At 54.0% G+C, this 55550-nt stretch carries 59 protein-coding genes and 1 pseudogene (1 of these 60 running past the window's edge); 41 read left to right on the top strand and 19 right to left on the bottom strand.

The window, feature by feature from the left end; translation table 11 throughout:
* The 5 genes from ACI7RC_RS16665 to ACI7RC_RS16645 form a co-directional block, all read left to right on the top strand.
* Positions 1–356, top strand: the 3' end of a protein-coding gene (locus ACI7RC_RS16665) for a cysteine desulfurase (protein WP_019121390.1). Its footprint begins 871 nt before the window's first position; the window shows 356 of its 1227 coding nt (coding positions 872–1227); its start codon lies beyond the left edge, outside the window; the stop codon is at positions 354–356.
* The gene (gene sufU / locus ACI7RC_RS16660) at positions 343–777 is read left to right on the top strand and encodes a Fe-S cluster assembly sulfur transfer protein SufU (protein WP_019121391.1); all 435 of its coding nucleotides are present in this window, start codon (positions 343–345) and stop codon (positions 775–777) included. Before ACI7RC_RS16665 ends, sufU begins: the two co-directional genes overlap by 14 nt.
* A gap of 32 nt (positions 778–809) precedes the next feature.
* On the top strand, positions 810–2207 hold the full coding sequence (gene sufB, locus ACI7RC_RS16655; protein WP_019121392.1) for a Fe-S cluster assembly protein SufB: 1398 nt from the start codon (positions 810–812) through the stop codon (positions 2205–2207).
* Between the two features lie 226 nt (positions 2208–2433).
* Positions 2434–3108: an SOS response-associated peptidase gene (locus ACI7RC_RS16650; RefSeq protein ID WP_408109356.1), complete on the top strand. Its 675-nt coding sequence runs from the start codon at positions 2434–2436 to the stop codon at positions 3106–3108.
* 221 nt (positions 3109–3329) lie between these two features.
* Positions 3330–3854, top strand: a complete 525-nt coding sequence (locus tag ACI7RC_RS16645) for a YfiT family bacillithiol transferase (protein WP_408109390.1) — start codon at positions 3330–3332, stop codon at positions 3852–3854.
* A gap of 45 nt (positions 3855–3899) precedes the next feature.
* Here the strand turns inward: ACI7RC_RS16645 and ACI7RC_RS16640 are convergent, their stop codons facing one another.
* Complete coding sequence (locus ACI7RC_RS16640) at positions 3900–4265, bottom strand: potassium channel family protein (RefSeq protein WP_408109355.1); 366 nt, start codon at positions 4263–4265, stop codon at positions 3900–3902.
* 198 nt (positions 4266–4463) lie between these two features.
* On the opposite strand from ACI7RC_RS16640, the gene ACI7RC_RS16635 reads away from it, so the two are divergent.
* Positions 4464–5333 carry a YitT family protein gene (locus ACI7RC_RS16635; protein ID WP_408109354.1) on the top strand — a complete coding sequence of 290 codons (870 nt, stop codon included), beginning with the start codon at positions 4464–4466 and terminating at the stop codon, positions 5331–5333.
* Positions 5334–5377: 44 nt separating this feature from the next.
* On the opposite strand, the gene ACI7RC_RS16630 is transcribed toward ACI7RC_RS16635, so the two are convergent.
* A complete protein-coding gene (locus ACI7RC_RS16630) occupies positions 5378–5767 on the bottom strand; it encodes a cupredoxin domain-containing protein (protein ID WP_408109389.1) in 390 nt (129 codons plus the stop codon).
* A gap of 188 nt (positions 5768–5955) precedes the next feature.
* On the opposite strand from ACI7RC_RS16630, the gene ACI7RC_RS16625 reads away from it, so the two are divergent.
* The 3 genes from ACI7RC_RS16625 (at position 5956) to ACI7RC_RS16615 (ending at position 9597) form a co-directional block, all read left to right on the top strand.
* Positions 5956–7194, top strand: a complete 1239-nt coding sequence (locus ACI7RC_RS16625; protein ID WP_408109353.1) for a copper amine oxidase N-terminal domain-containing protein — start codon at positions 5956–5958, stop codon at positions 7192–7194.
* Positions 7195–7322: 128 nt separating this feature from the next.
* Positions 7323–8663 (top strand): aspartate aminotransferase family protein, encoded by a 1341-nt coding sequence (locus tag ACI7RC_RS16620; RefSeq protein WP_408109352.1) that lies wholly within the window; start codon positions 7323–7325, stop codon positions 8661–8663.
* Between the two features lie 70 nt (positions 8664–8733).
* Positions 8734–9597 carry a MurR/RpiR family transcriptional regulator gene (locus tag ACI7RC_RS16615; RefSeq protein WP_408109351.1) on the top strand — a complete coding sequence of 288 codons (864 nt, stop codon included), beginning with the start codon at positions 8734–8736 and terminating at the stop codon, positions 9595–9597.
* Between the two features lie 8 nt (positions 9598–9605).
* Here ACI7RC_RS16615 and ACI7RC_RS16610 read toward each other — a convergent pair.
* Positions 9606–10188: pseudogene (locus ACI7RC_RS16610) on the bottom strand (class I SAM-dependent methyltransferase).
* A 165-nt stretch (positions 10189–10353) separates the two neighbouring features.
* Positions 10354–11856 carry a VWA domain-containing protein gene (locus tag ACI7RC_RS16605; protein ID WP_408109350.1) on the bottom strand — a complete coding sequence of 501 codons (1503 nt, stop codon included), beginning with the start codon at positions 11854–11856 and terminating at the stop codon, positions 10354–10356.
* A 423-nt stretch (positions 11857–12279) separates the two neighbouring features.
* Between ACI7RC_RS16605 and ACI7RC_RS16600 the strand changes: the two genes are divergently transcribed.
* From ACI7RC_RS16600 to ACI7RC_RS16590, 3 genes are read left to right on the top strand one after another with little or no spacing between them, the layout of a single operon-like run.
* Positions 12280–13074 (top strand): sugar phosphate isomerase/epimerase family protein, encoded by a 795-nt coding sequence (locus tag ACI7RC_RS16600; protein WP_408109349.1) that lies wholly within the window; start codon positions 12280–12282, stop codon positions 13072–13074.
* Positions 13013–13450: a DeoR/GlpR family DNA-binding transcription regulator gene (locus ACI7RC_RS16595; RefSeq protein ID WP_408109348.1), complete on the top strand. Its 438-nt coding sequence runs from the start codon at positions 13013–13015 to the stop codon at positions 13448–13450. Before ACI7RC_RS16600 ends, ACI7RC_RS16595 begins: the two co-directional genes overlap by 62 nt.
* Positions 13447–14448: a histidinol phosphate phosphatase domain-containing protein gene (locus tag ACI7RC_RS16590; RefSeq protein ID WP_408109347.1), complete on the top strand. Its 1002-nt coding sequence runs from the start codon at positions 13447–13449 to the stop codon at positions 14446–14448. Before ACI7RC_RS16595 ends, ACI7RC_RS16590 begins: the two co-directional genes overlap by 4 nt.
* 14 nt (positions 14449–14462) lie before the next feature.
* Here ACI7RC_RS16590 and ACI7RC_RS16585 read toward each other — a convergent pair whose 3' ends face one another.
* A complete protein-coding gene (locus ACI7RC_RS16585) occupies positions 14463–15302 on the bottom strand; it encodes an alpha/beta fold hydrolase (protein WP_408109346.1) in 840 nt (279 codons plus the stop codon).
* Positions 15303–15479: 177 nt separating this feature from the next.
* Here ACI7RC_RS16585 and ACI7RC_RS16580 point away from each other — a divergent pair, with 177 nt between their 5' ends.
* Positions 15480–15989, top strand: a complete 510-nt coding sequence (locus ACI7RC_RS16580; protein ID WP_408109345.1) for an NfeD family membrane protein — start codon at positions 15480–15482, stop codon at positions 15987–15989.
* A 15-nt stretch (positions 15990–16004) separates the two neighbouring features.
* Positions 16005–17528: a flotillin lipid rafts scaffold protein FloT gene (floT, locus tag ACI7RC_RS16575; protein ID WP_408109344.1), complete on the top strand. Its 1524-nt coding sequence runs from the start codon at positions 16005–16007 to the stop codon at positions 17526–17528.
* Here the strand turns inward: floT and ACI7RC_RS16570 are convergent.
* Positions 17525–17980 (bottom strand): M67 family metallopeptidase, encoded by a 456-nt coding sequence (locus ACI7RC_RS16570; protein ID WP_408109343.1) that lies wholly within the window; start codon positions 17978–17980, stop codon positions 17525–17527. The genes floT and ACI7RC_RS16570 overlap by 4 nt on opposite strands.
* 31 nt (positions 17981–18011) lie before the next feature.
* Between ACI7RC_RS16570 and ACI7RC_RS16565 the strand changes: the two genes are divergently transcribed.
* The 9 genes from ACI7RC_RS16565 (at position 18012) to yunB (ending at position 25586) form a co-directional block, all read left to right on the top strand.
* Entirely contained in the window at positions 18012–18872 is an 861-nt protein-coding gene (locus tag ACI7RC_RS16565; protein ID WP_408109342.1) for a DUF72 domain-containing protein, read from the top strand.
* Positions 18873–18883: 11 nt separating this feature from the next.
* Positions 18884–19705 carry a sulfite exporter TauE/SafE family protein gene (locus tag ACI7RC_RS16560; protein WP_408109341.1) on the top strand — a complete coding sequence of 274 codons (822 nt, stop codon included), beginning with the start codon at positions 18884–18886 and terminating at the stop codon, positions 19703–19705.
* A 22-nt stretch (positions 19706–19727) separates the two neighbouring features.
* Positions 19728–21161 (top strand): bifunctional metallophosphatase/5'-nucleotidase, encoded by a 1434-nt coding sequence (locus ACI7RC_RS16555; protein ID WP_408109340.1) that lies wholly within the window; start codon positions 19728–19730, stop codon positions 21159–21161.
* A 46-nt stretch (positions 21162–21207) separates the two neighbouring features.
* Entirely contained in the window at positions 21208–21444 is a 237-nt protein-coding gene (locus tag ACI7RC_RS16550) for a DUF6154 family protein (protein ID WP_408109339.1), read from the top strand.
* A 56-nt stretch (positions 21445–21500) separates the two neighbouring features.
* Entirely contained in the window at positions 21501–21803 is a 303-nt protein-coding gene (locus ACI7RC_RS16545; RefSeq protein ID WP_408109338.1) for a YunC family protein, read from the top strand.
* Positions 21804–21964: 161 nt separating this feature from the next.
* Positions 21965–23059, top strand: a complete 1095-nt coding sequence (locus ACI7RC_RS16540) for an HD-GYP domain-containing protein (RefSeq protein ID WP_408109337.1) — start codon at positions 21965–21967, stop codon at positions 23057–23059.
* A gap of 132 nt (positions 23060–23191) precedes the next feature.
* Complete coding sequence (locus ACI7RC_RS16535; protein ID WP_408109388.1) at positions 23192–23608, top strand: MerR family transcriptional regulator; 417 nt, start codon at positions 23192–23194, stop codon at positions 23606–23608.
* Between the two features lie 19 nt (positions 23609–23627).
* The gene (locus ACI7RC_RS16530) at positions 23628–24788 is read left to right on the top strand and encodes an MFS transporter (RefSeq protein ID WP_408109336.1); all 1161 of its coding nucleotides are present in this window, start codon (positions 23628–23630) and stop codon (positions 24786–24788) included.
* A gap of 66 nt (positions 24789–24854) precedes the next feature.
* Positions 24855–25586, top strand: a complete 732-nt coding sequence (yunB, locus tag ACI7RC_RS16525) for a sporulation protein YunB (protein ID WP_408109335.1) — start codon at positions 24855–24857, stop codon at positions 25584–25586.
* 56 nt (positions 25587–25642) lie between these two features.
* On the opposite strand, the gene ACI7RC_RS16520 is transcribed toward yunB, so the two are convergent.
* Complete coding sequence (locus ACI7RC_RS16520; RefSeq protein ID WP_408109334.1) at positions 25643–26671, bottom strand: M23 family metallopeptidase; 1029 nt, start codon at positions 26669–26671, stop codon at positions 25643–25645.
* 105 nt (positions 26672–26776) lie between these two features.
* Between ACI7RC_RS16520 and larC2 the strand changes: the two genes are divergently transcribed.
* Complete coding sequence (gene larC2 / locus ACI7RC_RS16515) at positions 26777–27751, top strand: nickel pincer cofactor biosynthesis protein LarC2 (protein WP_408109333.1); 975 nt, start codon at positions 26777–26779, stop codon at positions 27749–27751.
* A gap of 44 nt (positions 27752–27795) precedes the next feature.
* On the opposite strand, the gene larC is transcribed toward larC2, so the two are convergent.
* The gene (gene larC / locus ACI7RC_RS16510; protein WP_408109332.1) at positions 27796–28701 is read right to left on the bottom strand and encodes a nickel pincer cofactor biosynthesis protein LarC; all 906 of its coding nucleotides are present in this window, start codon (positions 28699–28701) and stop codon (positions 27796–27798) included.
* Positions 28702–28852: 151 nt separating this feature from the next.
* Here larC and ACI7RC_RS16505 point away from each other — a divergent pair, with 151 nt between their 5' ends.
* Together ACI7RC_RS16505 and ACI7RC_RS16500 are read left to right on the top strand one after the other, a co-directional pair.
* Positions 28853–29977 carry a metallophosphoesterase family protein gene (locus ACI7RC_RS16505; protein WP_408109331.1) on the top strand — a complete coding sequence of 375 codons (1125 nt, stop codon included), beginning with the start codon at positions 28853–28855 and terminating at the stop codon, positions 29975–29977.
* Complete coding sequence (locus tag ACI7RC_RS16500; RefSeq protein ID WP_408109330.1) at positions 29974–32670, top strand: ATP-binding protein; 2697 nt, start codon at positions 29974–29976, stop codon at positions 32668–32670. Before ACI7RC_RS16505 ends, ACI7RC_RS16500 begins: the two co-directional genes overlap by 4 nt.
* Here the strand turns inward: ACI7RC_RS16500 and ACI7RC_RS16495 are convergent.
* Positions 32653–33852 carry an ornithine cyclodeaminase, nickel-pincer nucleotide-dependent gene (locus ACI7RC_RS16495; protein WP_408109329.1) on the bottom strand — a complete coding sequence of 400 codons (1200 nt, stop codon included), beginning with the start codon at positions 33850–33852 and terminating at the stop codon, positions 32653–32655. The genes ACI7RC_RS16500 and ACI7RC_RS16495 overlap by 18 nt on opposite strands.
* A gap of 212 nt (positions 33853–34064) precedes the next feature.
* Here ACI7RC_RS16495 and lipA point away from each other — a divergent pair, with 212 nt between their 5' ends.
* Complete coding sequence (gene lipA, locus ACI7RC_RS16490; protein ID WP_408109387.1) at positions 34065–34970, top strand: lipoyl synthase; 906 nt, start codon at positions 34065–34067, stop codon at positions 34968–34970.
* 47 nt (positions 34971–35017) lie between these two features.
* On the opposite strand, the gene ACI7RC_RS16485 is transcribed toward lipA, so the two are convergent.
* Complete coding sequence (locus ACI7RC_RS16485) at positions 35018–36370, bottom strand: YhcN/YlaJ family sporulation lipoprotein (RefSeq protein ID WP_408109328.1); 1353 nt, start codon at positions 36368–36370, stop codon at positions 35018–35020.
* Between the two features lie 123 nt (positions 36371–36493).
* On the opposite strand from ACI7RC_RS16485, the gene ACI7RC_RS16480 reads away from it, so the two are divergent.
* Positions 36494–37108 (top strand): YutD family protein, encoded by a 615-nt coding sequence (locus ACI7RC_RS16480; protein WP_408109327.1) that lies wholly within the window; start codon positions 36494–36496, stop codon positions 37106–37108.
* A 124-nt stretch (positions 37109–37232) separates the two neighbouring features.
* On the opposite strand, the gene ACI7RC_RS16475 is transcribed toward ACI7RC_RS16480, so the two are convergent.
* The 3 genes from ACI7RC_RS16475 to ACI7RC_RS16465 all read right to left on the bottom strand — a co-directional run bounded on the left by ACI7RC_RS16475 (position 37233) and on the right by ACI7RC_RS16465 (position 39106).
* Positions 37233–37577, bottom strand: a complete 345-nt coding sequence (locus ACI7RC_RS16475; RefSeq protein ID WP_408109326.1) for a hypothetical protein — start codon at positions 37575–37577, stop codon at positions 37233–37235.
* A 225-nt stretch (positions 37578–37802) separates the two neighbouring features.
* Positions 37803–38093 (bottom strand): DUF3055 domain-containing protein, encoded by a 291-nt coding sequence (locus ACI7RC_RS16470; protein WP_408109325.1) that lies wholly within the window; start codon positions 38091–38093, stop codon positions 37803–37805.
* A 59-nt stretch (positions 38094–38152) separates the two neighbouring features.
* Complete coding sequence (locus ACI7RC_RS16465; RefSeq protein WP_408109324.1) at positions 38153–39106, bottom strand: DUF4349 domain-containing protein; 954 nt, start codon at positions 39104–39106, stop codon at positions 38153–38155.
* A 276-nt stretch (positions 39107–39382) separates the two neighbouring features.
* On the opposite strand from ACI7RC_RS16465, the gene ACI7RC_RS16460 reads away from it, so the two are divergent.
* The 3 genes from ACI7RC_RS16460 to ACI7RC_RS16450 all read left to right on the top strand — a co-directional run bounded on the left by ACI7RC_RS16460 (position 39383) and on the right by ACI7RC_RS16450 (position 41385).
* Positions 39383–39817, top strand: coding sequence for a DUF86 domain-containing protein (locus ACI7RC_RS16460; protein WP_408109323.1), 435 nt, complete (start codon positions 39383–39385; stop codon positions 39815–39817).
* An 89-nt stretch (positions 39818–39906) separates the two neighbouring features.
* Positions 39907–40545, top strand: a complete 639-nt coding sequence (locus tag ACI7RC_RS16455; RefSeq protein WP_408109322.1) for a helix-turn-helix transcriptional regulator — start codon at positions 39907–39909, stop codon at positions 40543–40545.
* 54 nt (positions 40546–40599) lie between these two features.
* On the top strand, positions 40600–41385 hold the full coding sequence (locus ACI7RC_RS16450; protein WP_408109321.1) for a TIGR01457 family HAD-type hydrolase: 786 nt from the start codon (positions 40600–40602) through the stop codon (positions 41383–41385).
* On the opposite strand, the gene ACI7RC_RS16445 is transcribed toward ACI7RC_RS16450, so the two are convergent.
* The gene (locus tag ACI7RC_RS16445) at positions 41382–41912 is read right to left on the bottom strand and encodes a phosphatidylglycerophosphatase A family protein (protein ID WP_408109320.1); all 531 of its coding nucleotides are present in this window, start codon (positions 41910–41912) and stop codon (positions 41382–41384) included. The two genes, ACI7RC_RS16450 and ACI7RC_RS16445, sit on opposite strands and share 4 nt — an antisense overlap.
* Positions 41913–42069: 157 nt before the next feature.
* Between ACI7RC_RS16445 and ACI7RC_RS16440 the strand changes: the two genes are divergently transcribed.
* Positions 42070–43128, top strand: a complete 1059-nt coding sequence (locus tag ACI7RC_RS16440) for a hypothetical protein (protein WP_408109319.1) — start codon at positions 42070–42072, stop codon at positions 43126–43128.
* A 321-nt stretch (positions 43129–43449) separates the two neighbouring features.
* On the opposite strand, the gene ACI7RC_RS16435 is transcribed toward ACI7RC_RS16440, so the two are convergent.
* The gene (locus ACI7RC_RS16435) at positions 43450–43677 is read right to left on the bottom strand and encodes a NifU family protein (protein WP_019121441.1); all 228 of its coding nucleotides are present in this window, start codon (positions 43675–43677) and stop codon (positions 43450–43452) included.
* Between the two features lie 179 nt (positions 43678–43856).
* Between ACI7RC_RS16435 and cysK the strand changes: the two genes are divergently transcribed.
* From cysK to ACI7RC_RS16410, 5 genes are all read left to right on the top strand, one after another.
* Positions 43857–44780 carry a cysteine synthase A gene (cysK, locus tag ACI7RC_RS16430; protein ID WP_408109318.1) on the top strand — a complete coding sequence of 308 codons (924 nt, stop codon included), beginning with the start codon at positions 43857–43859 and terminating at the stop codon, positions 44778–44780.
* A gap of 3 nt (positions 44781–44783) precedes the next feature.
* Positions 44784–45917: a bifunctional cystathionine gamma-lyase/homocysteine desulfhydrase gene (locus tag ACI7RC_RS16425; protein ID WP_408109317.1), complete on the top strand. Its 1134-nt coding sequence runs from the start codon at positions 44784–44786 to the stop codon at positions 45915–45917.
* Positions 45918–45952: 35 nt separating this feature from the next.
* On the top strand, positions 45953–46267 hold the full coding sequence (locus ACI7RC_RS16420; protein WP_408109316.1) for a YuzD family protein: 315 nt from the start codon (positions 45953–45955) through the stop codon (positions 46265–46267).
* A gap of 312 nt (positions 46268–46579) precedes the next feature.
* A complete protein-coding gene (locus tag ACI7RC_RS16415) occupies positions 46580–46921 on the top strand; it encodes a hypothetical protein (protein WP_408109315.1) in 342 nt (113 codons plus the stop codon).
* 127 nt (positions 46922–47048) lie between these two features.
* A complete protein-coding gene (locus ACI7RC_RS16410) occupies positions 47049–48776 on the top strand; it encodes a methyl-accepting chemotaxis protein (RefSeq protein WP_408109314.1) in 1728 nt (575 codons plus the stop codon).
* A gap of 39 nt (positions 48777–48815) precedes the next feature.
* On the opposite strand, the gene ACI7RC_RS16405 is transcribed toward ACI7RC_RS16410, so the two are convergent.
* Complete coding sequence (locus ACI7RC_RS16405) at positions 48816–49103, bottom strand: DUF3817 domain-containing protein (RefSeq protein WP_408109313.1); 288 nt, start codon at positions 49101–49103, stop codon at positions 48816–48818.
* 210 nt (positions 49104–49313) lie between these two features.
* Positions 49314–50381 carry an NAD(P)/FAD-dependent oxidoreductase gene (locus tag ACI7RC_RS16400; protein WP_408109312.1) on the bottom strand — a complete coding sequence of 356 codons (1068 nt, stop codon included), beginning with the start codon at positions 50379–50381 and terminating at the stop codon, positions 49314–49316.
* Between the two features lie 205 nt (positions 50382–50586).
* Between ACI7RC_RS16400 and ACI7RC_RS16395 the strand changes: the two genes are divergently transcribed.
* Positions 50587–50850, top strand: coding sequence for a YuzB family protein (locus ACI7RC_RS16395; protein ID WP_408109311.1), 264 nt, complete (start codon positions 50587–50589; stop codon positions 50848–50850).
* Here the strand turns inward: ACI7RC_RS16395 and ACI7RC_RS16390 are convergent.
* A complete protein-coding gene (locus ACI7RC_RS16390; protein WP_408109310.1) occupies positions 50847–51995 on the bottom strand; it encodes a cation:proton antiporter in 1149 nt (382 codons plus the stop codon). The genes ACI7RC_RS16395 and ACI7RC_RS16390 overlap by 4 nt on opposite strands.
* 328 nt (positions 51996–52323) lie before the next feature.
* Between ACI7RC_RS16390 and ACI7RC_RS16385 the strand changes: the two genes are divergently transcribed.
* Positions 52324–53562 carry a M20 family metallo-hydrolase gene (locus ACI7RC_RS16385; RefSeq protein ID WP_408109309.1) on the top strand — a complete coding sequence of 413 codons (1239 nt, stop codon included), beginning with the start codon at positions 52324–52326 and terminating at the stop codon, positions 53560–53562.
* A gap of 47 nt (positions 53563–53609) precedes the next feature.
* On the opposite strand, the gene mqnE is transcribed toward ACI7RC_RS16385, so the two are convergent.
* On the bottom strand, positions 53610–54725 hold the full coding sequence (gene mqnE / locus ACI7RC_RS16380) for an aminofutalosine synthase MqnE (protein ID WP_408109308.1): 1116 nt from the start codon (positions 54723–54725) through the stop codon (positions 53610–53612).
* Between the two features lie 224 nt (positions 54726–54949).
* On the opposite strand from mqnE, the gene ACI7RC_RS16375 reads away from it, so the two are divergent.
* Positions 54950–55171: a Spo0E family sporulation regulatory protein-aspartic acid phosphatase gene (locus tag ACI7RC_RS16375; protein ID WP_408109307.1), complete on the top strand. Its 222-nt coding sequence runs from the start codon at positions 54950–54952 to the stop codon at positions 55169–55171.
* A 106-nt stretch (positions 55172–55277) separates the two neighbouring features.
* Positions 55278–55550 (top strand): HesB/IscA family protein (locus ACI7RC_RS16370; RefSeq protein WP_408109306.1); only part of this gene is annotated, 273 nt, incomplete at its 3' end.

The raw sequence follows: 55550 nt of genomic DNA, 5'->3' as shown, positions 1-55550 counted from the left end.
TGAGCGAGATCGGACTCGATGAGATTGCCCGGCATGAGAAAAAGGTAATCGGCTACGCGATGGAGCGGCTGCAGCAAATAGAGGACCTCACCATATTTGGCCCGCTAAAGGAGCGCAGCAGCGTCATTACGTTTAACCTGGGGAATGTCCATCCGCACGATGTGGCAACCGTGCTGGACAGCGAAGGGATTGCTGTCAGGGCCGGACACCACTGTGCCCAGCCGCTGATGAAATACTATCAGGTCACGGCGACGGCACGTGCCAGTTTCTATCTGTACAATACGGAAGAGGATGCTGATGCACTGGTCGCCGGGCTCATAAAAGCGAAGGAGTTTTTTGGAAATGTCCTCTCTTGATGATCTCTATCGCCGTGTCATAATGGACCATTACCAAAAGCCGCGCAATCGTGGTAAACTAGAAGAATGGGAAGGACTCGTGATCAATCTGAACAACCCGACATGCGGCGACAGCATCTCTCTTTCGCTCAAGGTGGAAGACGGCCGTGTGGCTGATGCAAAATTTGTCGGCGAGGGCTGTTCGATCAGCATGTCTTCTGCGTCGATGATGACGGAAGCCGTCAAGGGCAAGACCGTAGAAGAGGCGCTGGAGCTGTCTCACCTGTTTTCCGAACTGATGCAAGGAAAAGAGATCGATGAATCCATCGATCTTGGTGACATAGAAGCGCTTAGAGGTGTGGCCAAATTTCCGGCCCGGATCAAATGCGCCACGCTCGCCTGGAAGGCGCTCGAGCAGGGCATTAAGACCGGCCAATCGTAATGCCGCCATTCAACGAAAAGGAGTGAAAGAACATGGCTAAAAAAGCCCCTGAATTACAGGATTACCAGTACGGCTTTCACGATCCGGACGTCTCCGTGTTCCGGACGAAAAAGGGCTTGACTCGCGAGATTGTGGAAGAAATCTCCCGCATCAAAAACGAGCCGCAGTGGATGTTGGACTTCCGCCTGAAGGCGTTGGAGATTTTCCAAAAGATGCCGATGCCGAAGTGGGGCGCTGATCTGGACGGACTCAACTTCGACGAGATTACCTACTACGTTAAGCCGTCGGAGAAGACGGGCCGCAGTTGGGATGAAGTGCCCGACGAAATCAAGGCCACGTTCGACAAGCTGGGCATTCCGGAAGCGGAGCAGAAGTTCCTCGCCGGCGTATCGGCCCAGTACGAATCAGAGGTCGTGTACCACAACATGCAGGAGGACCTGGAAAAACTGGGCGTGCTGTTCTGCGACATGGATACGGCCGTTCGCGAGTATCCGGAGATCGTGAAGGAGTATTTCGCAACGGTGATTCCGCCTGCTGACAACAAGTTTGCCGCCTTGAACTCGGCAGTCTGGTCCGGCGGTTCCTTCATTTACGTGCCAAAAGGCGTAAAAGTGGAAACGCCGCTGCAAGCCTACTTCCGGATCAATTCCGAGAACATGGGGCAGTTTGAGCGCACGCTGATCATCGCCGACGAAGACAGCTTCGTCCACTACGTCGAAGGCTGCACGGCGCCGATCTACAGCACCGACTCGCTGCACTCCGCTGTCGTGGAAATCATCGTCAAGGAACGGGCCCGCTGCCGTTACACGACGATCCAAAACTGGTCCAGCAACGTTTATAACCTGGTCACCAAGCGCGCTGTTGCCTATGCCGACGCCAACATGGAATGGATCGACGGCAACATCGGCTCCAAAGTAACGATGAAGTACCCTGCCGTTATCATGAAAGGGCCTCGCGCCAAAGGGACGGTACTGTCGATTGCCGTCGCCGGCAAAGGGCAGCACCAGGATGCCGGGGCCAAAATGATCCACCTGGCGCCGGATTGCACCTCGACGATCGTCTCCAAGTCGATGTCCCGCCAAGGCGGCAAGGTAACCTACCGCGGCCTGTCCCAATTCGGCCGGAAAGCGGAAGGCTCCAAGTCCAACATCAAGTGCGATACCTTGATTCTGGATAACCAGTCCACATCCGACACGATCCCGTACAACGAGATCATGAACGACAACATCACCCTCGAACACGAAGCGACCGTCTCCAAGGTGTCGGAAGACCAGCTCTTCTACCTGATGAGCCGCGGCCTGACGGAAGAGGAAGCGACGCAAATGATCGTCATGGGCTTCATCGAGCCGTTTACCAAAGAACTGCCGATGGAGTACGCGGTCGAGATGAACCGTTTGATCAAGTTCGAGATGGAAGGCAGCATCGGTTAACCTTTGTGTATCAAGGGTTTCCGGCTCTCGAAACCGGTCTAGCCCATCATTTGCCTATCATAACGTACAGATACGTGTCCGCTGTGACTTTCACGCTTGCGTGCCCAAGTCGCTCGGACACGTATTTTTTATTTGCGCCAGCATTGAGTTCCTCCATATTTTTCTTTGACTTTAGTGTTTTCTCTCCACTCCTATGTTGGGTAAGATGGTGATAGGAGGGATGGACATGTGCGGACGATTTTCTCTTTTTGCGAATCCACTCGACTTTATGACCGAGTTTGAAATCGAATGGCTGCCCTTTGATTGGCATCCACGGTACAACATGGCACCGGGACAGATGATCCCGGCGATCATTGCGGATGGGGGCAAAAGAAGAGCCGGCCAGCTTCGGTGGGGCTTGGTGCCGTCGTGGGCGACGGATGAGAAGATGGGATATAAGATGATAAATGCCAGGGCTGAGACGTTGACCGAAAAACCCGCATTTCGAAAGCTGTTTCAACGAAAGCGTTGCGTGATCCCGGCCGATGGATTTTTTGAGTGGAAGCAGTTAGATAAAGGCAAGCAACCACTGCGGATAACAATGAAGAACGGGAGCCTGTTCGCCTTCGCTGGACTATTTGATACCTGGACGGCGCCGGATGGTCGCAAGGTTAGCACTTGTACCATTATCACGACAAAACCAAATGAGGTCGTCAGAGACATCCATGATCGTATGCCGGTCATATTGAAAAAGGATGATGTTCCAATCTGGCTTGACCGTGAACGGTTTGACGCTGATCTGTTGCAGTCGCTGCTGGTTCCGTATGACGCCGATCAGATGAGGGCATACCCTGTTTCATCAATTGTCGGTAGCCCAAAAAACGATATTCCGGAATGCATTGAAGAGGTATCGTGGCAGTGAATTTTCGGAAGGAAGGCATTTTGCTTGCCAAAAACGGGCAAGCCCTAGCAATACTTTTGTCCTCAGGTGGGGAGGGAAAACGGTCATGACCGTTTTGTTTGTTTATCCGCCGGGAAACGATTGCCTGACGTGGAACATTCCCAAATCAAATGAACTCATTGGGCTGTAAATTTTTCGCACATATGCATAATAAGGGGAGATCACAATTGACATCGCTAAACGTGGAAGCCTTAAAATTTCCGATCGGCAAATTCGAATGGAGCGGTACGGTTTCCGGGCAGCAGCGTCTTCGCTGGATTGAAGAAATCGAAGCGTTGCCCGGGCAGATCCGACAAGCGATCGAGGGTCTTGACGAGAAGCAGCTGGATACGCCTTATCGGCCGCAGGGCTGGACCGTCCGTCAGGTAGTGCATCATTTGGCCGACAGTCATTTGAACAGTCTGATTCGTTTCAAGCTTGCGTTAACTGAAGATGCGCCGACAATCAAACCTTATGACGAAGCGAGATGGGCAGAGCTCGACGATAGCCGTATAGCGGATGTCTCTTTATCTTTAGTGCTGCTGGAACAACTTCACGCGCGCTGGGGACTTTTGCTCCGCTCCATGCAGGAATCACAGTGGGAACGTACCTTCATTCATCCTGACTCTGGCGTCATTCGATTAGATGTGAACCTGGGAATCTATGCCTGGCACGGACGTCATCATGCAGCCCACATCATCAATCTAAGGACAAGGATGGGCTGGTAACGACATATCAATTTGTAGATGTCATAGGCCGAAAAACATGGCGTTCTACTCTGCCTGTTTTTCATCTCCTCCCTGCTTCTCGTCTTCCTTGTTTTTATTCGAGAATATCCCGTAAGCGATACGGGTTACGACTCCGAAGGTCAGCCCCGCCCCAGCAAAAATGTAGAGGATGGTAAAGATCTTTCCGAGCGTAGTGCTGGGGACAAAGCCGGAGCTGCCAACCGTGGTTAGCGTCGTGACGCTGAAATAGAGAGCATCAATGAAGGAGAGCCCTTCTTCCGAATGGTAGAAGAGCGTGCCCGACAGCAGGATGAACAGCGTGATGATAAAGATGGCTTGAAAGTTCTTGTCTTTGAACGCATGCCAAAGCCCCTGCGCCAGACGTCTAACAGTAAGAAGAAAGGAAATCATAATCGCCCGCGCCCCAATCGGAAGTTGTCGGTTTTGGGAATAGTATGGGCCTGTGCCAGGGATTTCATAACGGTTTTGCGGCGTGCGCCAGACAGCGATTTTTTCTGCCCATAGCAAAAATTGCGACTATGTGCGAAATCATTGACCGCACAGATGCCCTCCCTTATACTTTGTTTTGGTTTGAGGAAGGGGAGGCACATGAAGCTCATCATTTCGCATGTTGTGCGCACCGTTGTTGTCGTCATTGGGAGCTTTCTTACGGCAATTGGCTTTAATTGTTTCATGGAGCCTCACGGGGTTCTTCCCGGAGGCATCACCGGGATTGCCATGCTCGTTCAAAATCTCACGTCTTTCCCGGCCGGTATTCAGTACTTTTTCTATAACATTCCACTTTTCATCTTGGGTTGGCGTTACGTTGGCGGTCAATTTTTACTGTACAGCATCGTCGGGACAACAGCACTTTCCATCTTTATGGACATCGTACCGCCGCTGCCTTTTCTGCGGACGGATGACATCATGCTGGCGTGCCTGTTCGGCGGGGTTATCTCCGGCCTTGGGACCGGGATAATTATTCGCGGCGGAGGTTCAACAGGGGGAGTCGACATCATCGGCGTGCTGATTCAAAAGTATTTCAGCTTTACGGTCGGCTCTGTGGGAATGACAATCAATGCGATCGTCGTTTGCCTGTCGATTTTTTACTTCAGCGTAACGCAGGCGATGTACTCCTTGATTGCGATGGTGATGTTGGCGAAATTGATCGATCTCGTCACCGCTTCGTCGGCAAAAAAGACGGTGATTGTGATCTCTGCCAAAACCGATCAGATCGCCAATCTGATCCACGCAAAATTGCAGCGGGGGGCAACGTATCTGCACGGGGAGGGAAGCTATACCCAAACCAAGATGCGGGTTCTGGTCTGCGTCGTCACCCGGTTTGAGCTGTTTACCATACAGGAGATCATCTACGGAGTCGATCCCCAGGCCTTCGTGACGATCACCGATACGGCAGATGTCAAAGGCTCGTTTCGCCGGCAGTCGCCATTTATTGTGCCCAGCCGAAAGATAATATAAAAAAACCCTCTCTATCCTTTTTTAGGAAGAGAGGGTTTTCTTTTTCAGTCAACCACGATGTAGGCGATCATCGGGCCATTATGGGCGATGTCGGCATGAGTGGAACAGATCAGGCGGTACACCCCTTCTTTGTTGAATTGGAGCGGAACGATCGTTTCCGCTCCTTTTTTGACGACTCCGCTGATATTCGTTCCTTCGATGACAAAAGGATGCTCGGCCCCGTTTACACCGTACAGGCTCAGTTTGACCTTCTCCCCGGTATTGACATAGATCGTGCCCGGGTCCCAGCGGTAGGCTTCAATCACCTTTCCATCCGGAAGTGCCGCCTTAAACTCTCCGGTGACCAGATGGATAACCCGCTCCGGTTTCTCCTGGCTGCCCAGGGCGGGTATGTCGCGGTTTGTATAAGTGATGACGGTAAAAATGACGAGCATGCCGAACCCGACCAGCAGCAGCAGCGAATTGCGCGAGAGGAAATAAATTCTCAGTTTCTTCAACCTCCTTCGAATAGCAGACAAGTTTTCTATGTTCACAGGTTATGCGGACGTGCTGCAAAAAATGGCTCTTGGGAGATACTTATTGATAAGCGAAAAAACCAGATCGAAAGAGTGGAGGGCTCACAATGAAACAAGCTGTGGGTATCGTTGGCAAACCTGTTCTTGTGCTGTTCTTGTCTGCCGTATTCGCAATGGGATGCGCCATAGGCGGCACTGTCTCTGCCCAAACAGGAACTGGAGCGGCCGCACCGCAGATCAAGCTGAACGGCTACCAACTGTCGCTTCCTGTCGACCAACAACCGTTTATTGCCTCCGGGCGAATTCTCATACCGCTGCGAACGATTTTCGAACGTTTTGGCGCAAAGGTCTCTTGGGATGAGAAAACCAAGACCGTCTCTGGCAGGATGGGAGATGTAACGGTTCGGCTGCAGGTAAATTCCGCTACTGCTTTCGTCAACGACAAGCAAGTGGAACTGGACCAGCCGGCAGCGCTGGTCGGCTCGCGGACATTCGTGCCGCTGCGGTTTATCAGCGAAGCATTTGGAGCGAAGGTAAGCTGGGAGGAAGCGACCAGAACAGCCAAGATCGATCCGGCTATCACTCGCGTTCCGGCGCCAAAATCCGTCGATCTGCCCCGGGAGATGCAGAAGCTGCTGCCCAAGCGAAGTGCCTGGTACACAGCCAAGAATACGGCGATTTGGCTGTACGGAGGGGACGTGGCTGAAGGGCCGTTCATCGCCCCGAAACTGCTGGACCAGACTGCGGCCCTGCGCCGGGAGCTGGCTGCGTCGCCCGCGCACGTGTTCGTCGAAGAATTGGAAAGCTGGGAGGACAAAGGCGTTTCGATGTTTCGCATGCTGGTAACGGTAGAGGAGAAAAACGGTGCGTTGCGGCGGGCGGGAATGGATCTAATCGAGGTAAAACAGACGGTGCAGGGCGAAGGGAACGTCGTGACGGGATACGCCCACCTGCCTTGGCAATCAGAACAGCAGCAAAGCCCGGTAAAGATATGGCTGGACGCAGGGGTGGGGCCGCGGGAAATCACGCTTGCCGCTCCCGCTGTCGAGATTCTCCAAAACGGCAAGCCGACAGGCAAGTACCGCCTTCCCTTGGCAGTGCTGCAGTCGCTCGGTGCCGTACACGCCGGCTCCGGCTCCGTCTACGCCGTTGAACTTGGCAGCGGCAAGCAATCCGAACCGCTGCAGACCGTTACCGTTAACGGGATGCCGTATGTCGATCTGGAAAGCGTCATTCGCGCGCTTGACGGACAAAAAATGGTCACGGAAGGGGAATCTCTCATCTACCGTGTCGACTGGCGCCCGGATATCGGGCAGCTGGTGTTCTACGTAAAGGAATTGGAATAGCAGGGCAACAACAAATCCCCGTTTCTGGCTGCTGGCAAAAAACGGGGAATTTTTCTATGAAATCATTATTGCAATATGGATGATTTGGTGAAATAATAATTTCAACAAAAATACTGGAGGTGCGAAAGGTGAACCTTTCCGATTTACAATCCCATTTTGGCAGCAGCCGTCCAAAATCCGCCGCTTTTTTTGAGCAGGCTGCATCGCTCATCGCCGGCGGGGTTAACGGCAATCTTCGATACTACCAGCCGTTTCCGCTCGTTTTTCAACAGGGCAGAGGCGCCTGGCTGACTGACGCGGATGGAAAAACATACGTTGACTACCTGCTTTCGTATGGCGCCCTGCTCCTGGGGCACGGACATCCCGTGATTCGGGAGGCTGTGGAAACGGTTTGGGAGGAGCAGGGAACCAGCAGTTTTGGCGCAACCCATCCGCTGGAGCTTGACATGTGCAGCGAAATCAATCAGCTGTACCCCAGCATGGAATCGATCCGGTTTACGAATTCCGGTTTGGAGGCTACCCTGTTTGCACTCCGTTTGGCGCTCGCCTATACAGGAAAGACCCACATCGCCAAATTTTCCGGCCACTATCACGGCAGTCACGACCACGTGCTGATCAGTGTGAACCAGACCAAGGAGAGCGGTCCGGCGATGCCGAAGGCTGTTCCAGATAGCAAGGGGCTTCCGGATTACTATGTGGAGCATACGGTTGTCCTGCCTTTTCACGATTGGGAAGCTTGCGAAAAAATCCTGACCGAGAAGCGTGACGAGATCGGCGCCGTCATCCTTGAGCCGCTGCAGTCAGGGTACATTTCAGCCGACCAACCGTTTATGGAAAATTTGCGCAGTTTGACGGAACATCTTGGCATAGTCCTGATTTTTGACGAGGTGAAAACAGGCTTTCGCATCACCCTAGGAGGGGCCCAGACGTACTACGGAGTAAAGCCGGATTTGACGGCACTGGGAAAAGTCGTTGGGGGAGGCTTTCCGATAGGAGTGGTCGGCGGCAAACGGGCGATCATGGAAATGTGTTCGCCGCTGCGCTCATCAAGCAAAGCAGAAGTCGTCTTCCACAGCGGAACGTTCAACGGAAATCCGATTTCGCTTGCCGCCGGACTGGCTACCATTCGTTACCTGAAGCAGCCCGGCCGTTTTGACAGCATCGTCGACAGAACGACAAGCCTGCGTAAAGGCATCGAGACACTCGCCAGGGAGTATCGGATCCCGTTTTCGACTGTCGGCGCCGGCACCATTTTTAATCTCGTGCCGACTGAGGAAGCGAACGATGCCGGAACCAATCCGCAAGAGCTGAGGCTCGCCCTTGACTACTTGCTGATGGACGAGGGGATCTATACGAAACCGCTGAACCGCTTTTCCATGTCTGACGCTCATGGCGAGACCGAATTGCAAGCTACCTTGCAGGCATTTGAAAAGAGCTTTCAAGCGCTGCGGCAAATCGCCGCGGTGTAAAACAAAGTTGTCCGGGATCTCCAGTTCGTCGTATACTGTCTGGAAAGACTAAGGCTCTGAGGTGATGCCCATGGAAGCGGATTCTACCGTCCTGCGGCGGATCGCTCAACTGTACTCGCAGATGAGCCCGTCACAGCAAATGATTGCCGATGTCATCCTGAAGGATCCCGAAGCGTCCGCCTTTTACAACGTGGCTGAATTGGCCCGAAAGGCAAAGGTAAGCGATTCGACCGTCACCCGTTTCGCTGCTTTTGTGGGGTGTTCCGGATTCCCGGCGCTATCCCGCGAACTGCAAGAGCTGGTGAGATCCCGGCTGACGACGAGTGAGCGCTACCAGCTGTCGAGAGCGTTGGAGAACGAGGAACAGCGCTCTGTCATCCAGTTTATGGAGGATGATGTGCAAAATATCAAAATGATGATGGAGCGTTTGGATCTGGAAGGGTTCGAGCGAACAGCGGACCATTTGTTGGGCGCCAGGCGGATCGGCGTGATCTGCTCGCGAAGTTCGCTGTCGCTCGGCTTGTTTTTCGAGTTTTACCTGCATCTCTTGGACAAGGAAGTCATCGTTTTTAACGGAGAACCGCGAACGAGCGATCTGCTCCAGCGCTTTGGCCCCGAGGATGTGATCGTCGGGATCGGGTTTGCGCGCTATTCGCGCTTTACGATCGATGGCATGAAATACGCGAGAAAAAAAGGCGTTCCGACTATTGCGATCACCGATTATCCGTCCTCGCCGCTGGTCCGCTGCGCCGATGAAGTTCACTGTACGCCGACCGGGATCGCCTCCCATATGGATTCATTCGCAGCCCCCATGTCATTGGTGACGGCCTTGCTGCGGACGATGTTTAACCGCGTGCCTGAGCAGGTATCGAGGACGCTGAATGAGCTGGAAGACATCTGGTCCGATTTTGAAATATACGGCGAACGGAAATAGGTAAAACGTTATTCGCTTTTCTTCTGGCAGAGGACCATCCACTCATCTACCTGAAGCGTTTGGACGCGTTCATCGGCAATCTCCACATGAAAATAGGCGTGAATTTCATCGCTCGCCCGCAGAATGTAGTTCTCCACTTCTTCGATTTGTCCGGGGCTGTTGGCTGTTCGTCTGACCCACGGGTTTCAACACCCTTGCCGCCTCGCTGATGAATGCACCCGGGTTTGGAAAGTGATGAGGAGCGATCCGGCAGGTCACGAGATCAAAGGTCTGATCGAGAAACGGCAGCGATTCGGCATCGGCGATCACGTAGCTAATATTTGGGGAAGATGGGGATAAATGCTGGGCCGTATTGGCCAGCATTTCTTTTGTCAGATCTGTCGCGAAGACGTGGCGAACATGAGGCGACAGTGTTTTGGCGACATGGCCGCCGCCGGTCGCGACGTCGAGCGCCGTCCAATCCGAACGGGGTGAAAGCCATTCGACCAGCAAGGGAAGATCCTGGCCATTCGCGTGTGTTTCACTTGTGAAGTAACTCTCTGCGTTCTTGGAAAATTGCGACTTTACCCGCTGCTTGGCATCATCTGTCATGCCAATTCCTCCAATCGAAGTGATCTTCCCTCCCTCTATGCGAGCCAACTGTAGGGAGACTGAACTAATCATAGTGCCAAGCGAAAGATCGGTCAATGTCCTCCCGATCCCGTCTGTGATTAAGAAAAAACAGCCCACTCCCTGACGGGCGGGCTGCTGCATTTTCTAAAAGTCATAGCGAATCGGCTTATTCCGCAGCGGTTTGATCCGTATTTTGGGGGTGCGCAGGCTGGGGATCCTAAGTGCGATTTTTCCCGATTTGGCGTCCAGCATGCGCCCGTTTTCCATCCAGCGGCTCTCTACTTCCGCGGAAGCATCCATCCATTCCACATCCATTTTGTGCCCAATCTCGAACCAGCGGTCATCGGCGTAAACGCTCAGATCCAGCCAGCGATCATCCAGCCAGAAGAGGAGCTCTGACTTTTGCTTCTTTTCCAGAAGCTCCTGATCGCGCAGATAGCTGACGGCCGCCTTCAACCGATCGTATTCGGTTTCCACCTTGTCCAGCATCTTTTTTCTGGTATCGATCAGTTCTTTTTCTTCTCCCTCGTACTGGTTCCATACGTTATCGATAGCTTGCTGCATCCAGCTGCTGTTTTCCTTGTACAATTCGTTCAGGTACTGCTTGAATACATTTTCCAGCGCGGCTTTATCTTTGACTGTGGTGTAGGTGCCCCCGCCTGCCTCGGCGACAGCCTTGAGCTGGCGTTGGGCCTCATCGTTCACATCGAAGCCGATCAGATTGATCACAGCCTTCATCTCGGACTGATGGAGCGATTTGGCGACTTCAACCGGATTGCCGCCGCACGTCTCGATTCCGTCGGTCACGAGATAAATGATATTTTCCATGCCTTCGCTGTGGGAGTTTTTCAGATCCTCACGGGCTGCCTCCAGAGCAGTGGCTATTCCTGTCCAGCCTTTTGGGCCGAACTGCTGAAGCGAGCCTTGGAAACGGGCTTGATCGTAGCTGCCCAAAGGGTAGACCAATTCCGTTTGTGCACACGAGAGCGGTTTATCTTGTTCCGATCCTGAGCCTTTATGTCCAAATACGCGAAGTCCTACATTGGAATTCATAGGGATGCTCTCGAGGAAGCCCTGAATCGATTTTTTCGCCAGGTCCATCTTGACGCCGCCGTTCACCTTTTCCGCCATGCTCCCGCTCGCATCCAGGATCACCTCGATATTTGCCTTGGGCTTCGTCTGCGGCGCGGAAGCCGGGTCGGCAGGGTCGATGGAGAGGAGGGCTTGCCTGTAATTAACCTGCTCAAGCCGATCAAACGTACTTTTTTCCTTCTGATAATTCTCGCCGATCAGATGCAGGATTCGGGCGTAAACCTCCTCGGTGTCCATATCCTTCGACAGCTTATCCAGTTCGGCTTTTACGGCTGCTTCATCGTAATTGCTTCCTGCATACTGTCCGGCAGCTTCCGAGTAAGCGAGGATCTCTTCCAGTGTAATGGGAGGTTTGGGCAGAGAGGCTGGTGAGCTGTCCGCTCCTGCTGATTTGGAGGAGACTGGCTCATTCGTTGTCTCAGCGGTTGTATCCTGTTCTGTTTGGGTTGGATTCGATTGGGTTTTGGCTGTTCCCGGTTCGGCCTCGCTGCAGCCTGATGCCGAGAGAAGAAGTGCTGTGATCAGGAATAGGGTAGGTAACTTCCTTTTTAACATATCTTTCCTCCATTGACAAAATTCATTCTAATCTTAATATAGCGGTAGAATGGGTAGATGAGTATAGTAAATTGGGGTTATTTCTAAATGTTGGGATAGGAATTAATACCCATTTTCCCCAAGGGGTGCCGATCGAGATACTGCATTCGTATTTCCGAGGCGACTTATACAGTTACAGCATTACCCTCCATCGGTCTTGAATAAGAAAAGAAAAAAGAGAACTGCCGCCCGGCGGTTCTCTTTTCGTTTTTACATGTAATTTACAGCCCTTAATCCCAGCTTAATCCCTGCTTCACACTGCCGCCTTATAGTGAAGGTGTCAGTTGATCGACGCCCGCGACGAGATTCCGTCCGGCGCTTCGGATGCACAGACCGCGGTCAAAAAAAGCGGTTAAATAACCTGGCGAAAGAGGGGTAATGAACATGAAGCTGTTTATTAATCTGTTGCCGTACATGCACAATATCGATGAGGTGAATGATCTGCTGCACCAGTGGCAGGGTGGAATCGAAATCTCGATGGATGGACCCAACTGGCGGGAACCTGTGGAGTGGGATCGTGAATACTTCCGCTTCGAACGGCACGAAGGCCCGGTCAGCGTACATTCACCGATCTGGGAGTTGAATCTGGCCACCCCCCGGTTTGAAGTGATCCGTACCTATTCCTACGAGGTGTACAAACAATGCCTGGAGTGGTCTGCCCGCATCGGGGCCGAACAGATGACCATTCACCCCAATTTGTACTGCACACCCTTGTTCTTGCGCTACGAGTCCCAGCAGTACGCCAAGGAGAACCTGATGAGGCTGGGGGAAAAAGCGCAGAGTCTGGGCGTGGACCTGGCCGTGGAAAACGTCGGACTCGGCAGTTTCGCCTTGTTTAACCAGGAGGAATTCGTCCAGCTGTTCCAGGAGATTCCGAATATCAAAGCATTGGTCGACGTAGGGCACGCCTACATCAACGGTTGGGATACTCCTGCCGTCATCCGCGAGCTGGGGGAGAAGCTCTGTGCGGTCCATCTGCACGACAATGACGGCAAAAATGACCTGCATCTGCCGGTAGGCAAGGGCGGGATCGACTGGCAGCCGATCTGGGAAGCGCTGCGCAGCCTCGGCCACTCGTACCGCGCCATTCTGGAATACGTGGAGGGGACGGCGACGGATGTCGTGCTGGCAGATGCAGCGGACATCGCCAACGAGCTCAAAGGACAGCCGGCACAATGAACCGTATATGGAGGCAGGTGAGGCCGTACGCCTTCATTTTGCCGTCCGTGATGTCAGGCAGATAAACCTTGAAAAAGCCGTACGTACTGCTGCGGCTTTTTTTGTTGTGAAAATATGCGGGGGGATTACGCCAGACGGCATAAGCGATTATGATATGGAAGAGGCGTTATGTTCGGCTCAAATGGTTCAGCGCTCGGAACAGGCATACGTACTTGCAGATGGAGCGAAAATAGCAGAAACCCAGCTTTACCGTATATGCAGACCGGAGGACGTAACCGCCATCATATGCGATCAGCCGATGCCGGATCACTGGCGTTCCACAGGTTGTTTCACAGAGTGGATCACGGCGGGCAGGCCAAAAGGAGAAGAGACATGAGGGTGGATTATCATCTGCATTTGGAAGAAGGACCTTATTCGTTTCGGTGGCTCGACCGGACGAATGCGGCACTGGATTGGTTTCATCCGATTGATGCGCCAAAACACACCCGCGACTGGCTGCAGGCAAGTTATGCGCGTCTGCAAGCCCGGTTGGAGCGCGGAGCGTACGATGCCTCCTGGATCGACTTGTATCTGGAAGAAGCGCTGCGAAAGGGCTTGAAAGAAGTTGGAATTGTCGATCATTTATACCGGTTTCAAGAGGCTCGTCCCTATTTTGAGCGCCGTATGGAGCTGGGCGATTCCGAGCTTGGCCGTCTGCAAGCCACCTGGCTGCAGCAGGTATGTACGGAAAACATGGGGGATTTTGTCGCCGCCATTCAATCGGCAAAGCCCAGATGGGCCGAGAGGGGGATTCAGCTTCGACTTGGGATCGAAGCGGATTATTTTCCAGGCGGCGAGGCCGAATTAACGCAGCTGTTGAACTTGGCAGATTGGGATTACGTGATCGGGTCTGTCCACTTCTTTGACGGGTGGGGCTTTGACAATCCGGATGTCAGCCACCTGTTCGAGCAATACGATCTGCCTGATCTCTACCGCCGGTTTTTCGCGGTTGTGGAAGGCATGATCAGAAGCGGTTTGTTTGACATAGCCGCCCACCTCGATAATCTCAAAGTCTTTTGTTACCGGCCGGATGAAGCTTTGCTTCTGCCGCTGTATGAGCAGATTGCCGCAGCGCTGAAAGAGACCGGTACAGCGACAGAAGTAAATGCGGGACTTTATTACCGCTATCCGGTTCGTGAAATGTGTCCGAGTCCGGCCTTTCTTGATGTGCTGCGAAAACATGGCGTGGCGTTCACCCTGTCGTCGGATGCTCACTTTCCCGACGACATCGGCAAGTACGTCGCGCAAAACGCCGCCATGCTAAAGCAAAAAGGAGTAGAAGAAATCGCCACGTTTGCTGCCAGGCAGCGGGTGATGAAGCCTTTGCAGGCATGATTGGCGGAAGCCAGCTAATGAAGTTCCTCCAAAGAGGCTGTCCCTTCCCCGACGAACGGGAGGGGATGCCAGTCTTTTGTCTGCTCCTGCCTGGCGAAGATGAACTCTCTGATCAGTTCGTTTACCTCTGAAGCGGCTTTCGCTGGCAGTTGATGCTTGACGCCGTGTACCAGCGCCAGTTCGCTGCCGTTGACTTTTTGGTGGATCATCCGGGAGTAGGATTCAAAGCTTTTATCCTGGTCGCCGTATATGGCGAGCAGAGGCTTCTCGATTTGATGAAGCTGATCTGTACAGCGGTAGATCCGGCTGTAGTCGTAGTACTGAGCGATATTTTCGGCGTTTCCTTTGAGCGCGGCTGCGTACATCCGGCGAAACAAGGAAGCGCTGTCGGAATTGCTATGGGCAATCGTATAGGCCAAAAGCCGGAGCGCTCCCGCCTGGGCGAGCGACTTGCCCAGCGTGATCAACTGCTTCAGCCTGAGGTCGCTCGCTTCCGACATGCCGCTGAGCAAGATTCCGCCCAGGGCCCGTTCCGGATAGGTCAGCATGAATTCCAGTGCGATCGAGCCGCCGGTTGAATATCCGCAAAGGTATGCCTGCGAAATACCCAATGTATCGAGCAGCCCCTTCATGTCACGGGCGATCAGCGGGTAGGTGAGGGGCTCCTCAGAGTACCCGCTGTTGCCATGTCCCCTGATGTCAAAGCAGATCACCTGGAAGTCTTGGGACAGATCCCGCTTTTGGTAGTAAAAGTTTTCGCTGGTAATAACAGGAGGGTGAATGAATACGATTGGTACGCCCGCTCCGCTTGTCTCGTAATACATCGTGGCACCGTTAATCGTGGCGACAGCCATCGGTTGAGATCACTCCCCAACAGGTCTTCCTCGTAGTATTGCCCCGATATTTGTAGATTTTGCATAGAAATTATCGAAACCTTTATACAAAAAAATCGTACTACATAATAGGAAATAAAGTTCCATTAATGGAATTGACTGCGAATGCTTGACGGTTAGAGAAGGGGGTGAAAAGGCATGGCTTGGCCGGAGATTCTGTTTCTTGTCTGTGTCGGCATCGGACTTATCTACGCTTGTATCAACCTTTTGTTTGGCGACACGACAAGCCACGTACCGCATTTTGAGGTTCCGCTGCTGCAGCCGCTGTCTTTGATGAGCGGACTGACCTCGTTTGGCGGATGCGGATATCTTCTGTACCGCTGGACCGCGCTTTCTCTCCCGAGCGTCTTTTTGGGGGCGGCTGCCGCCGGGATAGCCATTACAGTCATTTCTTACTTCATTTGGGTCAAACCGATGAAGGACGCCGAAGTTTCGACAGGTTACTCCCTGCAGCAGCTGACGGGAAAAATCGGTGAAGTTCTCACGGCCATTCCGGAAAATGGCCTGGGGGAGGTCGTCATCCCGATGATTACCGGGACGACCAACCACATGGCCGCAAGCATGGACCAGGTGAGCATTCCCGAGGGAACTCGCGTCGTCGTCGTCGAGGTAAAGGATCACGTGTTGTATGTAGTGCCATTTCAATAGAGGGGGAGAGATTGGATGTTAGAACCTGGCGTTACCGTCATCCTGGTTGTCGTCATCGCTATCTTGGCAATATTGGGGATCACCTTTTGGGCCCGGTACAAAACGGTCGGCGCTGACCAGGCGATGATCGTTACGGGCAGCTATCTGGGCAGCAAAAACGTGCTGACAGACGAGCAAGGGCGGAAGATGAAGATCGTCCGCGGCGGCGGCGCGTTTATCCTGCCGATCTTCCAGCAGGCCAATTACATCAGTTTGCTGTCGCAAAAGCTGGAGGTTTCGACGCCTGAAGTGTACACGGAGCAAGGCGTTCCCGTGATGGCGGACGGAACCGCAATCATCAAGGTCGGCGGTTCGATTGAAGAGATTGCCACCGCTGCCGAGCAGTTTATGGGGAAAACGGACGAAGCGTTGAAAGCTGAAGCGCAGGAGGTCCTGGAGGGTTACCTGCGGGCGATTCTCGGCAGCATGACGGTAGAGGAGATCTACCGGAACCGGGAGCGCTTCGCCCAAGAGGTGCAGGCAGTAGCGGCGAAAGACTTGAAAAAGATGGGTCTGACGGTCGTCAGCTTTACGATTAAAGAAGTGCGCGACAAGAACGGTTACCTGGCTGCCCTGGGGATTCCGCAGATTGCCGCTGTCAAACGGGACGCGGTCATTTCCCAGGCGGAAGCGGACAAAGAAGCGCGGATTCGCCAGGCAAGAGCGGAAGAAGAAGCGCGCAAGGCAGAACTTTTGAAAGAGACCAATATCGCCGAAGCGCAAAAAGAGAAAGAATTGAAGGTCTCCGCCTTCAAACAAGAACAGGACCGGGCCAAGGCGATCGCCGACCAGGCCTATACGCTGCAGGAAGTCGTGACCAAGCAGCAAGTGACGGAAGAAGAAATGAAAATCGACATCGTTCGGAAAGAAAAGCAAATCGAATTGGAAGAAAAAGAAATTCTTCGCCGCGAAAAGCAGTACGATGCAGAAGTGAAGAAAAAGGCCGACGCCGACCGCTATGCGGTTGAGCAGGCCGCCGAAGCGGAGAAAGCGAAGAAGATGCGGGAAGCCGATGCCTTGAAGTACCGGATCGAGGCGGAGGCGAAGGCGCAGGCCGAGCAAAAGCGGATCGAGGGTCTGGCTGTCGCGGAAGCGGAGAAGGCCAAAGGTACGGCAGAGGCGGAGGTCACCCGTCTGAAGCTGGAAGCGGAAGCAGAAGGGAAACAGAAGCTGGCCGAAGCGTACGAGAAGTTCGGGCAAGCAGCGGTGCTGGACATCGTGGCCAAGATGCTGCCTGAGCTTGCCTCCAAGGTGGCAGAGCCGATGACGGCGATCGACAAGGTGACGATCATCGACTCCGGCAACGGCCAGGGGGACGGCGTCAACCGGTTAAGCATGAACGTCACCAAAATGATGTCCCAGCTTCCCGAGATGCTGAAGGACGTGTCCGGGCTGGATATGAACAAAATGATTGCAGGCTTCATGCAGTCGGACAAAGGCACGGAGCAAGAGGTGAAACCGGCGGCAAGCGAAGAGAAGAGCGGTACTGCCGAAGCCTAAGAGCCCTCGTCTGTAATCTTAAACTCCCTGGCAAAAAAGCGGCCGCCCGCCATCTGGTACAGTTTCAGTTCCGGCTGATCCGGCCGGGCGAGAGAGAGAATCCAGTAACTCAGCTCTGGGTAATGCCAGCCGGCATGGTCGGCGGCAGAGGGGATCGCGGGTGTCCGGGGATGGGTGTGAACGCAGCCCAGCCAACGAAGCTCCCGCTCCCGAAGAAGCTGTAAGGTGGTGAGGAGAGCCGGACCGCTCCAGGAAAAAGTTTCTGTTGCCGCCGTTTCCGATACATTTGCAAAATGGCAGGTAATGGTTGCCCCTCTTCCGGCCAGCAGAGCAGAATATTCATAAGGCAGCGCCTCACGCCCTTCCGCGATGAGGCGCTTCAGTACTTTTCCGTCCAACTTTAGTTTGATATGCTTATTTGCGAAGGGTTGGCCCAAAATATCAGGGAGCATCCATTTCGCTCCTTTCACAAGGAATGGTATGATGGAAAGCCGTATTTCGATTGGCGTGTGCGGCTGGGGAGATCACGACGATCTGTATGCACAAGGGGTGCGCAGCCGTGACAAGCTGTCCGTCTACGCCAGCCACTTTCCGATCGTCGAGCTGGACAGTTCGTTTTACGCCATTTTACCACAGAAAAACTATCAGGTATGGGCGCGGGAGACGCCTGATACCTTTGGCTTCATCGTGAAGCCCCATCAGGCGATGACCGGCCACAAGCGCGGCGGACCTGAAGCGGCGATGAGCCGGGAAGAGCTGTTTTCCCGGTTTGAGGAGAGCATCCAGCCGCTCGTCAGCACGGGAAAACTAAAAGCGCTCCTGTTCCAGTTTCCGCCGTGGTTCGACTGCATACGCGAGCATGTAAACTACGTCCAGCTGTGTGTTCGGGCCTTTCCCCGCTATCCGGTCGCCGTCGAGTTTCGCAACCGCAGCTGGTTTGAGCCCCAATTTCGCGAACGCACCCTTGCTCTGCTAAACGACCTGGGCGCGGTGCACGTCGTGTGTGACGAACCTCAAGTCGGAACCGGCTGTGTCCCGATCGTCCCTGCGGTCACCCGGCCGGAGCTGTCACTCGTTCGCTTCCACGGGCGCAATGTATCGGGGTGGAGAGACCCCGGTGCAGGTCAAAACTGGCGGGATGTGCGTTATCTGTACAAGTACAGCGAAGAAGAACTGCGGGAGTGGGTCCCGTTCATCAGGCAGTTGCAAGAAAAGGCAAAAAAGGTATACATTTTATTTAACAACAACTCAGGCGGTGACGCGGCGGGAAATGCCAAGCAATTCATGGAGCTCCTCGGCGTAAAACCTTCAGGGCTTCATCCGCAGCAGTTGGAATTGTTTTAAGGAGAATCTTCATGCTATTGTTGGTCGCAGTATTTACGCTGGTCGGCCTGGTCGCAGGGGCTATAGGCAGCCTGGTGGGAATCGGCGGCGGGATGTTCTTCGTGCCGGCCCTGCTCTACTTTGTCAATTGGTATCAGCCAGGCACCATGACGGCCCAGTTAGCGGCCGGGACGTCGTTGATGGTGATTGCCGTCACGGCTTTGTCCTCCACGTTGGCGTATGTAAAGCAGAAAAAGGTGGATACGCAGACGGCCTGGCTGTTTTTCATCGGAAGCGCTCCGGGAGCGATCGCCGGCGTTTACATCAACAAGCTTTTGCAGCTGCATTCGTTTTATTTGCTGTTCGGTTTGTTTCAAATTGCCATGTTTGTACTGATCATGGTCAAGGATAAAATAAAGCCGCTAAAGCTTCAATTGGACGTGGTGAGAACCTATACAGACGAACAGGGGAACGAGCATGAATACGGCTACAAGCGTTGGATGGCCGTCTCGATTGCCTTTTTTGTGGGAATTATCTCCTCGCTGTTTGGCGTTGGCGGCGGCATCTTGATGGTGCCGGTCCTGCTTGTGCTGTTCCGCTTTCCTCCGCACGCGGCTTCTGCCACTTCCATGTTCGTCATCTTCCTTTCGGCAATTGTCGGCAGCGTTACAAACGTGCTGCATGATCACATCGACTGGCTGTACGTTTTAACGCTTGCCCCCGGGGCCTGGATTGGCGGTAAAGTAGGAGCGGTGCTGGCCAAGCGAATAAAAGGACAGACGCTGATCGTGATTTTGCGCGTCCTCATCCTGGCGATTGCGGTCCAAATGATTGTCAAAGCCTTCACGGCTTGAACGAGCAAAAGGGGGGAACAACGTGACCCGAACCCTGCATATTCTCCACACCAACGATTTGCACAGCCGCTTTGAGCGAATGCCGCAGATTGCCACATGCCTGAAAGAGCGTCGCCAGGCGTGGGAAGCAAAGGGAGATTATGTACTCACCGTCGATATCGGGGATCACTCTGACCGGATGAGCCTGCCTACGGAGGCGACGTGGGGCCATGCCAATGTGGATGTCGTCAACCACAGCGGTTACCAATATGTGACGATCGGCAACAACGAAGGCATCACCTTGCCCAAGGAAAGACTGGATGAGCTGTTTGAGCAGGCAGAGTTTACTATTGTCCTGAGCAATCTGTACGATGCTGCTACACATGAGCGCCCGCATTGGGCGGTTCCGTACGCCATCCATGAGTGGGAAGGGGTTCGCGCGGCTGTCCTTGGCGTTACGGCCGTTTTTGACGTCTACGAGCAGCTCGGCTGGGAGGCGAAAGAGCCGCTGCCCCTGATTGCGAAGCAGGTAGAACAATTGAGGCCGCATGTGAACGTCTTGATCGTCCTGTCCCACCTGGGGCTGCAAAAAGATCGGCAGATGGCCCGGGAGATCGAGGGAATCGATGTGATCCTGGGCGGGCATACCCATCATTTGCTGGAACGGGGAGAACGGTCTGACCACACGCTGATCGCACAGGCAGGACGTTGGGGCGAATACGTCGGCCACGTTCAGCTTGTCCTGGACGAAGGGACAGGGAGGGTGGTGGAAAGTTCGGCAGAAGTTTTTGCTGCGCAGCAGTTTCCCGATGATGCAGTCGTCCGGTCGGTCATCAAGCGGCAAGAGGAAGAAGCGGAGCTGATCTTGAATCAGACTGTCGGCACCCTGAGCGTCGACTTCGGGGTAGACTGGGAGCGCGAGACGCCGTTTGCCTCCTTTTTGGCGGCTAGCTTGCGGCTTTGGGCAAATGCCGACATAGGCCTGGCCAACAGCGGCTTGCTGCTCGCCCCCCTATCCGAAGGGGCAGTGACCCGCAAGGATCTGCTGCTGTGCATGCCCCACCCGATCAAGCCGTGTGCCGTTACGCTGACAGGGGCGCAGCTGTTTCAACTGATCGCCCATTCCGTTCAGCCGCAGATTGTGTATAAAGAATTGCGCGGCTTTGGCTTTCGCGGCAAGATGGTCGGATGGATGGGGGTAGACGGCATCACCGTCCACTATGAAGCGGGGGTCTTGCCGGTCATTTGCGGGATTGAGGTGAACGGGGATCCGCTCGACATGCAGCGCGAATACCGGATCGGCACTGTGGACCTGTTTGCCTTTAGCCCGCTGTTTCCCGAATTGTCGCAGGGCAAGAACTACCGGTTTTTCCTGCCGGAGGTCCTGCGCGAGGTACTGGCGGTCACGCTCGGCGACGATGTTTTGGTGAAAGCAAGCTTCGTGCCCCGTTGGCTGGACTGCCGCTCCAAGGAATAGGATTGTTGGCAGGCGTTATCCTAAAAGGAAAAAGGAGTGCCTTGACTTGCGCTTTATCGATGAGCTCTACCAGTTGTACAGGGGGCATTTTAGCCGCGATGAGGAGGATATTATCGCCATTGTCGCTGGAATTCTTCAGGAACAATCGCGAGACGACTTGTACCGTTTGATCGATGAAATGGACGATGAAGAGTTGTTTCAAATGATCGCGACGTATATGATTGAAGTAGTCAAACGGAAAGTCGCGATGGATGCCGAACTGCCTTCCGCGACTGTTCACTGAAGCTGCACCCCCGGGTGCTTTTTTACATAGGGTATAGCGGAGGAGGAGGAACAGACATGATTGAGGTACAGCCAATCTCGTTTGAAGAGGGAACAGCTCTGGCGATTACGGTCCGACTGCCGAAGACGACACTGCTGGCCGTTACCACGGAAAAGGGGTACATCATGTGCGGCGCTTTGGATGTCGGCCTGCTGAATCAGCGGCTGGCCGAACGCGAGGTCCTTGCCGGGCGGGCGGTCGGCGTAAAAACCATCCAGGAGCTGCTGGATGCGCCGCTCGAATCGGTGACCACAACAGCAGAAAAAGCGGGGATTCCAGCGGGAATATCCGGTCGGGAAGCGATCCGTAAAATGTTTTAAGCGAAGCGAGGCTCTTACTTCACGGTAAGAGCCTTTGTGCCGTCAATCGGGCTATTTACGTTTTTTATTTTTAGGCAATGTGATATGCTAATGTTAGTGAAAAATGGCAAATAAACAAGAGTTTTGTCGAAAGTGACGATTTAGGAGAGGCGACAATTGCTATGCGACTCATTTCGGTTAATCGCTGCCAGCCAGGACAAAAAATAGCGAAATCTATCTATACGAACAACGGGACTGTGCTGATCGGGGCTGGAGTCTTCCTAACGCAAAGAATGATCAACAGGCTGCAGGAATACCATATTTCTGCCGTGTACATAGACGACGAGCTTACAAGCGATATTATAGTGGAGGATGTCGTTTCCGAACAGACGAGACGGGAAGCGATGGGGATTATCAGCGAAACTTTCAAGGCTTATCAGATCGATCCAAAGCGCTGGCGGCAGCTGCCGAGCAGCCAGCAGATCGGACAGAAGTTTCGGCATGCCGTGCTTTCAATCATTGACGAACTAAAAGGCAATCAAGTGGCAATGAATTTATTGGGCAGCGTGGGGGGAGTCGACAACTACGTCTTTTATCACTCCTTTCACGTCACTTTGTATGCGACCTCGCTCGGGGTCAAGCTGGGATTGGATCAGAAAGAACTGACGGAGCTGGGCATAGGAGCGATCCTGCACGACATCGGCAAGATGGCTATCCCTTCGGAGATTTTGACCAAGCCGGACAAACTGACTAACGAAGAGTACAAAATCATGCAAAAACATACAGAGTACGGTTTTGAGCTGCTGCGCAAAGAAGACGATATCCCGCTGCTGGCTGCCCACTGCGCCTATCAGCATCATGAGCGCTGCGACGGTTCGGGATATCCGCGGGGTCTGGTTGAGAGTGAGATTCACCGCTACGGCAAGATCCTCGGCATCTGTGATGTGTTTGATGCCATGACCACCAGCCGCGTCTATCGCAAGGCAATGCTGCCGCATGAGGCGATGGAGGAGCTGTTCCTCGGGACGGGCAAGCTGTTTAACCAGGAAATGGTCGAACACTTTCGCGATACCATTGCCCTCTATCCGATTGGCCTGACTGTGACCTTGAATACGGGGGAGGAGGGGATCGTGGTCGATTACAATCGGGGCGCTCCCAGCCGTCCGATTCTCCGCGTGATCAAGGAACCAAATGGCGAGCGAGTTGCTTCGCCCTATGAAATTGATTTGTCAAAACATCTCAATATAATGATTGCTTCGTGCGATTACATCCTGTAAAAGCCAGCCCGGTTGTCAGAAATTGGCCGCCCGGGCTGGTTTATTTCCGGAATGATTGGGTAAATCTAACGTTGACGTTAACGTTATATTAGGACTATAATTACATTCTGTTGGAGCGTGAAAGGGATCATGATGTTCAAAATCGACGATGTGGCCAAGGAAACGGGGTTGACCAAGCGGTCGATCCGTTATTATGAGGAGATTGGACTCATCCAGCCTCCCGAGCGGACAGAAGGAGGAACGAGACTCTATACCCAAGCGGATATTGAACGCTTGAAAAAAATCATGGATGCCCGGGAAGTATTGGGCTTCTCGCTGGCAGAGCTGCAGCGCTTTATGTCAGTCAACGAGAAGATCGAACAATATGGTGATCTGTACAATGCTTCCGAAAAACAGCAGAGCAGGGCAGATTTGCAGCTGCTGGCGGACAATCTGCGGGAAGAATTGGAAATGATAAACCAAAAAATAAGGAAAATGGATAGGTTTAAACAGGAAATCGAAGCTTTACATGCAAAGGTGACAGAGATACTAAAAGAGGAAACAACATGAATTACATGGAGGAGAAAAAATGGAAGAAAATTCAAAACGGCAGACCCGCGCTCGCTACATTACCGTCTTTGCCACGTTTTTGGCGTTTATGGGGATTGGCATCGTCGACCCGATCCTGCCCGTAATCGCAGAAGACATCGGCGCGACCGAAGCGCAAGTGGAAATGCTGTTTACTGCATATATTTTGATGATGTCTTTTATGATGATTCCGTCCGGCATTCTGACCGGCAAGTTTGGCGAAAAAAAATTGATGGTTACCGGCTTGGCCATTGTTACGGTATTTGCCCTGTTGTGCGGTTTTTCAAACGGCATCCCTGAGCTCTCCATTTTCCGGGCAGGCTGGGGGCTGGGCAACTCTTTGTTTATGGCCACCACCATGACCTTGATCATCGCTCTGACAGCCGACGTACACCGGGCGGTTGGCATGTACGAAGGGGCGATGGGACTTGGGATGGCCGGCGGACCGCTGGTCGGCGGATTGCTTGGCGGCTCCTCATGGCGCTATCCCTTTTTCGCGACCGGCATCCTGATTTTCTTGGCATTTATCCTCGTCATTCTCTACGTCTACCAGCCGCAGGCCAAGACGAACAAGCGGACGGCAAGCGGCCGGGAGCTGCTGCACCTGATCCGCTACGGACCGTTCCTGCGCGGAGCGCTGTCGGCGATGCTGTACTATTACGGCTTCTTCGTCGTCCTGGCATACTCCCCGCTTGTCTTGCGTCTGACGGCCATTCAATTGGGGCTGGTGTTTTTTGGCTGGGGCCTGATGCTCGCATACGGCTCCGCCGTGTTGGCCCATCGGCTGGAAGACAAATCCGAACCGAAACAGATTATCCCTTACAGCTTGATCGCGATGTTCGTCATCCTCGCACTCTTGTACTTCGTCGATGTGGTTTGGATCGATATCGTACTGATCATCATCTCCGGACTGATCAGCGGCCTGAACAACGCGCTGTTTACCAGCTACGTGATGGACGTATCTCCGTACGAGCGGGGCGTTACCTCTGGTGCGTATAACTTTGTCCGCTGGCTTGGCGCGGCAATCGCTCCCGTCCTGTCCGGGTTTATCGGCCACTCCGTGTCGCTTCACACGCCGTTCATCGTCGCCAGCGTGATCGTCGCGGCGGGGATCGTCTTTATTTTGCTGCCGGGGAAGAAAAAGACGGCAGAGGCTCACTAAAGACTGGACACCTGACGTAAATGATTTGCCCGCTGCATAGGATGTACTATGTAGGGGGTGGCGGAAGTGGCAGTGTTTCGGGTTCGTCGACGTCCGCGGGGTCCACTGACCCGGCCAAAGGCGGTCTTTATCGCTTTGGTCATCTCGCTTGCGTTGATGATGCAGTCGCTATTCCTGCTGGAGCGGCGGATCGAGCCGACGTTGATGATCCTGGCTACGCAAAAAGCCGAGCAGCTCGCCAAAGAGGCGATTGCCGATGCCGTAACCAAACGAATCGTACAGCAGGGGATCGACATAAAGGAGTTGGCCAATATTTTGCAGGATCGCGACGGCCAGATCCAGGCGATCAATTGGAACGCCCAGGAGAACGCCCGGATCGTCGGCGAGACGACGCAGCGAATTCAAAATCGATTGGAAGAATTCGAATCGCAAAAAATCGATCAGTCTATTCCGCTCGGGTTGGTGACGGGAAACAGCTTCCTGGCGCAGATGGGACCCGATCTGCCGCTCAAGTTTGTGCCGGTCGGTTCCGTGCGGGCACAATTGAGGCACAGCCTGTCGGAAGCGGGGATCAACATGGTGCTCATGACGATTTACATGTACGTCGAAGTCGACCTGCGGATTGTCATACCATTTGCTACGGAGAAAAAGACGGTCACGTCGGAAATTCCAATTGCTCACTCACTGATCATCGGAAAAGTACCGTATTACCTGTATAACAATCCGGAAGGAAAACCTGAAGTGCCAAAGATGGGGATAGGGCCTGAAGGGCAGCCGGTTATGCCGGGAGGAAATTAGGAAAAAAAGCGATGGAGCAGAGCTGCCATCGCTTTTTTTGCGTTTGCGTTAGATACCTAACCCTCTTTTTTCCTGTACATCATCCTCTCCCAGCTCTTCAGCTTCGGAAACGGGTCAAACGCCCATTCGCTGTTCCCGTTGTCGATGTACATCCCGTAATGGAGGTGGGGGGGAAACTTGCCGGAAGTCCCGGGTTTGCCGTAGCCGGAGCTGCCGACATACCCGATGATCTGTCCGGGCTCGACGATGTCTCCCGCTTTCAGCCCCTTGCGAAAGGCAGAGAGGTGGGCGTAGTAGTGATAGACGTTGTCCATGTCGCGAATGCCGATGCGCCAGCCGCCAAAGCGGTTCCAGCCGATAATCTCGATGACGCCGTAGCCTGTGCTCTGGATCGGCGTGCTGTAGTCCGCAAAGATGTCGGTTCCCTCGTGGATCCGCCTTCCGCCCCAGTCGCGGGCCGTGCCCCAGGTGCTTTTATAACTGTAATTGTACGGTTTGGGGATGGGGAAGGTGTGGCGCTGCAGGTCAAGTGTCAAGTACTTTTTGTATACTTTGGAAAATTGTTCGATTGTTTGGACTGCGCGCTCGCGTTTATAGTAGGTCCACAAACCGATGCGAAAATCTTCGCTGCTGTATCCAAATTCAGCGAGCTGTTGAATGATCGCCGCGAGCACGTCGGCATCGTTGTTGCGGTCGGCCAGTCCATCGCCTGAGCCGTCAAGGCCGATTCCGCCGAAAAAGGCAATGGACGACTCATTCGTATCGTTTTGCTCCGGATTGAGGTAGCCGCTCCAAACAGCTGGCGGTATGTCGATCGCAGTCAGCCGCATCGGTGTTTTTTCGTGTTTCTTGTGCTTGGATATGGTACGCTCGTATTGATCGATTGCTGCCAGGTATGTCCAGGGAATTCCGTAGACGGCTTCAAAACGGCAGAATAATTGCATGCGCTGCTGCAAGACGTCCGCCTGGTTTGTCTTATCTTTGGATGCGGAAACAGCAGCTTGGGCGCAGGCGTAATGCTCTGCAAACAAGCTGAGTGCTGCGAACAACAGGATCACCATTAGGCGAAGGTGCAGAATCCGCATTCTTGATTCCTCCCTGGTTGATCGTTTTTCGTTAGTAGTCTCTGCGTCTATCCGGGGGTTTAATCTATTTTCCATAAATTGGGTAACTATAGGGATGTGGATGATATGGATACTTGGATATTGTACAGTGACAAGCCGCTTACCTTGACTGGTTTGCTTGGCGCTTGGAACGCACTCGAAGGAAAGCCGGCGGAAAAAACGGCTTACCCGGGATGTCTCGATTCTGCCGTGGCTAGGGCCAAAGCCTATGAAAGCACAGTGCCGGCGGCTTTTTGGGAAGAGGAGATGTCGGCGCTTGCGGAGCTGTCCCGGTACGAGACGTTCTGGAAAAAGCTGAGGCTTGCTCCGCTTGTCGTACCGCGGGGGCTGCCGGCCGAGTGGCTTCCCCTTTTAGAGGGCTTTGCCATTGCGGAGTGGAGACAGACGGCAGAGCCTTTGTCGCCGTTGGCCTTGGCCTGGCTTCGTGAGTTGGGGATCGCGTCGGGGGAACTCCCAGCGGGGAAAGTGGAAAAGGCAGGCGCGGCAGAGGGGATCGCTTTGATTCAGGTAAGCCAAAACGGCAATCCGCCTATCCTGCGCGAGTGCCGGGAGCATGCGCAGGAGCACATCGATGAGGGAATGTACCTGCTGCAGGCCAACCTGGATGACGTCAGTCCGGAGTGGGTCGCTTATGCGATGGAGCGCCTGCTTCAAGCCGGGGCCAATGATGTGACGGTCCTGCCGATGACAATGAAAAAGAGCAGGCCGGGCATGCTGCTGCAGGTGCTGACTTACGAGAGCCAGTTGGAAGCGATGAAGGGGATTATGTTCCGCGAAACATCCACGTTTGGACTGAGGGTTTTCCCGGTTGCTGTTCATCGGCTGGCCCGCAGGTTTATCACGGTAGAGACAGATTGGGGAAAAGTGACGGCGAAAATTGGTTACCACCAAGGGGAAAGGGTCCAGGTAGCGCCGGAGTACGAAGAATGCGCGAGGCTGGCGCGGGAATGGCGCATTCCGTTAAAGCAGGTGTATCAACAGGCTCTGGAGAAGGCAAAGCAGGTCTCGCCTGAGCGTTTGGAATCGATGGGGGGAGATTGACGGGTGCTGCGGCCCCGAACAATCTCCCCCTTTTTTTGGTTAACTTATGAAAGCGTACCGATGAGCACGCGCAGCACGTTTGGCTGGTCGGGCAAGTCCCGCGCGCCCGCGCCGTAACCGATCGCTTCTACGGTCATGGCTGGCAGCGGGCCGAATTTTTCGGCCAGAGCAGCGGCGATGCCTGCCCCGGTTGGAGTGGTCAATTCCTTTTGAATGGCGCTGAACCGGAGGGGAATGCCTTTTAAAATCTCCATGGTAGCCGGAGCAGGCACGGGATACAAGCCGTGGTCGCAGCGGACAAATCCGTTGCCGGTCGGAACAGGTCCAGAGTACACTTGATCGACTTCCAAGTCTTCCAACGCCAAAGCCACGCCGACGATATCGACAATCGAATCAAGCGCACCCACTTCGTGAAAGTGGACGGTGTCGAGCGGGACATTGTGGATTTTTGCTTCTGCGACGCCGATGTGTTGGAAGATCGCCAGCGCCCGTTCGGTCACTCTCGGAGCCAGGCCCGCAGATGTGATCATGTCCACAATCTCTTTGTACCGTCGATGGTGATGAGGGTGGTCGTGGTTGTGATGGTGATGCCCGTGATGATGCTCGTGGTCATGGTCGTGATCGTGATGATGGTCCCCGTGGTGGAGTTCGTGATGATGGTGGTCGTGATGATGGTCGTGATGATGGTGCTCGTGATGATGGTGCTCGTGATGAAGCTCGTGATGTTGCTCATCGTGTCCTGCCGGGGCTGCGTGCTCGTCAACGACATCCAGTTTCAGCGCAGACACCCCTTTTTTTACGACGCTGCGCCATTCGAGGCGGAAATGGTCGAGGGGCAGCTTTCGCAGTTCCTGTTCCAGTCTTTCTCTGTTCGCACCTGCATCTACCAATGCGGCCAGGGTCATATCACCGCTTAACCCGGAGAAGCAGTCCAGATAGGCTACTTTCATATCCTTCATCCCTTCTGTTGCACATACTTTTACTGGCGGCAAGCCATATTTTTTTGGTAAGATAGGGGAAAATACGTTCGATTCAGGTCTGCTTTCACTCCTACAACAGTGTACCATTGAGAGAACGGCCTGTCATGAGGGAGGTACATACATGATTTCATTTATACATACGGCTGATGTTCATCTCGATGCGCCGCTCATATCCCTCTCGGCAGTCTACGAACAGAGGCAGTACGACTTTCGCCAGACTATGCAGCGGGTGCGCGATCTCGTCATTGAAAAGCAGGCTGACTTCTGGCTGATCGCCGGCGATCTGCTTGAATATCACGGGGGAACGCGGGCTACGGCACTCTTTTTGCAGGAGCTGTTCGCCAGCGTAGAACCGGCTGTCGTCTGCATCGCTCCCGGCAATCACGACCCGTGGATGGCGGGTTCTTTTTATCTGACGCTGGAATGGCCGGCCAACGTGGTCATCTTTACGCCGGAGTGGGGGGTGTACGAATTCCCGGAAAAGTCATGCGTGATCTACGGCTGGGGATTTCCGCACGCCCATGTTCACGATTCGCCGCTGGCTGATTTTCCTGGAAAATTGCCTGATTACCGGCATCATATCATGCTGCTGCACGGCAGTGTGCAAACGGGGACGGAACCGGAGCACCATCCCTATGCCCCCTTGCCGCTTGCCGCCTTGGCTGAGACTGGGATGGACTATGTCGCGCTGGGACACATCCACAAGCCGATCCAATACAGCCACCCTGTCCGCGGAGGCGTATTTGCCGCATATCCCGGCACCCCGGAAGGACTTACGGCGAAGGAAACGGGGGAGCGGTCGGTCCTCTACGGCCAATGTAAGGGCAGCGGTGAATTTCAGTTGGAGCCGATTCCCGTTCAGACGCGGCAGATCCGCCGTCTGGAGCTGGAACTGGGCGGGGCAGAGACGACAGAGAAGCTGATTCAGCGTGTAGAAGAGCAGCTGCGGGAGCATTCCCCTGCAGACTTGCTCTACGTCGAGTTGACCGGCGAGCGCGCTGCCCACCTGAATCCGCCGCTGGAACTTCTTTATGAACGGTGCAAATCGTTTTTTTATATCCATTTTGAAGATCGCACTTGGCCTGACGTTGACGAAGAAAAGCTCATTGCCGAGGGCAGTTTGCTGGGCAGATGGCTAAGGCAGCTCCGCGACTTGGAAGCGGACAGCGAAGACGGACGAAAGCGGGAAATTGTGCAGTTGGCACGGAGGGAAGCGCTCAAGCGGATCGGAGGGAATTTGCGGTGATTATCCGGGAATTGCATATCGGCGGGTTCGGCAAGTGGCGCGATGCCACCTTTCCGTTCGCGCCGGGACTCAACCTGTTTGTAGCTCCCAACGAAGCCGGCAAAACGACGCTGCTGCAGGCGATCGTCTCATCGCTCTACGGCATGAAGCGGGATTATATCCGGGTGACCCGCTATCTGGAGGAATACGAGCAGTACTATCCGTGGGACAGGGGGGCTTATCAGACTGTCGTCCGCTATTCTTTGGGCGGACGCTCCTTTCGCCTGCAGCGGCATTTTGAGAAGGAGCGGGAGTTGGCCAAACTTTTCAGAGAACCTGAATTGGCTGAGATTACCCGGGAGTACCAGGAGGATCGGCGCAAGGAATACAATTTTATCGAACGCCACCTGGGATTGAATCGGAGTATGTTCACAGATGTCACATGGGTCAAACGCCAGCCGCTGCATGCGGCAAAGCACTTGCTGCCCGTCCTTTTGCGCAGTGAAGAAAACGACCCGATTGTGCAGCGCATTTTGTCCGGTTTGGAGCAAGAGCTTTCGGCCATCGGGAAAAAGGAGTCCGCCGAGACGACGCTGCTGGGAAAAGCGGGCAGGCAGTTGGGAAAGGCGCAGGAGCGGCTGCAGCAGGCAGAAGCGGCCTGGCAGGCGGTCAGCCATCTGACAGCCGAGCTGATGGAGCGGGAGCTAAGCCTGCAGCAATTGCAGAAACAGCAGGCGCGCTTTTTGGTTCAATTGGAGCAGATCGAACGCTCTGAGCAGCACTGGCAGCAGTGGTGGCAGCGCTCGTTCGAGACGAAGCGCTCTGCGGACTTTCTCCATTGGGAGGAGGCGGCTTCCGACCCGGCAGAGGGGGAGATGCACCGCAGAGTGAGGGAGTCACTGGCGGAGATCGAGGCGTTTTACGCACAGTATCAGGCAGTCATTGCCGCGCAGGAGGCAGTGTCGGCATCCGACTCGCCGCAGCAAACCATCCGCTATCTGTCGTTTCAGGAGATTGCGGATGAAGAGTGGCAGAGCTGGCTGAAGACGTGGTACGCCTATTGCGCCTATGAAGAGCGTCCACAGAGCGAAGAGCAGGAAGATGCCGTTCCGGTCGAAAAGCTGCAGGCGGACTTTCGGCGCGGCTTGCAGCTGCATAAGGAAGCGGAAGAGCTGCGGGAGGAGGTCTATCGGCTCCAGCTTGCACAGGCCGCGGCAGAGCGGGACGAACGGGCCCGGGGGACAGGACAGGCGGAGCAGCCCGCGGATGCGGCGGGACAAGCAGGTGCAGGCCCGCTGCTCAGTCGTACGACCAAAGGGCGGAGGCAGAGCCAGGCCGGCGCGAACCGGGCAATGCCGCTGCTGCTGGCAAGTGCACTGCTGTCTGCACTGATTACCGCGGGCCTCTTGTGGTACGGGACGCCGCTGGGCTGGATCTCTGCTCTGTTGACGGTAGTGCTCGGCGGGGCTGCTGCCCGGCTGCTGATCTCATCTCCCAAGAAAGGCGGCCGCGGTCAGACCGATCAACCCGAAAAAGCACTGCTGGCGGAACCCGAAGCTGTTCCAAAGACTGCCCCTGTCAGCGGGGCAGGACGGGAGGAGCTGGGCCAAAGACTGGCCCGCTGTGAGTCCGAGAAGGCAGAGCGAATGAGGCAGATTGCCGCCTTGCTTGCCGAATGGAATGTGCCGGATTGGGAAGCGTTTCTCACTTACCGCGAAAAATTGTTGGCACAGGCTCACCGGCAGGAGGCCAAACGGACAGATGAGCAAGAAATGCACCGCCTTAGGACACAGCTGGAAATGACGATGATTCGCTGGGGCATTCCGCCGCATCTCCCCTTTGCGGAATCGGCGGCACTTGTGCTTCAGGAACGTCAAACGTGGGAACAGATGAGCCGGGAGCAGCAGGTGCTCCTGGAGAAGGAACTGAATCAGGAACGTCTGCGGGCACAGCTGGCAGCAGAGTGGGAAAAGCGGGATCAGGAACGAGGGAAACTGCTGGCTGAGTGGGAAGAGTCGGTTCGCAGCATCCTGGAGGACAAGCGAACCGAACTCAGACAGCTTCGGCAGGAGACGGAAAGCGAATTAAGACGGACCGAGGAGCAAATGGCGGATCTCCGCGAAAAAATGGCACAGGCGCGGGGTGAGATCGGCCGTCGCGGCGAGCATTCCTGGGCAAAGGCAAAAAGCGAATACGATGAAGCCTTGCAGCAGGTAGACGATCTGTTGACCCGGCGCGAGGCCCTGCAGCTGGCAAAGGAGACGCTTCAATCCGTTCTGGAGGAGTGGCACCGCGACCTTTCACCGGATGTAAACCAGCTCGCTTCAGAGGTTGCAGCGCGCGCGACCGGCGGACGGTATCAGGACGTTCGTCTCGATCCCAATCAGGGTTTTGCCATCCACACGGCCACGCCCGGCAGCCACGGGGTCGCAGCCCACAGCGCGCTTTCATCCGGAACGCAGGATCAGCTTTATTTTGCACAACGCGTCGCGCTTTTGCGCCGGATTAGCGCGGAGCGGGAGCCGCTGCCGCTGTTTTTGGATGACCACTTCATTCACTACGATGAAGAGCGGTTAAGCCATGCCCTGGCCTATGTCATGGAACTGGCGGAAGAGCACCAGATCTTTCTGTTTAGCTGCCAGGAGCGGGAGTACCGCCTGCTTGCCCCCTATCTGGAAAACAGCGAGCGGCACAGGTTACAGCTCCTTGTCTAACATCGTCAGGAACATCCCGACGTCGGTAACGATACCTACGGTTTGCGCCGATCCACGGTCCATCAGTTTGGTGACGACAGCCGGGTTGATGTCGACGCAGACGGTCTTGATCCAGCTGGGCATCATGTTTCCGGTGCCGATCGCGTGCAGCATCGTGGACAGCATGACGACCATGTCGGCGTCGGCCACCTGCTCCGCGTACTTCGCCTGAGCTTCGATCAGGTCCATCAGCGTGTCTGGCAGCGGCCCGTCGTCACGGATGGAGCCGGCAAGCACAAACGGGACATTGTTTTGGACGCATTCGTACATGATACCGCTCTTCAGGGTGCCATCCTTGACTGCTTCGGCGATCGAGCCGGAGCGGTTCATGGCGTTAATCGCCCGCATGTGGTTTTTATGGCCGCCGCGCACGACAGAGCCGGTGTCGAGGTTGACACCCAGGGAAGTGCCGAACAGCGCCCGTTCGATGTCGTGCACAGCCAGCGCATTGCCTGACAGAAGGGCGTTGACATACCCTTTGCGAATCATGTGTTGAAATGCCTCCTGGCCGCCGGTATGGATGACGACGGGGCCGGCTACGAAGACGATTTTTCCGCCGCGCTTCCGCAGCTCCCGCATTTCCGCTGCCAGGCGCTTGACGATGACTTCCACCCGCCGCTCTGAACTCACCTCGTTGTTCATAAAGGCGAACTCGGACGTCTCTTCCCCTGCAGGCGGAAGCACCAGGCGCACCCCGTTGCTGCCGCAGATGACCTGGTCGCCTTGTTTGATGTCGCGCAATTTGACGCAGTGAACCTCATCGCCTTTTACGACCAGGCAGGCATCCATTCGCTGGTACTGGGCCCGGACCCATCGGCCGTTCAAAAACACCTCTGTGGCGTGGTTTGTCGTTGAATAAAAATCGTCCGGCACGGTCTTGTCCTTTTCCGCGGGCTTAATGGTGGGCGAATCTTCCGTACGCGGGATCGTACAGCCCAGATTGATCAATTCGTTTAGGAGGATCTCCATTTTGTCTTCCGGCAGGTCCAAGGCGATCCTGGCCGTTGAATCGTCGTCTACCTGATCCCCCACAGTAAGCTCCAGCACGCGGTACTTTCCGCTGTACTGGACGACAGATGCATCAATTCTCTTCAAGATATCATCGCGGATAATGTGGCCGCGAATCTCAAATACTCGTTCCATAGGCGTCCTCCCTGTGATTATCCAATCGCTTCCTACAGTATATACATTTGTCCCAATCGCTTCCAAGGGGATGCAGTAAAATGAATAGATATGCAACAGGCCGGAGTGTGCAGGCGCCGGAGGCGGACTATTGCCCCTGTCTACAGCATTCCCTATAATGAAGAAAGGTTTCAATTAGTGCCTCATTGACAAGATGGTGCTTGATTAAACGTATAAGGAGTGAGCCCGAAATGATACAGCGCAAGCCGGAGTGGCTCAAGATCAACCTTGTTTCAGGCGAAGAATTGAACAATTTTCGAGAATTAAAACAGACGATGCGGGGGAAGACCTTGCATACTGTTTGCGAAGAAGCAAAATGTCCCAATATCCACGAATGCTGGGCAAACCGGACCGCCACCTTTATGATTCTTGGCGATATTTGCACGCGGGCTTGCCGGTTTTGTGCCGTAAAAACGGGTTTGCCTACAGAACTGGACCTGGCTGAGCCGGGGCGCGTAGCAGAAGCGGCAGAACAAATGGGACTGAAACACGTGGTCGTCACGTCCGTGGCCCGTGATGATTTGGCAGACGGGGGTGCAGCCGTTTTTGCGGAAACCATCCGGGCGATACGCAAACGCCTGCCCTTTTCCACCGTGGAGGTGCTGATTCCCGATTTCATGGGAAATTGGGATGCCTTGAAAACCGTGATGGATGCCAAACCGGATGTGCTTAATCACAATATCGAGGCGGTGCGGCGGATGTCCGACCGTGTTCGGGCAAGGGCCAAGTACGAACGCACGCTGGAACTGCTCCGGCGCTCCAAGGAAATGCAGCCAGCCATTCCGACGAAATCCAGTCTGATGATTGGGGTGGGTGAAACATTTGCCGAAATTTTGGAGACGATGGACGATCTGCGTGCCGTCGACGTCAATATCATGACCATTGGGCAGTATTTGCAGCCGACGAAAAAGCATCTACAGGTAGAGAAGTACTACCATCCCGATGAGTTTCAACAGCTGAAAGAGGAAGGCATGAAGCGGGGCTTCAGCCACGTGGAAGCAGGACCGCTGGTGCGCAGCTCGTACCATGCCCATGAACAGGCGAACGCGGCAAAACAGCAAATCGCCGGGTCTATGTAGTGCAAAAGAATCCCCTATGAGGACCATAGGGGATATTTCTTGAGGAGTTAACGCGTGGCAGTTGGTGCTGCGCTGGTATTGGTCATTTTTGTAGATGGCACCCCGCCAAAGCTGCGAATCAACTTGTCAACATGCCCGTCATACCGGGCAGAGGAGGTGCTGACAGCATGAGTTGCTACGCGATTCATCTCTTGAATCATCGACGGGTTGTCGGTCACGTATACCTTAAACCAGCGCGGCGAGACAGACAGAGCGTTCATACGCACTTTGGCGTTGGCCGCTTTTTTGTCTTTGGACTGGTTGTTAACGCCGACAAAGATTTCCTTATCTGTTACGAGAACAGATGAACTGTTGACACCTGGTACACTGGATGCCACATTACCCACTGCTTGCGCCAAAGCCTGACGGTCAACATATACGGTATGCGGAGCTACCGTGGTGGCCTTGAGGTGATTTCGATCCACCGTGGCATACCCCAACCGCGTGTTATAACCGCCGCGATCGGTCCCGGCAGCACCTGAGGTGCGAAGCCCGGTACTTTTGTAGATGGAGCCGTCGGTGATCGTCCTGCCAGTCGTCCCGTAGGTGGAAGTGCCATACGTACTGGGAAAGGCCGTACCGGTCGTTCCATACGTACCGCTTGTCCCGTAGGTGCCCGTAGTACCCGTCATCCCCGTTCTGCCAGCGGTAGTACCATACTTACCGGTGGTACCCAACAGTCCGGTTCTGCCGGTAGTACCCATCAGCCCGGTTGTGCCGGTGCCGTGAGTACCGGTTGTCCCATACATACCGGTAGTACCCATCAATCCGGTTGTACCAGTGCCATAGGTTCCGGTGGTTCCGATGGTGCCGTACGTGCCGGTAGTGCCCAATCCGGTTGTACCGGTGCCATAGGTTCCGGTGGTTCCGGTGGTGCCGTACGTGCCGGTAGTGCCCATCAGTCCGGTTCTGCCGGTGCCATAGGTTCCAGTCGTGCCGTATGTGCCGGCAGTGCCCGTCGGCCCGTACATCCCGGTCAGGCCGGTGCCGTATGCTCCGGTAGGACCGTAAATGCCGGTGGTTCCGGTGGTGCCGTACATACCGGTTGTCGTCGTACCTGTTCCATAGGTACTGGTTCCGTATGTTCCTCTGCCGGCTAATCCGGTCGTCCGGGTACCGTCATAAATGGCGTTTTGGACGTTATTACGGGTCGTCATATCGTTGGGACGGGGGTAGGTTAAACCGCTGGTTGCGTAACCGCCGTACGCATTGTTCCGGTACATGGCCCGACCATCGTAAGCAGTATTCTTATAGGTCGACGTACCGTAGGGCTTATTGACGTTTGGTCCGGCTGCAGGAGAACAAGCAGTTGCCAACAATGCAATCGCAGCAAGTGTACCGTAAAGCCATGTTTTTTTCATTGTTGCACCTCCTGGGTGTAGGTTGCCCGTTCGGCTGAAGGTGTTTTCGTGGGAATTTTATGTCCTGCGCCTGAAAATGTGGTAAGATGATTGCAGATTGTTCTCGCAAAAGGAGGAGCCACGTTGTTTCGTTTGCAATCTGGCACGTACGAGCTTGTTGAAGAGCATCGTGATGGATGGAATCCGGAAATATTCAAAGAACGCTACAGTGACATACTTGATAAATACGATTACATCGTGGGGGATTGGGGCTACGGGCAGCTGCGGCTGAGGGGGTTTTACGACGATGCCAACCGCAAAGTTCCCTTTGAGCAAAAAATTGCCGTCCTGGACGAATACCTGCAGGAATTTTGCAATTTTGGCTGTGCCTATTTCGTATTGCGGAAGGTGAAGTCTTCCGAGTCAGATGTTGCCGATATGTCGTTTACAAGCAGTATCGAGCCGGGTGAAACCGGGGGATCTGCCGATGAGTCTGGCAAAGGCCTTGAGCCTACAAGTCAGACCAGATACACTCGTCATCACGAACAGCGCAAATCCAACCAATTTCGCCCCCGTGAACGACAGGATGGCCCTGGCGAGCAGCGCTCCGCCTACACGGAAAAAAACGCGCGGCAAGCCCGCACAGATACGAAAGAACGCGGCGGGGTTCGGCAAGACCGAAACGGAAAAACGGAACGGACTTTTCCCAAAGAGCGCCGGGGCGGGCCTGCCAACGGTCGCGGTTTGCGAAATAAATAATAAGCAGACTCGTTCCTTTCATGTTTTGGAACGAGTCTGCTTTTTGCGAAAAACGTCTTGACGTTTTTATAAAAAAACATGGGTAACTTGCGGTTCGCGAAATGGTTATGACCGTTTTATAAGGTCAAACCCAGTCGGCCCCTTCGTCACTCTGGGCGGCAACCGATTGTGCACTTGGCTGTTGGCTTAGGCTGCCTGTTGTACGGGAGTAACCGGGGTAGCCGGGATAGCCGCCAGGGTATCCAGGAAAAGTCCCGCCGGGATAGCCGCCGGGGTATCCAGGAAAAGTCCCGCCGGGATAGCCGCCGGGGTATCCAGGAAAAGTCCCGCCGGGGAAGCCGCCGGGATAGCCGGTGCCAGGCCAGCCAGGGTAGCTGGTGCCGGGATAACTGGTGCCGGGATAGCTGCTACCAGGATAGCCAGGGTACGGAGAGGTATACCGGTCCCGTCCCCAATTGCTGTCATACATGCCTCTTCCTTGCCAATTGGTGGGGACGGCACCATAAGAACTTTCGGGGGTTGCTGAAAATGGGGATTGCACTTGTATCGACGCTCCTCACATAGTAAGTAAGTTTTGTATGCGGTATTATACGGCGGGCATAGGCATTTAGCGATTTGTCCCGCAGGAAATAGGCGCTTTACATAGAAAAGGGCCGTTCTCCGCTCATCGCGGGAACCGCCCTTTTCGTATCCTTTAGTAGATAATTCGTTCTAAAAATGCCTTCAATTCTGCCGCTTCCGCCTCGGAAATGTTAAAGGCGAATTCAAGGTAGCCCTCTTGGCGAAGGTCATCCTCGCCGATAATGGCGCTTCTGCCGTTTTGGATATTGACGACGATTTTTTTACCGTAAAACCGATTGGTCGTGAGTATGGCCAGGTCAAAACGGGTCGTCTCACCGATGAAGCTGACAAAGCGCGTTCGGGTTTCCTCCGTTTCATCGTACAAATAGTGAAAGTCATGTTCCACGGGTCCACCTACTTCCATACGAGATTAGGTTCCAGATTAGTCGGTACTATTGTAGCACATGTGGACTCGCACTGATATCACGAATCGATTCGCGTCGGCGGAGGCGGGGGAGGTGTTTGGCGCTGCTTGCGCCGCCACAGCCAAAGGAGGATGACGCCTGGGATGCAGAGCAGGATCAGAATCGGCAAGGCTCCGGCGAGAAAGATGATCAGAGCGTTGAAAAAGGTAAAGATCGCCAAAATGCTTCTGTTCAGAGCGAGCCAGGCCTTATTCCAGGTACCTTCGTCAGCCACTTCACTCAGTTTGGCCGTCCCCTTTTTTTCTGCGATGGACAGGGTAATGGTGGCAAAAGTCACGTGTTCGTCCAGATAGCGCATACGTCCCTTGATTTGTTCGATCTCTTCCTGCACCTTGCCCAGATCGTTCGATATCTTCAAGAGATCCTCGGTCTTCTTCGCCTCTGTAAGGAATTGGGTCAGCCGTTCCTCTACGATCTGCTTGGCTTTTAACCGGGAAGAGAGGTCGACGTATTCTTCTGTTACGTCCTGCCCGGTTATGGATCGCTCAGGCACCTTGACAGCCAATTTTTCGATCTCGCTCAGAAAGGATTGGTACCCTGTTTGCGGCACGCGTACGACGACGGTTCCGCCTTTTTCCTGATCGCTTTCGTAATCCTCGGCGGAGAGGATGTACCCTTGATGCCGGGCGATAGCCGCTTCTAATGCGGTGCGGGTATTCCGATAGTTCTCCACCTCCAGACGCAGATTGGCGGTGTAGATCATTTTGCGGTTGACAGCGCTTGGCGGCAGCACACCGGATGCTTCCGCTTCTGCAGCTTGGTCCCCTGCCGGGGCGGCAGCATTCTCTGACGGGCGGGCCATTTCGCCGGTATTTGCCGCCGATTGCGACTGTGCTTCGGTGCTGCCGGCAATGCTGTCCTGACCGGAAGAGGAACTGCAGGCGGGTAAAAACAGTGCGGAAAAGAGGAGCAAAGCAGAGAGCCAAAGAATCCTTATTCGTTGCTTGCCCATGAAAAAACCCCCTTAAAATCTATCTCTTGTTTTTCATGTTGACGACCAAAAAGTGGTAACGTTTCACAAAACGGATGATTGTCCCGTGTCGGTGATTTGTTATACTATTAGGCGAGAGAAAGAGGTGACTGCAAGGATGAACAGTGCCGAGGCCTTGGGAACGGGTGGCATTGTATTGCTAGCCCTAGTCGCAACCTTCGTCGGATTGTTGATGTACGGAAAGTGGGCATCGAAAAAAAGGCGGCGGTAAACGCCGGAAGGCAGGGGGAAGTTTCGTTGTATAATGTCGACACGAATAGAATAGAAGAAGTACTTGCATACATGGAGCGGTCGGTTGAACTGCTTCGCGGATTGACAGCCCGGGAGGATGCGCAGCTCATGGACGATCCTGTGGCGATGGCAGCTGCGGAACGGGGACTCCACCTTTCGCTGGAAGCGATAGCAGACGTGGGGAACGCCCTGATCGACGGTTTTATCATGCGGGACCCGGGCAGTTATGCCGATATCGTCGAGATCTTGCGCGATGAACGGGTGATTGACGACGCGGAGGCCAAGGTGCTGACTGACGTAGTGGCTTTTCGCAAACAGCTGGTGATCGAGTATACGCAGGTGCCGGCGCTCGACATGCTCCGGTTGATCCGCCGCTCCCTGGATAGTTTGGCACAGTTTCCAGTACGGGTGCGGAGCTATCTGAAAGCGGAACTGTTCTAACCCGGCCCCTATTATGAAACAAATTTCTTTGTTTAGTTTACTAAAGGGAGTGGGTAGAGTACAATGAGGTAAAAGGGTGGTGATACAAGATGCCAAATGAACAGACATCCACTCGCGATCAGATTCTTCACATGTTGAAAACCAAGGGGTCACTCCCTGTTAGTGATATGGCAGCCGAACTGGGGATTACGGAAATGGCGGTCCGACGCCACTTGAATACCCTGGAGCGCGATAATTTAATCAAGTCCACGCTGGTGCGCCAGGCTATGGGGCGCCCGACCAGTGTGTATTCACTGTCACTTCAGGCGGACGAACTGTTTCCGCGCAATTATCACGACCTTACCCTGGATTTTTTGCATGATATCCGCGAGACAGACGGTTTGGAAAAAGTCGATGCGCTCTTCCGCCGCCGGGAGGATCGGCTGGAACTGAAGTACCGCCAAGAGGTAATCGGAGATCTGGAAAGCCGCGTTACCGCTCTTGCCGAGCTGCAAAATCAGCGAGGGTACATGGTGGAGTGGGAACAGGTTGACGATGAGACCTACTATTTGAAAGAGTTTAACTGTCCGATCGCCCAGGTAGCCCGCGAGTATCAGCAGGCGTGCAACTGTGAACTGTCGCTCTTCCGGCGGGTACTGGAGGCAGACGTAGAACAGACATCCTGCATGGCCAAAGGCGGAGAGAATTGTGTCTATCGAATTAAGGCTCGGACGGAAAAAGGGGCATAATCAAAAATTGACCCACTCTTAGCGAGTGGTTTTTTTTCGTGAGGGGGAAGACAGATGAAACAGTATCAGGGCTACTTGCTCGATTTGGACGGAACCATTTACCGCGGCAAAGAGGTCATACCCGAAGCGATTCCATTTATTTCGCAGCTGCGGGAGGAGGGGACTCCATTCCTCTACTTGACCAACAACTCGTCGGCGCTTCCCGAAACGGTCGCCGAGCGGCTTACTTCCATGGGACTGCCGACGGAAAAGGAACAAGTCTATACTTCCAGCATGGCGACGGCAGCCTATCTGAGGGAGAGGGCCGATCGCGGCACCCGCATGCATGTCATCGGTGAAACGGGGCTTCGCCATGCCCTTGAAGAGTCGGGCTTTGTGCTTGCCGAAGACAATCCCGCATACGTGGTGGTGGGCATCGACAGGGAGTTCACCTATGAAAAATTGTCGGCGGCGGCACGAGCCATCCTCGGCGGCGCGGTGTTTGTGGCGACGAACTGCGATCCCGCCTTGCCGATGGAAACCGGGCTGCAGCCGGGCAACGGTTCTTTGGTCGCAGCCATATCGGTCGCCTCCGGGGCGAAGCCGATCGTAGTCGGCAAACCGGAAAAGCTGATCGTCGACTACGCCCTTGCCAAGCTGGGGACGCCGCGTGAGCAGACAATCATCGTCGGCGACAACCTCCTTACCGATATCGCTGCCGGCGTGAACAGCGATATAGACAGCCTGCTCGTCCTGACCGGATACTCAACTGCGGAGCAAGCAGCTGAAGCGGCAGCCAAGCCAACCTATATCGCCGAAAATGTATGGGCGTGGCGCGAGCAGTTGAGAACAGGCGTCTAATCTTCCAGCATAGCTGCTTCCTGGTCTTCCTCCTCCAGCCGGTGTCGGTGAGCAAGCCGGCTGGAGGCGGCGGCCGCGATCGCTCCCACCAGGTCATCGAGGAACGTGTGAACGCCGTTTTTCTTGTCGTTCAGTTTTTGCAAAATCCCGTGTTTCAGCTTATCCACGTAGCCGTAGTTGGTAAATCCGATGCTACCGTACAAATTGACAATGGCCAGGGAAAGCACTTCGTCTACCCCAAAGAGAGACTCGTCTGCTTCTAGCATTTCCTGAAGCGGGGAGAGAAGGTGTTTTTGCTCTGCCAGGATATCCAGCTGAATCCCGGTTAAAAGGGCGTTTTGCACCTCGCGCTTTTTCAGGACCGCCTGAACGCTTTCCATGCACTGTTCATTGGACAGGTTCGGGATGTATGATTCTTGTAAAAAGTGGACAATTTCCGCAATTGCCTCTATGGTGACTCCCCGCTGTTCCAGAAGTTCAACCGCTTTTTTGTAGACCACCTGGCTATGTACATGTTTTTCAGCCATAGACAAAACTCCTCTCTGTTCGCTACACAAGCTAGTATCTGCTCTGTTCCTTGCCAGATATCCGCCGGATGGCGAAATAGGCACCTATCCCGCCCAGCCAACATACGATAATCAAGCAGAAGCGCTCCAATGGGAACGCAAGCTGGGAGGGAACAATATGGAAGATATACTAAACATACTCCAATCGTCGTACGGATTGCAAATCCAAAACTACGACGACATTGGCGGTCAAACCCTGCTGGAGACAGATCACGGACTGTATTATTTCTACAGTTATCCGGCTGGGTACCGCTCAAAACGCAAGTTTGTCGAACGGGTGAAAAAGCATCTGGAAACCACTTCCGGTTTTATCATTTTACCGTTTGTCGAGACACAGGGCAAACAGCCATTTGTGACAAACGAAGATGAATTGTTTTTCCTGCATCCCGGAGTGCGGGAGGCGGTCCTTGAAGATCCCGCTTATCTTACCGGTCAAGCGCTGGCCGAATTTCATCAGGCAACAGTCACGTTGCCCAAAGATCGCCTGTCTTCGTCTTACGTGTCGCTGGGGACGTGGCCTAACACGTGGAAAAAGCGCCTTGGCGGCTACGATCAGTATCGGGATGAGGTGGATGGAAAACGCGGCGTTATTCAGCCGTTTGACGAATACCTGCTCAAGTCCTACAGTTACGTGTCGGCGCTCGGCGATACCGCGGTCCGCTATTTGAACGGTACAGGATATCAACAGATTGCCAAACAGACTCCCGCCTTGGGCAGGATTGCCTACCAGAATTTTGACAAAGGGTATATTCTCTTTGATGAGGGCGGACAGCGTTACCTTGCCGGTCCGTACAGCTGGGTTGTCGATATGCGTTCAAGGGACATCGGACAATGGATCAAGGCGAGGATTTGGGATGACGGCTGGAATGCAGGGGACACGCTTCGTTTTCTCGATGGTTATAACAGTGTAGCTCCGCTGCTTCCCGAGGAATATCCCATGATCTACGCATTGCTCTTGTATCCGGGACGGTTTTTGCGAATGGTGGATCTGTATCACGGGCTGCCGCTGGAAGAGCGGGAACAGCTGTCAACGGAGGCCTGGGAGACGGGTGCCGAAGAAGAACTGATGGCGATGGAGCGGGCGATTCGGGAATTTCCTTTGCTGCTCCGGGAGTCCTACGGGATCGAAATTCCGGTTGTGGAGTGGTTTCACAGGGAGCCGATCGGACAGGCGTGAGATTCTGAAACACCGCAAACCCGCCAAAAGAAAACAGCCTCGCCCAAGCAGCGAGGCTGTCATTGGCCGATAGGAATTTATAATTGTGTCCTATCGATATAAGTGGCCGGCTAACAGCGCCCCGTCCTGGGGCACCGCCGGCACTAGCACATCCTGTACGTCGCAGCTAAGGCTCCGCCAAAAAGCTCGGCGGAGCCAAGTTTTCTAACTGAATCAGAAAGTATAGACTTCAAGGATTCGCTTCCTGATTCAGCAAGAATAACCTACCGCTAAAACGCGGTCGCTCATCATTGAATTGGCCTCGATAGAGGTTTTCTTATATTAGAATACTTGTTGTACTTCTTTAATACCGGGAATTTCTTCGAACAGTGCGCGCTCGATACCTGCTTTAAGCGTAATGGTCGAAGAAGGGCAGCTGCCGCATGCACCCATGAGACGCAGTTTGACAATCCCGTCCTCGACGTCGACGAGCTGCACGTCACCGCCGTCGCGCTGCAGGAACGGACGAAGTTTATCCAATACTTCCTCTACTTGTTCCATGATGGACATCGCTATTTCACTCCTTTTCGTACAACATACCTCTATTATAATCCTGAACCCTGTAGAAATCCATGTGTTCGGACACTTTTGCAGCCTGGTTCCAAATATTGGGGAGCGACTAAGGCGGCAGTGTACCTTCATACAATAGGATAATGGTATAATGAAACATGATAGGGGGGCTAATCAACGTGAAGGTCTACAGCAACGTCAAAGAGCTCATTGGAAATACACCCATTGTGGAGATCACCCATTTTGATCTGCCGCAAAAGGTTCGTCTCTTTGCCAAGCTGGAGTTCTTTAATCCGGGCGGCAGCATCAAAGATCGCCTGGGGGTGGAGCTGATTCGCGCTGCCGAGGCCAGCGGCGACCTGAAGCCCGGCGGAACCATCATTGAACCGACGGCCGGCAATACCGGAATCGGTCTGGCACTGGCAGCCGTGGGGACCGGATATCGCGTCATTTTTTGCGTCCCGGATAAATTCTCCGAAGAAAAGCAAGAGCTGATGAGAGCCCTTGGAGCCGAGATCGTCAACACTCCGACGCAGCAGGGCATCAAGGGGGCGATCGCCAAGGCAAAAGAGTTGGCCGAATCGATTCCCGATGCATACGTTCCCCAACAGTTTGCCAATCCGGCGAATCCCGATGCCCACTACAAGACAACGGGACCAGAGATTTGGAAACAAATGGATGGGAAAGTAGACATCTTTGTCGCCGGTGCTGGTTCTGGCGGCACGTTTATGGGAGTTGCCCGGTATCTGAAGGAACAAAACCCGGCAATCAAAACTGTCATTGTCGAACCGGAGGGCTCCATCTTAAACGGCGGGGAGCCGGGGCCGCATAAAACCGAGGGGATCGGTATGGAGTTTTTGCCGCCCTTTATGGACCGCGGCTGCTTCGATGCCATTCACACGATTGCCGACGAAGAAGCGTTCAACTTGGTAAAACAGCTGGCTGCCCGCGAAGGGCTGTTGGTGGGAAGTTCGTCCGGGGCGGCTCTTGCGGCGGCGCTTCGCGAAGCCGAAACGGCACAAGCCGGAGCGTCGATCGTGACGATTTTTCCCGACGGAAGTGAACGGTATTTGAGTAAAAAAATATACCAGGGAGGTATTTGATCCATGCGGTTGAAAACGCGTTTGATTCACGGTGGCATTGAAGGGGATCCGTTGACCGGAGCCGTGTCTGTGCCGATTTATCAGGTAAGCACGTACAAGCAGGAAGCGATCGGGAAACACAAAGGATACGAGTATTCGCGGACCGGCAATCCGACGCGGCACGCCTTGGAGACGTACATAGCAGAACTGGAAGGAGGGGCAAGGGGATTTGCCTTTGCCTCAGGCATGGCCGCGCTCTCCTCCGTCCTGTCCCTGTTTAATAAGGGAGACCATATTATCGTTGGAGATGACGTGTACGGGGGGACGTACCGCGTCGTCGCCCGCGTCTTTACCCGGCTTGGGTTGGAGGCTGACTTTGTCGATACGGGTGATCTGGCTGCCGTAGAGCGGGCGATCCGTCCAAATACGAAAGCGATCATCATCGAATCGCCGACGAATCCGCTGCTGAAGGTGACCGATATCGCCGCCATCGCGAAGATTGCCCGGAATAAAGGGGTGCTGCTGGCAGTGGACAACACCTTTATGACCCCGTACTGGCAAAATCCGCTCGATCTGGGTGCCGACATCGTCTACCACAGCGCGACCAAGTACCTTGGCGGCCACAGTGATGTCGTCGCCGGATTGGTCGTCACGAAGACGAATGAGCTGGGAGACGAGCTGCATTTTGTGCAAAATGCTGTCGGCGGGATTCTCGGCCCTCAGGATTCATGGCTGCTGCTGCGCGGAATGAAAACGCTCGGGGTTCGCATGGAAGAGCACGAAGCCAACGCCAGGGCAATTGCCGAATGGCTTGCAGAGAGAAGTGACATCTCTCGCGTCCTCTATCCGGGATTGCAGAGCCATCCGGGACACGAACTGAGCAAAAAACAAGCCCGCGGCTTTGGCGCAATGATCTCGTTCGATGTGGGAAGCGCCAGCCGTGCAGAAGAAGTGCTGACCAAGGTGAAGTACTTTACGCTGGCTGAATCGCTTGGCGCGGTAGAAAGCCTGATCGGCTTGCCGGCCAGGATGACGCACGCTTCGATTCCGCCTGAGCGGAGAGCCGAGCTGGGAATCACTGACGGTTTAATTCGCATCTCTGTCGGGATTGAGGACGTGGAGGACCTGATAGAGGATCTGGCGCAAGCACTGAAATAGGACTTCATCAGCTTGAGGGAGCGGAGGAAGCAGAAATGAGTGTAGAGATCACCGTTTACGGAACGGAGCAGCTATGCGCAAGCTGTGTCAATTTACCCTCCGCCAAGGAGACGGCAGCCTGGCTGGAGGCAGCGCTCGAACGAAAATACCGGCGGGATTCCTTCGTTGTCAGATATTGTGACTTCCAAAAAGTCGAATCACCGGAGGATCAAGCTTGGGCACGGCGAATAATCGAGGAAGACTTGTGGTATCCGCTTGTCGTAATTTCCGGGGAAATTGTCGGAGAGGGCAACCCGCGGTTAAAAGACATCGGCGCCAAACTGGAATCACTTGGCGTACAGCCTGTTTGAATAGAAACTAAATAGAGAAAGCCGCCTTCATTCCATGTGGGCGGTTTTTTGTTCTACTTTCGGAAAGTTCAATTTCCTAAGGCTTTCGCTATTTGACTTGGCGATAAGCCAAGTTTTGCTAACAAGATAAGAAAGTATAACTTCTTGAGATGGCTTCCTTATCCTGCATGAAAGGCATCCGCTAAAGAAGGACCGGCTTCTTCGAAAGGGCTTCTTTTAGAAGCCTTTCTTCTGTGGACCGCTCGTTCTACTTCCCATGTACGACTCATATACTTGGTCGATAACGCAAAAAGAGGGAGGATGAAGGTCGTTATGGAACAGCGGTTGGCGAGATATTACGAGTTGAAACAGCTGCAAAAGGAGATTGAAGAAGAGCTGGAGAGTTTGAAAAGGGAATTTTTGGATGAATATACTGGTCCTTGCAGTGTTGAGGCAGGCGACTACAAGCTGAGCATCACTTTGCAAGAACGGCGGGACTATGACGACAACCGGCTGTTCAACGCTCTTCCCGACTCCAGCATTTGGCGGCTGCTGTCCAAGGCTGACGCGGGAAAAATCGGCAGCATGTTAAAGGTACAGGTCATCAATGAGGAAATGCTGGCCGGCACCTTTGAGGTTCGACACGTCCCGTACCTGCGGGTGCAGAAGAGGTAAGGGTCGAAGCAAAAGTCGAAATCAGGCAAATAATCCTTCTCTTTCGTGTGAATTGCCTGCAAAAAATGGTATAATAAGCAATCGCCTATATGTTGGCAAAAGATCAGGTAAGGGAGAGGAAATCAATTTGTTTGGTAAAAGAGCCTTGCCAGCCGCAAGTGTAAAACCACTGCAGCATACTGACATCACCGCCACGGAGCTGCTGCAGCAGAAGTTGTACTTTTTGCAAATTTCCAAAGAAGATGTTCAACATCTGGGCAAAGTGCAGGATCTCATGGATGAATACGCCGAGCGTATCACCAAGAGGCATTACGAGCTGCTGGCCCAAATACCGGCGATGCGGCAAATCATCGACGATCACAGTTCATGGGAGAGGCTGCACGCAACATTTGTGGAATACCTGAAATCGGTTCCCCGCGTTGCTTTTGACGAGGAATACATTCGCAGCCGAACCAAGGTGGGAGAGGTCCACAGCCGGATCCAACTGGCGCCGGAATGGTTTATCGGGGCGTTCACGAGAATCTACGAGTACCTGGTTCCGGCTGTTTTGCACAGATTTCACAACGTGCAGGAGGCGGGCGGAATCCTCTTGGCACTAAACCGGGTACTGACGCTTGACGCCCAAATCGTGCTGGAAGCGTATCAGGAGGCCCATGAGTTCAAGTTCATCGAGACAAACAGCCAGATCATTGAAGAAATCGTGCAAATGGACAAGGTACAGCCATTATTGGCCGCCGTCGATACGACCATCCGCGAAGCGACAAGCGTAAGCGCCGCTTCCGAACAGTTGTCGGCGTCCGTTCAGGAAGTAGCCAACAATGCCGTACAGGTCGCCGAGAAGACCGACGTACTGATCAAGCAGGCTCGGGAAGGGCAGGAAATCATTCACCATTCGCTGCAAGGCTTCGCCGATATGGTGGATGACTTTAGCGAAACCCGTGAACGATTCGGCGTGCTTCGCCAATCGATTGAGCGGATTACCGAGGTGACCCAGTTTATCCGGCAGGTGGCCGACCAGACAAATCTGTTGGCGTTAAACGCAGCGATTGAGGCGGCGCGGGCGGGAGAGGCTGGACGAGGGTTTTCTGTCGTGGCCGATGAAGTGCGAAAACTGGCCGAACAATCGCGCAACTCGGTTGAGGATATCACCGAAATGATCCAAACGGTCCATCATAGCGCGGGCGATGTCGAACAGAAGTCGCAAGAGATGGCGGAGCGGATGCAGCAGCGAGTCGAACAGAGCGGCAAGGCGATCGACAGTCTGGATGCCATCATGGAGCAGGTGATTCACATCGGAGACTTGATGAGCAGCACTGCCGCGATTGTCGAACAGCAATCCGCAGCTACGCAGGAAATTACGGAGCGGATGAGCGAGGTGCTCACCCAGACCGAACTGATCAAAGAGCACGCGGTGGAGACGGGGGAAGACCTCTACGACATTAGCGTAAAGGTGAACCAACTGCGCTTGAAATCACTGGATTACTTCACGCATCTGGGCAATGTCCAATTGATTCGGGTGGTCAGAACAGACCATATCTTGTGGAAGTGGTGGGTGTACAACAGCATCCTCGGGTTCCACCAGTTGAACCCGGCCGACGTTGCCGACCATCACGCCTGCCGCCTGGGCAAGTGGTACAAGCAGTACAAAGAAAACCCTGCGATTTCCGCGCTGCCTTCGTTCCAGGTATTGGATCAGCCGCATCGGCGCATTCACCAGTTGGCTTTTGAGGCCACCGAACGGCTGGCTGCTGGAGATAAGCAAGCAGCCTTGAACCTGCAGAGACAGGTAGAGCAGGTATCCCAGGAGGTCGTCTCCCATCTGGAATCCCTGCAGCGTGAACTGCGCAAGCACTAATAATGGAGGCGGTCCGCCGGCTGGCGGGGGGCAAACCGATTACTCCCGTCTCAGCCTCGCATCCAGGATGAACGGGCCAAAGGGAATGATCGAAGCGAGGAACGCCCCCAGCACCCGGAGGATCGACCAGCGGTGCGCAATGGTTGTCTGAATCACGGCAAGCAGATAGAGGACAAAGAAGATGCCGTGAAGCCAGCCGAGGACTTTGACAGGCTCGGGAAAACCGGCGATGTACTTGAGCGGCATGGCAAATCCCAGCAGCAGGAGAAAAGAGATTCCTTCTATGTATCCGATCAAACGCAGTCGTCCAAGGGAAGTTTTTAACATGATACGAAACCTCCTCATTGAAAATTGAAATCATTATGAGTATAACTGATCCTTCGTGGGAAGAATGGTGCGATCCTTGACGAAAGTTTGGATTTTTCCGCGTTTGACGGGTCCCGGCTTACGGAAGTAAGGAAGAACGCAAAGAAGGCTGACGGCATGACCGCAGCCTTCTGCTTTTTAGGAGAAACTTACTCGAAGGGTTTCTGTATCTCATCCAAGGTGTTTTTTGTACATCCAAAGGACACCGCTCTTCAGTACGCGCGGCATCGATCCAACGAGGGAAATTTTCCCCATAACGCCAAATCCTTCCTTTTTCCCCAGCGAGCCGAGCGTTCCTTTCAGCTTGAAGCCGGGAAGGCCGGCAGGAAGCGCCTCGCCTTTCATTTCGGCCTTAAGCACCAGGGCAATTTGATCACCCTGTACTTCCGCCAACTGGGCGCTGGGAGCGTACGGCAGGCTGGCGCAGTCCCCGACGACATACACGTTGGAGTAATTCGGAATTTGATGGTATTGGTTTAGAATGACACGGCCGGAATTGTCGTGTTCGACAGGCAGGTCGCGGACGATCCGGTTTGCCTGAATGCCCGCTGTCCAGACGATGGCATCGCTCGCCAGCGGCTGGTCGTGGTTGTAGACGACACCCTGTTCCACGCGGTTGACCTGGGCCATGGAGACGATCTGTACATCGTGCTCGATGAACCACTGCGAGGCGTATTCCCGCAGTTTTTTGGGAAATGGGCTAAGGATGTTCTCGCCGCGGTCCAGGATGCGAATGTTCAGGTCGGAGCGTGATTCGCGCAGTTCCGAAGCCAGCTCGACTCCGCTCAGCCCGGCACCGACGATCGTGATTTGACCATACGGTCCTACGTTGTTGACCGCCTCGTAGGTTTTGCGTGTCGCCCCCAACGTCTGAATGGAGTGAGTGAATTGATCCGCACCGGGAATGTTGTGATATCGGTCTTCGCAGCCCAGCGCAATCACTAACCAGTCGTATTCAAGCGTATCACCGCCAGCAAAATGAACAGAGCGCTGCGTCAGGTCGATGTGCATGACCTCGCCGTGCTTAACATTCAGGCGGGGATCACTTGGAAAAGGGACGCGCACAGCATGTTCCGGTTCCGTTCCGGCGGCCAGCGCGTAGTATTCCGTCTTTAACCCGTGAAATGGCATTCTGTCCACAAGCGTGACGAATACGTCGTCGGGAAGTTCATTGGTGAGCATCCGTTCAGCTACCCGCACTCCTCCGTATCCGCCACCAAGGATCACAAGTCGTTTCATAAAAAGTCTTGTCCTTTCTTAGCGTCCTGATAGTAGTACCCCTTTTATTTTTAGCACTCCTAAATAAAATTGCAAGCACAATCTTTCCCTTGTCCCTTCCAAAACCTGGCCGATGCTATGCTCCAACATCTTCTATACTGGATTTTCGCGCGGATCGAGGTAAAATAGTAAAGGATGGGCAAAGGAAAGACAGGTGATAAAAAACATGAAACCTTTGGTAGAATTTTGCGCCAGCAATGCCTCATCCTATACCCAGTCTGTCATCGAGGCATTGGAGCAGGATCCGGACCTGGATGTCGACGTAGTGGAGTACGGCTGCCTGGGACATTGCGGGGAATGCTACATGGGTCCCTACGCATTGGTAAATGGTGATTTTGTAAGTGCTGCCACAGCAGAAGAGCTGCTGGAAAAAATAAAAGCCAAAATTCGCGAAGACGAAGAAGCATTTGGAAAAGACTTTCCGTTTTAGGAAGGTCTTTCTGCTTTTTCCTTAAACATGATTTTAAGCAAGGGCGGAGTGACCAGAGTAGTCACAATCACGACGATGATCGTGGATGTAAAGTACTCCGGCCTCAGCAGCTGGGCTTCGAGGCCGATGGCTGCGATGATCAGGGCAACCTCTCCGCGGGAGATCATCCCGGCTCCGATCCCCAGTGCGGAATGCGTGCTAAATCCGGTCAGTTTGGCCCCCAAACCGCAGCCTGCTACCTTGGTGACGATCGCGATCAAGGAGAGGACGACAATGAACCAGAATTGCTCGCCAATCCCGCTAAATGTAACGGAGAGGCCAATGCTGACGAAAAACACCGGAACGAAGACGCCATAGGCAATTGGTTCCAATTTGTGAATGACTTCTTCCTTGTAATTGGTCTGGGCAATCGCGACGCCGGCTGCAAACGCACCGATAATTCCGGCAATCCCCATCGTTTCCGAGTAAAATGCAAAGGAAAAGCACAGGATGAGCGCTGCGCTGATCACAGCTTCCGTCACTTTTAATGGTGCCAGCCAACGCATGACCAACGGGACGAGCTTCCAGCCGATCAGCAAAATGGAGGCGAAAAAGATGACCTTCTTCCCGATGACCAGCCACAGGCTGACATCTTGGGCACCCAACATGCTCATCACAAAAGCGAGCAAGATGACGACCAGGACGTCATCGACGACAGCAGCACCCAGGATCGTCGTTCCTTCCCGGGAGCTGAGCCGTCCCAAATCACGCAGCGTCTGAACGGATATGCTGACAGAGGTAGCACACAAGAGCAAGCCCACGAACACTGCATGTGTCTGTTCCATGCCCCACATCAGGCCCATTGCGTATCCGCCGAGAAAGGGAAGGATGACACCTCCGACCGCAACCGCCAGCGAAGCGTTGCGATTCCGGTTGAGCTCGTGAAGATCAGTCTCCAGACCAGCCAAAAACATCAACAGAAGAACACCAATTTGGCTCAATTGATCGATTAGTTCGGAGCCTGTTATCCAGCCGAGGACGGCAGGTCCGATGATGATCCCGATGATCAGCTTGCCCAGGACGGCGGGCTGTCCAAGCCGGACGCTGATGTCACCGGCCAGTTTGGTGCTAAGCAGGATAAGTGCGAGTTCAAAAAAAAGAGTCATAGATTCCCCCTCAGGTAACAGTTATAGGCCTAGTAAGGTTTACGGAATCATGAGTTATAAAGATTCGCTTATTTATGTCAAACTAATGACAAAATTAGCATTGGCTAATATGTCAGCCTGCCTGCAAACGAAGGCGCAAACCCGCTGTTAACCCGAAGTTATTTTTCTTCGAACGAAATAAATCATCCGTGCAGCGGCACAGGGGTGAAGCGTTCTAATGACTTTCCTGAATATTGGCAACCGAATGCCGTATAATTGTTATAGCTTGGCAAATCCCGTCCCCGTGTACTTTTGCCCAATCGGTTTGAGAATGAAAGGAGAGGTAAGCATGCAGATCAACGCATCGAGACTGGCGGAACACTTTCAAACACTTGCGAAAATCGGTCAAATAGGCGAAACAGGAGTGTGTCGCCCGGCGTTGTCACCGGTAGAAAAGGAAGCGTTTCGAGCAGCGAAGCAATGGATGGAAGAGGCAGGCATGCAGGTTCGAATAGACCATTTTGGCAACCTGATCGGACGTCTGGAGGGGAAAAATCCGGAAGCTCCGGTTTTGATGATCGGTTCTCATCTGGATTCCCAGCCTTATGGAGGCCGCTTTGACGGCGTCGCGGGGGTTCTCGGGGGGATCGAAGCGGTCGCCACTTTGCATGAGGCGGGAATCGTGCCTGAACGGCCGATTGAAGTCGTCTCCTTTTGCGACGAAGAAGGCTGGCGATTTAACAAGGGCTTGTTCGGGTCGAGAGGGATTCTGGACAGGCTGGAGGAAGGGGAGCTGCAGCGTGCGGATAAAGACGGCATCACACGCGAGCAGGCGCTGCGGGAATTTGGCTGCGACCCGGATCGGTTTTCCGAATCGATCTACCCTCCGGGAAGCATACACGCCTATTTGGAACTGCACATCGAACAGGGGCCGATCCTTGACAAACAGGCACAGCCGGTCGGCATCGTCACAGGCATCTCCGGTCCGCTCTGGCTGACGGTAACCCTGAAGGGATTTGCCGGACACGCAGGCTCGGTACCGATGCCGCTCAGACAGGACGCGCTGGTGGGGGCGGCCGAGGTGATATTGGCGCTCAACCGGATCGTTCAGCAAGAGCAGGGGTCACCGGCGGTCGGCACGGTTGGCAACCTTCGCGTCTTTCCCGATTCACGCAACATCATACCTGAAGAGGTCGTCTTTACCATCGACCTGCGGGATATTGACCTTGATCGGCGCAAACGCTATGAACAGCAGCTTCTCGAAGTGATGGAAAGCGTCGCCGAACAGCATCGCCTGACTCTGGAGATTCGCGAAGATACCAATAGCGAGCCGCGGTATTGCGCCGATTGGATCAAGGAGATCATGCGGGAAGAGAGCCGCCAAATGGGGTTGACCCCGCCCGAGCTGATGAGCGGTCCATTTCACGATGCTCTCGCCCTGTCCTACGCCTGTGATTATGGCATGATCTTCATCCGCTGCCGCGACGGCATCAGCCATAACCCTGCGGAATATTCATCGGATGAGGATTTGGCGCTCGGGACGGAATTGCTCTACCGGACCGTCCTGGGGATGGCCGGCGGAGCGTAAAAAAACAAGCAGCCCAATTGCGGCTGCTTGTTTTTTTTCGAAGCGTTTTACTCATACTCTTTAATGACGTTGTAGAACGTGTCGCGCTCAATTGCCTTGCGCCCGGCCCCTTTGATCAGCCAGACGAGCTCGTCGACGGTCAGGGATTGCTGGGTCAGAGCGCCTGCGGCGTGGCTGATGCGTTCTTCGATCAAGGTGCCGTGCACGTCCGAAGCCCCCATGGTCAGCGCCACCTGTGTCAATTGCGTGCCGATGTTGATGAAGTAGGCCTTAATGTGCGGCACGTTGTCCGCCATCAGGCGGCTGATGGCGATCGTCTTCAAATCGTCGATAGCCGAGGTGCGGCGCTTGATGCCGGCTGAAGCTTTGATCGGCTGTACTGCAAGCGGGATAAAGACCAGAAAGCCATTTGTCTCATCCTGCAATTCGCGGATGCGGATCATGTGGATCAGCCGCTCTTCCAGCGTCTCAATCGAGCCGTAGAGCATGGTCGAGTGAGTGCGCAGCCCCAACTGATGGGCCGTCCGGTGAACTTCCAGCCAAAGGTCTGTGGAAGCCTTTTCCGGACTCATCTTTTCGCGGTAACGCTCCGTCAAGATCTCCGCACCGCCCCCGGTCAGCGATTCAAGGCCGGCGTTGATCAACTCCTGCAGCACTTCGCGGATACTGAGTCCGGAGATGCGGCTGAAGAATTCGATTTCTGCCCCAGTGTACGCCTTGATGGTCACGTCAGGGTAGGCTTTTTTCAGGGTACGTACAGTCTCTACATAGTAGTCAAAACCGACGTGCTGATTGTGTCCGCCGACGATGTGAAATTCGCGAATACCTGGTCTGAAGCGGGTCCCGACGTAATGCAGCAGCTCGTCGGTGCTCATTGTATAGGCGCCGTCTTCGCCTTCATCGCGGCGAAAGCCGCAGAATTTGCAGTGCGCTTCACAGACGTTGGTAGGGTTGATATACAAATTGTGAATGAAATAGACGTTGTTTCCGTTTTTCCGCTGATTGACGATGTTGGCCAGCTGGCCGATCGTCATCAGATCGTCTGATTGGTACAGAGCTAAACCGTCCTCCAGGCTGAGTCTTTCACCGTGAATGACCTTTTCAACAATTCCCTTAAGCGCTTCGTCCTGGGTGGTAAGAGTAAGAATGGACAACTCATTCATCTCCCTTTGTTTTGAAATCCCTCTGTATGACCTTCTGCAGTCCTTTCACTCATCTGTCATTATAAATCGCTTCGACGGGTCTCACAACACAAATAAAAACCGTCAGAATTGTCGACGAGGTTCGAAAGCGGGATGTTCCGGCAAGTTTGTGGATGCCCCTTAACTTTTGTATAATTGTTGTAACAGCAACGAAAAGCGAAAGACAGTAAAAGGAGGATGAATAAATGAGAGAGTCGCTGCTTGAAAAAATCGAACACCTTCGACAGCAAATGATGGAAATTGCCGCGGAATTCGGCATGGATCATCCAGATGTCCTCCGGTACAGTCAAGAGATCGATAAACTGCACAATATGTTAATGGAGCTGGAGAACGCAGCCAGAAAGAAGCCGCATAGGCGGGCGACAAACAGCTTGTTTATTCTGGAGGTACAAGCCGCCTTTGCGTAAGGCACACGGGTACCTTGTTGATTTGGCGTTTTCCTTGTATACTAATGAGGTAGGGCCGTAAACGAATCAAGGCTTTGTTGAAGGCTGTACACGAGGAGGGATAACGATGATTCATTTGACTGAAACAGCCGGCACAAGGGTAAAGGAATTGCTTGCCGCTGAAAACAATCCAAACCTCTTTCTGCGTGTAGGGGTTCACCCGGGTGGTTGCAGCGGGTTTACTTACGGTATGGGATTCGACGAAGAGATGCGCGAAGGGGACCATACGATCGAAGAACAAGGCATTAAGATCGTCGTTGACGCTGACAGCTTTAAATACATCAAAGGCACCGAGATCGACTACAAGGAATCGATGATGGGCGGCGGATTCACCATTCAC

It is taken from the genome of Brevibacillus sp. B_LB10_24, from assembly GCF_046036945.1.
Lineage (GTDB): Bacteria > Bacillota > Bacilli > Brevibacillales > Brevibacillaceae > Brevibacillus_C.
This window is presented reverse-complemented; position numbering and strand designations above follow the sequence as displayed.

Coding starts and splice junctions, on each gene's coding strand:
- sufU (WP_019121391.1), top strand. CDS start 343: ATGTCCTCTCTTGATGATCTCTATCGCCGTGTCATAATGGACCATTAC.
- sufB (WP_019121392.1), top strand. CDS start 810: ATGGCTAAAAAAGCCCCTGAATTACAGGATTACCAGTACGGCTTTCAC.
- ACI7RC_RS16650 (WP_408109356.1), top strand. CDS start 2,434: ATGTGCGGACGATTTTCTCTTTTTGCGAATCCACTCGACTTTATGACC.
- ACI7RC_RS16640 (WP_408109355.1), bottom strand. CDS start 4,265: ATGATTTCCTTTCTTCTTACTGTTAGACGTCTGGCGCAGGGGCTTTGG.
- ACI7RC_RS16635 (WP_408109354.1), top strand. CDS start 4,464: ATGAAGCTCATCATTTCGCATGTTGTGCGCACCGTTGTTGTCGTCATT.
- ACI7RC_RS16630 (WP_408109389.1), bottom strand. CDS start 5,767: ATGCTCGTCATTTTTACCGTCATCACTTATACAAACCGCGACATACCC.
- ACI7RC_RS16625 (WP_408109353.1), top strand. CDS start 5,956: ATGAAACAAGCTGTGGGTATCGTTGGCAAACCTGTTCTTGTGCTGTTC.
- ACI7RC_RS16615 (WP_408109351.1), top strand. CDS start 8,734: ATGGAAGCGGATTCTACCGTCCTGCGGCGGATCGCTCAACTGTACTCG.
- ACI7RC_RS16605 (WP_408109350.1), bottom strand. CDS start 11,856: ATGTTAAAAAGGAAGTTACCTACCCTATTCCTGATCACAGCACTTCTT.
- ACI7RC_RS16600 (WP_408109349.1), top strand. CDS start 12,280: ATGAAGCTGTTTATTAATCTGTTGCCGTACATGCACAATATCGATGAG.
- ACI7RC_RS16595 (WP_408109348.1), top strand. CDS start 13,013: ATGTCGTGCTGGCAGATGCAGCGGACATCGCCAACGAGCTCAAAGGAC.
- ACI7RC_RS16590 (WP_408109347.1), top strand. CDS start 13,447: ATGAGGGTGGATTATCATCTGCATTTGGAAGAAGGACCTTATTCGTTT.
- ACI7RC_RS16585 (WP_408109346.1), bottom strand. CDS start 15,302: ATGGCTGTCGCCACGATTAACGGTGCCACGATGTATTACGAGACAAGC.
- ACI7RC_RS16580 (WP_408109345.1), top strand. CDS start 15,480: ATGGCTTGGCCGGAGATTCTGTTTCTTGTCTGTGTCGGCATCGGACTT.
- floT (WP_408109344.1), top strand. CDS start 16,005: ATGTTAGAACCTGGCGTTACCGTCATCCTGGTTGTCGTCATCGCTATC.
- ACI7RC_RS16570 (WP_408109343.1), bottom strand. CDS start 17,980: ATGCTCCCTGATATTTTGGGCCAACCCTTCGCAAATAAGCATATCAAA.
- ACI7RC_RS16565 (WP_408109342.1), top strand. CDS start 18,012: ATGGAAAGCCGTATTTCGATTGGCGTGTGCGGCTGGGGAGATCACGAC.
- ACI7RC_RS16560 (WP_408109341.1), top strand. CDS start 18,884: ATGCTATTGTTGGTCGCAGTATTTACGCTGGTCGGCCTGGTCGCAGGG.
- ACI7RC_RS16545 (WP_408109338.1), top strand. CDS start 21,501: ATGATTGAGGTACAGCCAATCTCGTTTGAAGAGGGAACAGCTCTGGCG.
- ACI7RC_RS16540 (WP_408109337.1), top strand. CDS start 21,965: ATGCGACTCATTTCGGTTAATCGCTGCCAGCCAGGACAAAAAATAGCG.
- ACI7RC_RS16535 (WP_408109388.1), top strand. CDS start 23,192: ATGTTCAAAATCGACGATGTGGCCAAGGAAACGGGGTTGACCAAGCGG.
- ACI7RC_RS16530 (WP_408109336.1), top strand. CDS start 23,628: ATGGAAGAAAATTCAAAACGGCAGACCCGCGCTCGCTACATTACCGTC.
- ACI7RC_RS16520 (WP_408109334.1), bottom strand. CDS start 26,671: ATGCGGATTCTGCACCTTCGCCTAATGGTGATCCTGTTGTTCGCAGCA.
- larC2 (WP_408109333.1), top strand. CDS start 26,777: ATGGATACTTGGATATTGTACAGTGACAAGCCGCTTACCTTGACTGGT.
- larC (WP_408109332.1), bottom strand. CDS start 28,701: ATGAAAGTAGCCTATCTGGACTGCTTCTCCGGGTTAAGCGGTGATATG.
- ACI7RC_RS16505 (WP_408109331.1), top strand. CDS start 28,853: ATGATTTCATTTATACATACGGCTGATGTTCATCTCGATGCGCCGCTC.
- ACI7RC_RS16495 (WP_408109329.1), bottom strand. CDS start 33,852: ATGGAACGAGTATTTGAGATTCGCGGCCACATTATCCGCGATGATATC.
- ACI7RC_RS16485 (WP_408109328.1), bottom strand. CDS start 36,370: ATGAAAAAAACATGGCTTTACGGTACACTTGCTGCGATTGCATTGTTG.
- ACI7RC_RS16475 (WP_408109326.1), bottom strand. CDS start 37,577: ATGTATGACAGCAATTGGGGACGGGACCGGTATACCTCTCCGTACCCT.
- ACI7RC_RS16470 (WP_408109325.1), bottom strand. CDS start 38,093: ATGGAAGTAGGTGGACCCGTGGAACATGACTTTCACTATTTGTACGAT.
- ACI7RC_RS16465 (WP_408109324.1), bottom strand. CDS start 39,106: ATGGGCAAGCAACGAATAAGGATTCTTTGGCTCTCTGCTTTGCTCCTC.
- ACI7RC_RS16455 (WP_408109322.1), top strand. CDS start 39,907: ATGCCAAATGAACAGACATCCACTCGCGATCAGATTCTTCACATGTTG.
- ACI7RC_RS16450 (WP_408109321.1), top strand. CDS start 40,600: ATGAAACAGTATCAGGGCTACTTGCTCGATTTGGACGGAACCATTTAC.
- ACI7RC_RS16445 (WP_408109320.1), bottom strand. CDS start 41,912: ATGGCTGAAAAACATGTACATAGCCAGGTGGTCTACAAAAAAGCGGTT.
- ACI7RC_RS16440 (WP_408109319.1), top strand. CDS start 42,070: ATGGAAGATATACTAAACATACTCCAATCGTCGTACGGATTGCAAATC.
- ACI7RC_RS16435 (WP_019121441.1), bottom strand. CDS start 43,677: ATGTCCATCATGGAACAAGTAGAGGAAGTATTGGATAAACTTCGTCCG.
- ACI7RC_RS16425 (WP_408109317.1), top strand. CDS start 44,784: ATGCGGTTGAAAACGCGTTTGATTCACGGTGGCATTGAAGGGGATCCG.
- ACI7RC_RS16420 (WP_408109316.1), top strand. CDS start 45,953: ATGAGTGTAGAGATCACCGTTTACGGAACGGAGCAGCTATGCGCAAGC.
- ACI7RC_RS16415 (WP_408109315.1), top strand. CDS start 46,580: ATGGAACAGCGGTTGGCGAGATATTACGAGTTGAAACAGCTGCAAAAG.
- ACI7RC_RS16405 (WP_408109313.1), bottom strand. CDS start 49,103: ATGTTAAAAACTTCCCTTGGACGACTGCGTTTGATCGGATACATAGAA.
- ACI7RC_RS16400 (WP_408109312.1), bottom strand. CDS start 50,381: ATGAAACGACTTGTGATCCTTGGTGGCGGATACGGAGGAGTGCGGGTA.
- ACI7RC_RS16395 (WP_408109311.1), top strand. CDS start 50,587: ATGAAACCTTTGGTAGAATTTTGCGCCAGCAATGCCTCATCCTATACC.
- ACI7RC_RS16390 (WP_408109310.1), bottom strand. CDS start 51,995: ATGACTCTTTTTTTTGAACTCGCACTTATCCTGCTTAGCACCAAACTG.
- ACI7RC_RS16385 (WP_408109309.1), top strand. CDS start 52,324: ATGCAGATCAACGCATCGAGACTGGCGGAACACTTTCAAACACTTGCG.
- mqnE (WP_408109308.1), bottom strand. CDS start 54,725: ATGAATGAGTTGTCCATTCTTACTCTTACCACCCAGGACGAAGCGCTT.
- ACI7RC_RS16375 (WP_408109307.1), top strand. CDS start 54,950: ATGAGAGAGTCGCTGCTTGAAAAAATCGAACACCTTCGACAGCAAATG.